Source organism: Nonomuraea pusilla (assembly GCF_900109355.1).
GTDB lineage: Bacteria > Actinomycetota > Actinomycetes > Streptosporangiales > Streptosporangiaceae > Nonomuraea > Nonomuraea pusilla.
Map to the genome: position 1 here is coordinate 113783 of NZ_FOBF01000009.1, position 56753 is coordinate 170535.

The 56753-nt window shown below is 71.5% G+C and carries 51 protein-coding genes (1 of these 51 cut by a window edge); 24 read left to right on the top strand and 27 right to left on the bottom strand.

Annotated elements, in window-relative coordinates:
- Together trpS and BMX74_RS20345 are read right to left on the bottom strand one after the other, a co-directional pair.
- Positions 1–496 carry the 5' end (the start) of a tryptophan--tRNA ligase gene (gene trpS / locus BMX74_RS20340; protein WP_091102160.1) on the bottom strand. Its footprint begins 509 nt before the window's first position, so the window shows 496 of its 1005 coding nt (coding positions 1–496); it begins with the start codon at positions 494–496; its stop codon lies beyond the left edge, outside the window.
- Between the two features lie 14 nt (positions 497–510).
- Positions 511–1824 (bottom strand): hemolysin family protein, encoded by a 1314-nt coding sequence (locus tag BMX74_RS20345; protein ID WP_055506528.1) that lies wholly within the window; start codon positions 1822–1824, stop codon positions 511–513.
- 86 nt (positions 1825–1910) lie between these two features.
- Between BMX74_RS20345 and galE the strand changes: the two genes are divergently transcribed.
- Positions 1911–2858, top strand: a complete 948-nt coding sequence (gene galE / locus BMX74_RS20350; protein WP_091102163.1) for a UDP-glucose 4-epimerase GalE — start codon at positions 1911–1913, stop codon at positions 2856–2858.
- A 161-nt stretch (positions 2859–3019) separates the two neighbouring features.
- Here the strand turns inward: galE and BMX74_RS20355 are convergent, their stop codons facing one another.
- From BMX74_RS20355 to BMX74_RS20370, 4 genes are all read right to left on the bottom strand, one after another.
- Positions 3020–3994 carry a malate dehydrogenase gene (locus BMX74_RS20355; protein WP_055506526.1) on the bottom strand — a complete coding sequence of 325 codons (975 nt, stop codon included), beginning with the start codon at positions 3992–3994 and terminating at the stop codon, positions 3020–3022.
- Positions 3995–4047: 53 nt separating this feature from the next.
- Entirely contained in the window at positions 4048–6072 is a 2025-nt protein-coding gene (locus BMX74_RS20360) for a protein kinase domain-containing protein (RefSeq protein ID WP_091102164.1), read from the bottom strand.
- 161 nt (positions 6073–6233) lie between these two features.
- Entirely contained in the window at positions 6234–7259 is a 1026-nt protein-coding gene (locus BMX74_RS20365) for a polysaccharide deacetylase family protein (protein WP_055506524.1), read from the bottom strand.
- A gap of 190 nt (positions 7260–7449) precedes the next feature.
- Positions 7450–8049: a TetR/AcrR family transcriptional regulator gene (locus BMX74_RS20370; protein WP_055506523.1), complete on the bottom strand. Its 600-nt coding sequence runs from the start codon at positions 8047–8049 to the stop codon at positions 7450–7452.
- A 127-nt stretch (positions 8050–8176) separates the two neighbouring features.
- Between BMX74_RS20370 and BMX74_RS20375 the strand changes: the two genes are divergently transcribed.
- Both BMX74_RS20375 and BMX74_RS20380 read left to right on the top strand, forming a co-directional pair.
- The gene (locus BMX74_RS20375) at positions 8177–8917 is read left to right on the top strand and encodes an SDR family NAD(P)-dependent oxidoreductase (RefSeq protein ID WP_055506522.1); all 741 of its coding nucleotides are present in this window, start codon (positions 8177–8179) and stop codon (positions 8915–8917) included.
- Between the two features lie 132 nt (positions 8918–9049).
- A complete protein-coding gene (locus tag BMX74_RS20380) occupies positions 9050–9799 on the top strand; it encodes an SDR family oxidoreductase (protein WP_055506521.1) in 750 nt (249 codons plus the stop codon).
- A 3-nt stretch (positions 9800–9802) separates the two neighbouring features.
- Here the strand turns inward: BMX74_RS20380 and BMX74_RS20385 are convergent, their stop codons facing one another.
- The 4 genes from BMX74_RS20385 to lysA all read right to left on the bottom strand — a co-directional run bounded on the left by BMX74_RS20385 (position 9803) and on the right by lysA (position 13428).
- Positions 9803–11038, bottom strand: coding sequence for an RNA polymerase sigma factor (locus tag BMX74_RS20385; RefSeq protein ID WP_091102167.1), 1236 nt, complete (start codon positions 11036–11038; stop codon positions 9803–9805).
- Positions 11035–11358, bottom strand: coding sequence for a YciI family protein (locus tag BMX74_RS20390; protein WP_055506519.1), 324 nt, complete (start codon positions 11356–11358; stop codon positions 11035–11037). Before BMX74_RS20390 ends, BMX74_RS20385 begins: the two co-directional genes overlap by 4 nt.
- Positions 11359–11384: 26 nt before the next feature.
- Positions 11385–11993, bottom strand: coding sequence for a dihydrofolate reductase family protein (locus BMX74_RS20395; RefSeq protein ID WP_055506518.1), 609 nt, complete (start codon positions 11991–11993; stop codon positions 11385–11387).
- A 199-nt stretch (positions 11994–12192) separates the two neighbouring features.
- On the bottom strand, positions 12193–13428 hold the full coding sequence (gene lysA / locus BMX74_RS20400) for a diaminopimelate decarboxylase (protein ID WP_236714999.1): 1236 nt from the start codon (positions 13426–13428) through the stop codon (positions 12193–12195).
- 122 nt (positions 13429–13550) lie between these two features.
- On the opposite strand from lysA, the gene BMX74_RS20405 reads away from it, so the two are divergent.
- From BMX74_RS20405 to BMX74_RS20425, 5 genes are read left to right on the top strand one after another with little or no spacing between them, the layout of a single operon-like run.
- Entirely contained in the window at positions 13551–14417 is an 867-nt protein-coding gene (locus BMX74_RS20405) for an ABC transporter substrate-binding protein (protein WP_055506516.1), read from the top strand.
- A complete protein-coding gene (locus BMX74_RS20410; RefSeq protein ID WP_091102168.1) occupies positions 14414–15244 on the top strand; it encodes an amino acid ABC transporter permease in 831 nt (276 codons plus the stop codon). The genes BMX74_RS20405 and BMX74_RS20410 overlap by 4 nt, the downstream gene beginning before the upstream one ends.
- 1 nt (position 15245) lies before the next feature.
- Positions 15246–15998, top strand: a complete 753-nt coding sequence (locus BMX74_RS20415) for an amino acid ABC transporter ATP-binding protein (protein WP_055506514.1) — start codon at positions 15246–15248, stop codon at positions 15996–15998.
- 31 nt (positions 15999–16029) lie between these two features.
- On the top strand, positions 16030–17613 hold the full coding sequence (locus BMX74_RS20420; protein ID WP_055506513.1) for an N-acyl-D-amino-acid deacylase family protein: 1584 nt from the start codon (positions 16030–16032) through the stop codon (positions 17611–17613).
- A complete protein-coding gene (locus BMX74_RS20425; RefSeq protein ID WP_055506512.1) occupies positions 17610–18362 on the top strand; it encodes a serine hydrolase in 753 nt (250 codons plus the stop codon). Before BMX74_RS20420 ends, BMX74_RS20425 begins: the two co-directional genes overlap by 4 nt.
- On the opposite strand, the gene BMX74_RS20430 is transcribed toward BMX74_RS20425, so the two are convergent.
- From BMX74_RS20430 to BMX74_RS20445, 4 genes are all read right to left on the bottom strand, one after another.
- Complete coding sequence (locus BMX74_RS20430; RefSeq protein ID WP_055506511.1) at positions 18331–19254, bottom strand: LysR family transcriptional regulator; 924 nt, start codon at positions 19252–19254, stop codon at positions 18331–18333. The genes BMX74_RS20425 and BMX74_RS20430 overlap by 32 nt on opposite strands.
- Positions 19255–19344: 90 nt before the next feature.
- The gene (locus BMX74_RS20435; RefSeq protein ID WP_055506510.1) at positions 19345–20562 is read right to left on the bottom strand and encodes an NADP-dependent isocitrate dehydrogenase; all 1218 of its coding nucleotides are present in this window, start codon (positions 20560–20562) and stop codon (positions 19345–19347) included.
- Between the two features lie 53 nt (positions 20563–20615).
- On the bottom strand, positions 20616–20915 hold the full coding sequence (locus tag BMX74_RS20440; RefSeq protein ID WP_055506509.1) for a DUF3017 domain-containing protein: 300 nt from the start codon (positions 20913–20915) through the stop codon (positions 20616–20618).
- Positions 20912–22033: a citrate/2-methylcitrate synthase gene (locus tag BMX74_RS20445; RefSeq protein ID WP_091102171.1), complete on the bottom strand. Its 1122-nt coding sequence runs from the start codon at positions 22031–22033 to the stop codon at positions 20912–20914. The genes BMX74_RS20440 and BMX74_RS20445 overlap by 4 nt, the downstream gene beginning before the upstream one ends.
- A gap of 181 nt (positions 22034–22214) precedes the next feature.
- Here BMX74_RS20445 and BMX74_RS20450 point away from each other — a divergent pair, with 181 nt between their 5' ends.
- Complete coding sequence (locus tag BMX74_RS20450) at positions 22215–22859, top strand: FHA domain-containing protein (protein WP_055506507.1); 645 nt, start codon at positions 22215–22217, stop codon at positions 22857–22859.
- 227 nt (positions 22860–23086) lie between these two features.
- Here the strand turns inward: BMX74_RS20450 and BMX74_RS20455 are convergent, their stop codons facing one another.
- Positions 23087–24643 carry a glycoside hydrolase family 10-like protein gene (locus tag BMX74_RS20455; RefSeq protein ID WP_091102174.1) on the bottom strand — a complete coding sequence of 519 codons (1557 nt, stop codon included), beginning with the start codon at positions 24641–24643 and terminating at the stop codon, positions 23087–23089.
- An 88-nt stretch (positions 24644–24731) separates the two neighbouring features.
- Between BMX74_RS20455 and BMX74_RS20460 the strand changes: the two genes are divergently transcribed.
- From BMX74_RS20460 to BMX74_RS20475, 4 genes are all read left to right on the top strand, one after another.
- On the top strand, positions 24732–26162 hold the full coding sequence (locus BMX74_RS20460; RefSeq protein ID WP_091102176.1) for a glycoside hydrolase family 3 protein: 1431 nt from the start codon (positions 24732–24734) through the stop codon (positions 26160–26162).
- The gene (locus BMX74_RS20465) at positions 26159–27025 is read left to right on the top strand and encodes a MurR/RpiR family transcriptional regulator (RefSeq protein WP_082535392.1); all 867 of its coding nucleotides are present in this window, start codon (positions 26159–26161) and stop codon (positions 27023–27025) included. The genes BMX74_RS20460 and BMX74_RS20465 overlap by 4 nt, the downstream gene beginning before the upstream one ends.
- Positions 27026–27161: 136 nt before the next feature.
- On the top strand, positions 27162–28958 hold the full coding sequence (locus tag BMX74_RS20470; RefSeq protein WP_256257045.1) for a thiamine pyrophosphate-dependent enzyme: 1797 nt from the start codon (positions 27162–27164) through the stop codon (positions 28956–28958).
- A 128-nt stretch (positions 28959–29086) separates the two neighbouring features.
- Positions 29087–29731 carry a hypothetical protein gene (locus BMX74_RS20475; RefSeq protein WP_091102178.1) on the top strand — a complete coding sequence of 215 codons (645 nt, stop codon included), beginning with the start codon at positions 29087–29089 and terminating at the stop codon, positions 29729–29731.
- A gap of 72 nt (positions 29732–29803) precedes the next feature.
- Here the strand turns inward: BMX74_RS20475 and BMX74_RS20480 are convergent, their stop codons facing one another.
- Both BMX74_RS20480 and BMX74_RS20485 read right to left on the bottom strand, forming a co-directional pair.
- Positions 29804–30658: a bifunctional methylenetetrahydrofolate dehydrogenase/methenyltetrahydrofolate cyclohydrolase gene (locus tag BMX74_RS20480; RefSeq protein WP_091102181.1), complete on the bottom strand. Its 855-nt coding sequence runs from the start codon at positions 30656–30658 to the stop codon at positions 29804–29806.
- Positions 30659–30849: 191 nt separating this feature from the next.
- On the bottom strand, positions 30850–31368 hold the full coding sequence (locus tag BMX74_RS20485; protein WP_091102182.1) for a GNAT family N-acetyltransferase: 519 nt from the start codon (positions 31366–31368) through the stop codon (positions 30850–30852).
- Positions 31369–31776: 408 nt separating this feature from the next.
- Between BMX74_RS20485 and BMX74_RS20495 the strand changes: the two genes are divergently transcribed.
- The 3 genes from BMX74_RS20495 to BMX74_RS45715 all read left to right on the top strand — a co-directional run bounded on the left by BMX74_RS20495 (position 31777) and on the right by BMX74_RS45715 (position 38101).
- The gene (locus BMX74_RS20495; protein WP_091102186.1) at positions 31777–35949 is read left to right on the top strand and encodes a glycoside hydrolase family 38 N-terminal domain-containing protein; all 4173 of its coding nucleotides are present in this window, start codon (positions 31777–31779) and stop codon (positions 35947–35949) included.
- 80 nt (positions 35950–36029) lie between these two features.
- Positions 36030–36968, top strand: coding sequence for a DUF7158 domain-containing protein (locus BMX74_RS46660; protein WP_420538135.1), 939 nt, complete (start codon positions 36030–36032; stop codon positions 36966–36968).
- Positions 36968–38101, top strand: coding sequence for an ROK family protein (locus BMX74_RS45715; protein ID WP_091102192.1), 1134 nt, complete (start codon positions 36968–36970; stop codon positions 38099–38101). Before BMX74_RS46660 ends, BMX74_RS45715 begins: the two co-directional genes overlap by 1 nt.
- 538 nt (positions 38102–38639) lie before the next feature.
- On the opposite strand, the gene BMX74_RS20515 is transcribed toward BMX74_RS45715, so the two are convergent.
- The 4 genes from BMX74_RS20515 to purN all read right to left on the bottom strand — a co-directional run bounded on the left by BMX74_RS20515 (position 38640) and on the right by purN (position 42758).
- Positions 38640–39290, bottom strand: coding sequence for a class I SAM-dependent DNA methyltransferase (locus tag BMX74_RS20515; protein ID WP_055506496.1), 651 nt, complete (start codon positions 39288–39290; stop codon positions 38640–38642).
- A gap of 637 nt (positions 39291–39927) precedes the next feature.
- The gene (locus BMX74_RS20520) at positions 39928–40110 is read right to left on the bottom strand and encodes a hypothetical protein (protein ID WP_091102194.1); all 183 of its coding nucleotides are present in this window, start codon (positions 40108–40110) and stop codon (positions 39928–39930) included.
- A 477-nt stretch (positions 40111–40587) separates the two neighbouring features.
- Positions 40588–42132 carry a bifunctional phosphoribosylaminoimidazolecarboxamide formyltransferase/IMP cyclohydrolase gene (gene purH / locus BMX74_RS20525; RefSeq protein ID WP_055506495.1) on the bottom strand — a complete coding sequence of 515 codons (1545 nt, stop codon included), beginning with the start codon at positions 42130–42132 and terminating at the stop codon, positions 40588–40590.
- Positions 42129–42758 carry a phosphoribosylglycinamide formyltransferase gene (gene purN / locus BMX74_RS20530; RefSeq protein WP_055506494.1) on the bottom strand — a complete coding sequence of 210 codons (630 nt, stop codon included), beginning with the start codon at positions 42756–42758 and terminating at the stop codon, positions 42129–42131. The genes purH and purN overlap by 4 nt, the downstream gene beginning before the upstream one ends.
- Before the next feature lie 144 nt (positions 42759–42902).
- Here purN and BMX74_RS20535 point away from each other — a divergent pair, with 144 nt between their 5' ends.
- The gene (locus BMX74_RS20535; RefSeq protein WP_236714998.1) at positions 42903–43253 is read left to right on the top strand and encodes a hypothetical protein; all 351 of its coding nucleotides are present in this window, start codon (positions 42903–42905) and stop codon (positions 43251–43253) included.
- 10 nt (positions 43254–43263) lie between these two features.
- On the opposite strand, the gene BMX74_RS20540 is transcribed toward BMX74_RS20535, so the two are convergent.
- A complete protein-coding gene (locus tag BMX74_RS20540) occupies positions 43264–43629 on the bottom strand; it encodes a MerR family transcriptional regulator (RefSeq protein ID WP_055506492.1) in 366 nt (121 codons plus the stop codon).
- Positions 43630–43692: 63 nt separating this feature from the next.
- Here BMX74_RS20540 and BMX74_RS20545 point away from each other — a divergent pair, with 63 nt between their 5' ends.
- Entirely contained in the window at positions 43693–44022 is a 330-nt protein-coding gene (locus BMX74_RS20545) for a putative quinol monooxygenase (protein WP_091102320.1), read from the top strand.
- A gap of 30 nt (positions 44023–44052) precedes the next feature.
- On the opposite strand, the gene BMX74_RS20550 is transcribed toward BMX74_RS20545, so the two are convergent.
- From BMX74_RS20550 to sucC, 3 genes are all read right to left on the bottom strand, one after another.
- Complete coding sequence (locus BMX74_RS20550) at positions 44053–45684, bottom strand: cell division protein PerM (protein WP_091102198.1); 1632 nt, start codon at positions 45682–45684, stop codon at positions 44053–44055.
- Positions 45685–45880: 196 nt separating this feature from the next.
- Positions 45881–46756 (bottom strand): succinate--CoA ligase subunit alpha, encoded by an 876-nt coding sequence (sucD, locus tag BMX74_RS20555; protein WP_055506490.1) that lies wholly within the window; start codon positions 46754–46756, stop codon positions 45881–45883.
- Between the two features lie 3 nt (positions 46757–46759).
- Positions 46760–47941 (bottom strand): ADP-forming succinate--CoA ligase subunit beta, encoded by a 1182-nt coding sequence (gene sucC / locus BMX74_RS20560; protein ID WP_055506489.1) that lies wholly within the window; start codon positions 47939–47941, stop codon positions 46760–46762.
- 281 nt (positions 47942–48222) lie between these two features.
- Between sucC and BMX74_RS20565 the strand changes: the two genes are divergently transcribed.
- The 5 genes from BMX74_RS20565 (at position 48223) to BMX74_RS20585 (ending at position 52356) form a co-directional block, all read left to right on the top strand.
- Entirely contained in the window at positions 48223–49032 is an 810-nt protein-coding gene (locus BMX74_RS20565; RefSeq protein WP_091102201.1) for a hypothetical protein, read from the top strand.
- Positions 49033–49135: 103 nt separating this feature from the next.
- Positions 49136–50602: a glutamate-cysteine ligase family protein gene (locus BMX74_RS20570; protein WP_055506487.1), complete on the top strand. Its 1467-nt coding sequence runs from the start codon at positions 49136–49138 to the stop codon at positions 50600–50602.
- Positions 50603–50606: 4 nt separating this feature from the next.
- On the top strand, positions 50607–51254 hold the full coding sequence (locus BMX74_RS20575; RefSeq protein WP_055506486.1) for a neutral zinc metallopeptidase: 648 nt from the start codon (positions 50607–50609) through the stop codon (positions 51252–51254).
- Positions 51255–51320: 66 nt separating this feature from the next.
- Positions 51321–51578: a WhiB family transcriptional regulator gene (locus BMX74_RS20580; protein ID WP_055507402.1), complete on the top strand. Its 258-nt coding sequence runs from the start codon at positions 51321–51323 to the stop codon at positions 51576–51578.
- 34 nt (positions 51579–51612) lie between these two features.
- Complete coding sequence (locus tag BMX74_RS20585) at positions 51613–52356, top strand: CPBP family glutamic-type intramembrane protease (RefSeq protein WP_091102203.1); 744 nt, start codon at positions 51613–51615, stop codon at positions 52354–52356.
- Here BMX74_RS20585 and BMX74_RS20590 read toward each other — a convergent pair.
- Complete coding sequence (locus BMX74_RS20590) at positions 52320–53039, bottom strand: PIG-L deacetylase family protein (RefSeq protein WP_055506484.1); 720 nt, start codon at positions 53037–53039, stop codon at positions 52320–52322. The genes BMX74_RS20585 and BMX74_RS20590 overlap by 37 nt on opposite strands.
- 129 nt (positions 53040–53168) lie before the next feature.
- Here BMX74_RS20590 and pcrA point away from each other — a divergent pair, with 129 nt between their 5' ends.
- Positions 53169–55406: a DNA helicase PcrA gene (gene pcrA, locus BMX74_RS20595; protein WP_091102205.1), complete on the top strand. Its 2238-nt coding sequence runs from the start codon at positions 53169–53171 to the stop codon at positions 55404–55406.
- 146 nt (positions 55407–55552) lie between these two features.
- Here the strand turns inward: pcrA and BMX74_RS20600 are convergent, their stop codons facing one another.
- Positions 55553–56506, bottom strand: a complete 954-nt coding sequence (locus BMX74_RS20600) for a L,D-transpeptidase (RefSeq protein ID WP_055506482.1) — start codon at positions 56504–56506, stop codon at positions 55553–55555.
- Between the last annotated feature and the right edge of the window lie 247 nt (positions 56507–56753).

Genomic DNA, 56753 nt, shown 5'->3' on the forward strand with positions numbered 1-56753 from the left:
AGCGCTGGCCGAGGTCGCGGGTGAGCTCCAGGTGCTGCTTCTGGTCGGCGCCGACCGGCACGCGGTCGGCCTGGTAGAGCAGGATGTCGGCGGCCTGGAGGATCGGGTACGTGAACAGCCCGACGCTCGCGGCGCTCTCGCCGAACCTCGCGGACTTGTCCTTGAACTGCGTCATCCTGGCGGCCTCGCCCATACCGGTGAGGCAGATCAGCACCCAGGCGAGCTCGGTGTGCTCGCGAACGTGCGACTGGACGAACACGGTGGAGCGCTCAGGGTCGAGCCCGGCGGCGAACATCTGCGCGGCGGCGACGCGGCTGCGGCGGCGCAGCGCGGCGGGCTCGGTGGGCACGGTGATGGCGTGGAGATCGACCACGCAGTAGAAGGCGTCGTGGGTCTCCTGCAGGGTGACCCACTGCCGGACCGCACCCAGGTAGTTGCCCAGGTGGAAGGAGTCCGCTGTGGGCTGGATGCCGGAGAGTACACGAGGTCTGGCCATAGCAGGCAATTGTGTCAGGAATCCTGGTCGGGCGGCGACTCGACGAGCGCCCGGCGTTTCACTCTCACTCTAGCGATGCGGCGCCCGTCCAGCTCGGTCACGGTCAGGTCGAAGCCGGGGATCTCCACGCTCTCGCCCGCGGCGGGCAGGTGGCCGAGCATGGCCATCACGAACCCGGCCAGCGTCTCGTACGGCCCGTCCGGCAGCTTGATGCCGGTCTCGGCCGCGAAGTCGTTGAGGTTGGTCAGCCCGTCGATCTCAATCTCGCCCGCGGGCAGGACGACGGTGTGGTCCTCGACGTCGTACTCGTCCCTGATGTCGCCGACGAGCTCCTCGACGAGGTCCTCCAGCGTGACGATGCCGGCGGTGCCGCCGTACTCGTCCACCACGATGGCGAGGTGCTGGCCCTCGTCGCGCATCTCGTTCAGGGTGCTGAGCAGGCGTTTCGAGGCGGGCACGAACTTGACGGGCCGGATCGGCACGAGCGCGCCGACCGGCTCGGCGCGTCCCGCCAGGCTCGGGTCCAGCAGGTCCCTGACGTGGACGAATCCCACGATCTCGTCGTACGACTCCCGGTAGACGGGGAAGCGCGAGTGCGGCAGCCCGGCGGCCAGCCGGGCGGCGTCGGCCAGCGGCGTGTCGGCCCGCATGAACTCCACCTCGGTGCGCGGCAGCATGACCTCGCGGAGCTGGCGCTTGCCCGCCGCGAACACCTCGCCGATCAGGTGGCGCTCGTCGGCGGTCAGCTCGGTGTGCCCCACCACCATGTCGCGCAGCTCCTCGGTGCTGACCTCCTCCCTGCGGGCGGCCGGGTTGCCGCCGAGCAGCCGGACGACGCCGTCGGTGGACTTCGACAGCGCCCAGATGACCGGGCGCGACAGGACGGCGATGCGGTCGAGGAAGGGCGCGACGAACAGCGACAACCCCTCGGCCCGCTGCAGCGCGAGCCGTTTGGGCGCGAGCTCGCCGAGCACCAGCGACACGTACGAGATGGCCAGCGTGACCAGCACGAGGGCGAGCACGGAGGCGAGGCCGACCGGTACGCCCCAGCGGACGAGGACGGGCTGGAGCTGCACGCCGAGCCTGTCGGCGCCGAACGCGGCGGACAGCATGGTGGCGACGGTCACGCCGATCTGGACGGCGGACAGGAAGCGGTTGGGGTCGCGCGCGAGCTTGGCCACCCGCTCTCCCCTGCGGCCCTTCTGAGCGAGTTTGCGCACCTGGCTCTCGCGCAGGGAGACCATCGCGATCTCAGCCGCGGCGAAGAACCCGCCGATCAGGATGAACAGCAGGACCAGGGCGATGCTGGCCGCGACGGTGTCAAACATGGTGGTTGGCAGCGTATACGGGAGCTTTCCCGCGTATGCTGAACGGCGAGGCGTACAAAATCAAACATATTCGCTCAGGAGTACACATGAGACTGCTCGTCACCGGAGGGGCCGGATACGTGGGAAGCGTCGTCGCGGCGCAACTCGTCGAGGCGGGCCACGAGGTGACCGTGCTCGACGACCTGTCCACCGGGCACGAGGACGCCGTGCCCGACGGTGCGCGGTTCGTCAAGGCCGACATCGCCGAGGCCGGCGACGCCCTCGACGGCGTGGAGGCCGTGCTGCACTTCGCGGCGAAGTCGCTGGTCGGTGAGTCCGTGGAGAAGCCCGGACTGTACTGGGCGCACAACCTGGGCGGCACGCTGGCGCTGCTGGAGGCGATGCACGCGAAGGGCGTGCGCAGGATCGTGTTCTCCTCGACGGCCGCCACGTACGGCGAGCCCGAGCGCTCCCCCATCGAGGAGAGCGACCCGACCCGCCCGACGAACCCGTACGGCGCCTCGAAGCTGGCCGTGGACACCGCGCTGTCGGCGTACGCCGCCATCCGGGGCCTCGGCGCGGTGAGCCTGCGCTACTTCAACGTGGCCGGCGCCCACGGCCGCTTCCGCGAGCGCCACGCCGTCGAGACCCACCTCATCCCGAACGTGCTCAAGGTCGCCACGGGCGAGCGCGAGTCGGTGAACGTGTTCGGCAGCGACTACCCGACGCCCGACGGCACCTGCGTGCGCGACTACGTCCACGTCTCGGACCTCGCGAGGGCGCACCTCCTCGCGCTCGACTCGATCGCCGAGGGCCGCCACGAGATCTACAACCTGGGCAGCGGCACCGGCTTCAGCGTGCAGGAGGTGATCTCGGTCTGCCGAGAGGTCACCGGTCACGAGATTCCCGCCGTCATGGGGCCGCGCCGTGCTGGCGATCCGGCCGTGCTTGTCGCCTCTTCCGCCAAGATACAGCGCGAGCTGGGGTGGAAGGCGGAGCGGCCGTCGCTGCGCGACATCGTCGCCGACGCCTGGGCGGCGCTCCCCGGCGCGTGAGCGCCCCGCCGTGCCCGGCACCACGCCGCACGGCGACGGAGACGACGGGCGGACACGCGAAAGGCGCGCGCCCCGTGCGTGGGACGCGCGCCTTCGCGAAGGTTCCCGACCGGGCCGCTTCCCGGCCCACGCGAAAAGGGCGCGGGAAGGGCCGGGAAGGGTCAGATCAGGCCGAGGCTCTTGACCGCGTCGCGCTCCTCCAGCAGCTCGCGCACGCTGGCGTCGATGCGCTCGCGGGAGAACGGGTCGATCTCCAGGCCCTGGATGATCTCGAACCTGCCGCCCTGCGCCCGGACGGGGAAGGACGAGATGATGCCCTCGGGCACGCCGTACGAGCCGTCGGAGACGATCGCGGCGGACGTCCAGTCGGTGCCGTTGACCCAGTCGTGGACGTGGTCGATGGCCGCGTTGGCGGCGGAGGCCGCCGAGGAGGCGCCGCGGGCGTCGATGATGGCGGCGCCGCGCTTGGCCACCGTCGGGATGAACGTGTCGCGCAGCCACTCGCTCTCGACCTGCTCGGCCGCGATCTTGCCGCCGACCTCGGTGTGGAACAGGTCGGGGTACTGCGTGGAGGAGTGGTTGCCCCAGATCGTCATGTGCTTGATCTCGGTGACCGGCACCTGGAGCTTGGCCGCGAGCTGCGACAGCGCGCGGTTGTGGTCGAGGCGGGTCATCGCGGTGAAGCGCTCGGCCGGGACGTCGGGCGCGTGCCGCTGCGCGATGAGCGCGTTGGTGTTGGCCGGGTTGCCCACGACGAGGACCTTGATGTCGTCGGCGGCGTGGTCGTTGATGGCCTTGCCCTGCGGGCCGAAGATGCCGCCGTTGGCGCTGAGCAGGTCACCGCGCTCCATGCCGGCCTTGCGCGGCATGGCGCCGACGAGCAGCGCGACGTTGGCGCCGTCGAACGCCACGTTCGGGTCGTCGGTGATCTCGATGCCCGACAGCAGCGGGAAGGCGCAGTCGTCGAGCTCCATGGCCGTGCCCTCGGCCGCCTTCACCGCCTGCGGGATCTCCAGCAGACTCAGCTGCACCGGGACGTCCGCGCCGAGCAGGTGGCCCGACGCGATGCGGAACAGCAGTGCGTAGCCGATCTGACCGGCGGCTCCCGTGACGGTCACCTTGACGGGCGTGGCCATGCCTTCCCCTAACTCGTGGGACGAATCATTGACTTTCGGATGTTACCCGCTCGTCATCGGCAGGGTTCCATCGCGGGCACCTTCTGCTCAGGTGCGAAGTCGACCTTACCGAAGTACCTGGTCAGGAGCCGCTTCATGGTCTTGTCGCGGTAGAGGTCGGCGATGACGCCGCTGACCGCCTTGCAGGTCTTCAGGTCGCCCTGCCTGATGCCGACGGCGTAGCGCTCGTTGCTCAGCTTCACGCCCAGCACCTTGTAGCGGATGCTCTCGCGGCCCGCGAAGCCCGCCAGGATGAGGTCCTCGCCGGGGACGGCGTCGACCCCGCCGCCGCGCAGCAGGTTCATGCACTCGCCGTAGTCGGGGGCGGGCACCGGCTCGACGGCCACGCGGTCCTGGACGTCGCCCACCGACGGGCTGTTGGGCGCGCAGATCCGCTTGCCCCTGAGGTCGGCCAGCGTGTCGATGCCACTGCCCTGGCGGACCAGGATGTCGCGGTGCGCCACGTAGTACGGCCCCGCGAACTGCACCTTCTCCCCCGGGTCGATCGAGTACGTCGCCACGACCAGGTCCACCTTGCCCGAGGCCAGCGCCTCCGCCCTGTCGCCCCTGCTGACCCTGACGACGGAGACGTCCTTGGCCTGCAGGGCGGCGGCGATGCGCCGGGCGAGCTCCACGTCGAAGCCGTCGAACGACTCGCCGTTCTGCAGGCCGATGCCGGGCAGGTCGCCCTTGACCCCGATCGTGATCCTGCCGGTCTGAGCCACCCTGTCGACGAGCGAGGCGGGCGGTAACTTGCCGGCGTCCGCGCCGGTGGACGGCCCTGGGCCGGGGTCGGCGCCGAACGCCAGCCGGTGCCAGCCGTTCAGCACGGTCAGCACCGCTGCGGCGGCGATCAGGAGGATCACGACGGCCAGCGCGATCCAGCGCCCCGTCCTGCGCCGCCCGGCGGGGACAGGCGCCTGGCCGGCCGGCGGCACGGTGAGCGAGCCCGGCCCGTCGGGGACGGAGAGCGCGCCGTGAGCGGCCACACCGCCGCCCGTGTGCCCGGAGGTCGCATTCTGGGGGCCGGGGCCGGGGACGTCGCCGCCCGTGTGCCGGGAGGCCGCGTCGGGAACCCCCGCGTGCGCCTCCCCGCTCTCCCTGGTGGGCCCGCCTGGCGCGCCGCCGGAGGTGGGCTTGTCGGTGACCGTCACGCGGCTGAACGGAGTGGTGTCGTCGCTGGCCACCTGCACGCCCTGGCTGAGCACCGCCGTGGACGCGCCCGCCGTCTCCGGCTGCCCGAGCAGGCGCAGCAGGATCTGGTCGGCGGACGGCCGGTCGGCCGCCGACTTCGCCAGCGCCGAGCGCACCACGCCGCGCAGCGGCTCCGGCATCATGCTGACGTCGACCTCGTGGTTCAGGATGCGGTTGAGCACCACCGCGATCGAGTTGCCGTCGAAGACGGCCCTGCCCGTGGCCGCGTACGCGATGGTGGCGCCCCAGGAGAAGACGTCGGTGTACGGGCCGACGTCGTCGCCCGCGATCTGCTCGGGCGCCATGTACGCGGGCGTGCCGATGGCCCTGCTGGTGATCGTGCCCGTCGAGTCGATGATGCGCGCGATGCCGAAGTCGACCACCCGGGGACCGTCGGCGGCGATCAGCACGTTGTCGGGCTTGAAGTCGCGGTGGACGATCGCGGCGTGGTGGATCGCGGTGAGCGCGGTGGCCGTGCCGATGGCGAGCCGGTCGAGCACGGTGCCGCTGAGCGGCCCGTCGGTCTCGACGATCTCCCTGAGCGGCCGGCCGTCGATGTACTCGCTCGCGATGTACGGGGTGTTGCCGTCGAGGTCGGCCTCGATGACCCTGGCCGTGCAGAACGACGCGACCCGCTGCGCCGCCTTCAACTCGCGCGCGAAGCGCGACCTCGCGATCGTGTCACCGGTGAACTTGACGTGCAGCAGCTTGATCGCCGCGCGCTCGCCCTGATCACTGACCCCCAGATAGACGATGCCCTGGCCGCCCTCCCCGATGCGCCCGGTCAGCCGGAACGACCCCAGCTGAGTGGGATCGCCGGCCACCAGCGGCGATATCTGCGGCATTCGTCATCCCCACGTGTGCTGAACCCCATCGAGGCAAACTTTACGATGCCCCGCAACTTCACAGGCGGCTGTTAACCGTTCGTGACGTCACGGTTCGCCACCCGCGGGCCCCGCCGCCCCGCGGAAGGAGCGGCGGCGGGGCGGGTGCGCCGCGGCGCGCGCTAGTACGGCAGGCTCCAGCTCGCGAACGCCTGCCGCAGGTACGGGCTCTTGAACTTCGGGTACGCGACGGTACGCGGGTCGCCGTCGGACGTGTAGATCATGTCGGGGTTGTTCTTCAGCCAGTCGAGCCACGCCTCGGAGCAGAACTGGACGCAGTCGCCCTTCTTCTCCATCACCCTGATCCGCGGGATGCCGGCCGGGTCGAACGCCTTGCTGAACGGCGCCGGGGCGGGCGTGTAACCGGCCAGGAAGACGCCCTTGTGGTCGTAGCCCTTGCCGTGCAGGGCCCACTGCTTCTTGGTGGGCTGGTTGCCGTACGGGAGGGCGATGGTGACCGGCTTGACCGACGCGAGCGAGTTGATCTGCTGCGCGATGCCGCCGATCTGCTCCTCGACCTCCTTCTCCGACCGTCCGCGCAGGTTGATGTGGTCGCGGGTGTGGTTGCCGATGTCGAAGCCGTTGTCCTTGAGCCACTGCAGCGTCTGGGCCTGCTCCTCGCGCACCGTCTTGCCGAACATGTCGCGGGTGACGTAGAAGGTGGCGACCGGGCGGAAGCCCGGGTGCTTGGCGGCGACCTCGCGCAGGATGGCGACGGCGGTGTCGGGCTTGGGGACGCCCACCTCGTTGAGGGTGAGCTGCGAGGGCGAGGAGTCGTCGAAGGTGAGCACGACCGGGTGCCTGCCCGCGGGGATGTCGATCTTCCCGGTGACCATCTCGGCGGCGGTGATGGGGACGTAGCCGTCCTTGACCAGGCGTTCGAGGTCGTTGCGGAACTGCTGGGGCGTCCTGTCGTCCGTGGTGCCGGGATTGGGGATGATGCGGTGGAACATGAGCACCGGGATCTGCCCGAGCTCGTTGGCCTTGACCTTCGCGGCGGCCGCGACCTTGGCGGCGCGTTCCTGCTTCATCTTCGCCGCCGTGTCGGCCTTGGTGACCACCTTGGTCGTGGCGGGCTCCGAGCCGCAGCCCGCCGACAGCGCTGTGACGGCGACCAGTCCCACTCCCCCGAGAACACGCAGTCGCATCCGAACCCCCCGATACGCGTACGACTGTCACAGCGCCCGCATTGCGCGGGCGGTGTGGGTTGCACTGTGTGCACCTAAAGGGGGCTTCTACCCAGATGATCAACTACGCCACGCCGTGATCACGTCAAGAGATGGTCTGTCCGAAAGCTCCCGCGACCTTCGCGAACCACCTCGCCGGGGTGAACGCCCTTCAAGCGCGAAGGGCGTCGATCAGGGCGTCGACGGCGGCGAGCGCGGCGGCCGTGTCGAGTCCGGCGCGGGAGACCAGGGAAAGGCCCTGGACGGTGAACAGCAGGAGTTGCGCCTGGGCCTCGGGGGTGGCGGCCGGGGTGACCTCGCCGGCGGCCTGCGCGCGCCGTAGGGCGTCGGCGACGATCCGGGTGAAGCGGGCGTGCGAGCGGGCCACGATCTCGCGGGCCTCGGCGTCCTGCGGGACCAGTTCGGCGGTGGTGTTGCCGATCATGCACCCTTGCGGAACGCCGGCGTCGGAGGCGTACTCGTGCGCCCGGGCCGGGTTGGCGAGCACCTCGCGCAGCGCCGGCAGCACCGGCCCGGCCTCCAGCGCCGCGATCAGCTCGCGCTCGTAGGTGTCCCAGTACAACTGGACCGCCGCCAGGTAGAACTGCCGCTTGTCGCCGAAGGCGCCGTACAGGCTGCCCCGCTCCAGCGCCAGCACCTCGACGAGGTCCTGAATGGAAGTCGCTCCGTAGCCCCGGGACCAGAACAGCAGGAGCGCGCGCTCCAGGGCCTGGTCCTTGTCGAATGCGCGGGGGCGTCCCGTCCGTGCCACATCCCCAGGTTACGACTTTTTGACCGCTCGCACAAAAGACCGTACGGTGAGGGCCGGCCGACTTATTGAACGATCACACAGAAGTCGGCGGCGCGCGGACGCGCCAGAGGAGGAGAGGCGGGATCACATGGACTTCCAGGGAAAGACGGCGTTGATCACGGGATCAGGCGCCATCGGCGGGCTCGGGCACGCGACAGCGAGGATCCTCGCCGGCGGCGGGGCCAACGTGATCATCACCGGCACGGACCCGGACCGCGGCGCGCAGGTTGTGGACGACGTGCGGGAGAGCGCGACCGGCACCGTGCGCTTCATTCCCGCCGACCTGGCCGACCCGCAGGCCGTGCGGCGGCTGGCCGAGGACGCCGGGGCGGTGGACATCCTCGTCAACAACGCGGGCGTCGTCCCGTTCAGCGCGACCGCCGACCAGGACATCGCCGCCTACGACGCCGCCTTCGCCGTCAACGTGCGCGCGCCGTTCATCCTGGTCGCCCGGCTCGCGCCGAAGATGGCCGCCGGCGGGGGCGGCAGCATCGTGAACGTCACCTCCACCGCCGCCGGCCTGGGCATGCCGCCGATGGCGGTCTACGGCGCCACCAAGGCGGCGCTCGAATCCCTGACCCGCACCTGGGCGGCCGAGTTCGCCGCCTCGAACGTGCGCGTCAACGCCGTGTCGCCCGGCCCGATGACCACCTCCAAGGTGGTGGCGGCCATGGGCCCGGACCTCGGCGGCATGGGACTGACGACCGCGCTCAAGCGCGCCGCCGACCCCGCCGAAGTCGCCCAGGTCATCGCCTTCATCGCCGGCGAGCAGGCGAGTTACGTGACCGGCGCCGTCGTGGCCGCCGACGGCGGCCGCACCGCCATCTGACCCCGGACATGCCGGTCAGCACCACGTCCGCAGTGAGGAAGCCGGCCTCCGGGGGTGTCCCGTGATGGCGGGGACGGCCCGTCATCGTCACCAGGAATCACGCGCCTCGGCGCGAGTGAGGAAATGAGTTCAATGGGTCGTCTTGCGGGAAAGCACGCACTGATCACGGGCGGGACGAGCGGCATCGGGCTTGAGACCGCCCGTGAGTTCCTCGCCGAGGGAGCCACTGTCGCGATCACCGGCCGCTCGCGGGAACGCCTGGCCGAGGCCGCCCGGCAGCTGGACGGCCCGCTGCTGCCCATCGTCAGCGACGCCGGCGACGTGCCCGGCCAGGCGGCGCTCGCGGCGCGGCTGCGGGAGGAGTGGCCGCGGCTCGACGTCGTGATGAGCAACGCCGCCGACGTCACCCACCTCCCGATCGAGGAATGGACCGAGGAGGCGTTCGACCGGCTCGTCGCCACCGATCTCAAGGGGCCGTTCTTCCTGATCAAGGCCCTGCTGCCGCTCCTGTCACGGCAGGCCTCGGTCATCCTGGTCGGCTCCGTCTCCGCTTTCATCGGGCACGAGAACGCGGCGGTCTACGGCGCCGCCAAGGCCGGCCTGCTGTCCTTCGCCCGCGGGCTGACCTACGAGCTGAAGGACCGGGGCATCCGGGTCAACGGGCTGAGCCCGGGGCCGACCCTCACGGGCACGTTCACGTCGCTCGGCCCCGAGCGACAGGCCGCCGTCTACGACGAGCTCCGGCGGACGGTGCCCCTGCATCGCATCGGCACCGCCACCGAGCTGGCGAAGGCGGCTGTCTACCTCGCCTCCGACGAGTCCGCCTACACCGCCGGCACCGTCCTGCGCGTCGACGGCGGCATCGGAGAACTCGCCTACTGACCGCTACCGCAGTTGGTCGCGACGGCGGGTGAGATAGGCGGTCTCGCCGGTGTTGCCGGCCAGCTCGATGGCGCGGTCGTAGGCCGCGCGCGACTGCCGGCCGCGGCCCAGCCGGCGCAGCAGGTCGGCGCGGGTGGCGTGGTAGGCGTGATAGCCGGCCAACGCCTCGGCGAGGCGGTCGACGATGGCCAGTGCCACCTCCGGCCCGTCGAGCTCGGCCACGGCGACGGCCCGGTTGAGTGCGATGATCGGCGAGGGGTCGAGGCGGACGAGCTGGTCGTACAGGGCGAGAACCTGCGACCAGTCGGTGTCGCGGATGTCGCGGGCGGAGGTGTGCACCGCGTTGATCGCGGCGAGGATCTGATAGCGACCCGGGGCCACCCCGCCGGCGGCGGCGGCCAGGCGCTCGCGCACCAGCCGGTGGCCTTCGGCGATCAGTTCCGCGTCCCAGGCGCCGCGGTCCTGCTCGGTCAGGGGGACCAGTTCGCCTCCTGCCGAGACCCGGGCGGGGCGTCGGGCCTCGATGAGCAGCATCAGCGCCAGCAGCCCGGCCACTTCTCCGTCCTGCGGCAGGAGCGCGCGGATCAGGCGGGTGAGCCGGATCGCCTCGGTGGTCAGGTCGTGTCGTACGGGATCGGTGCCGGGGCCGCTGGCCAGGTAGCCCTCGTTGAAGACGAGGAACAGGACGGCCAGGACGCCGGAGACACGAGCCGGCAGATCGTCGGCGGACGGCATCCGATAGGGGATGCCGGCCGCCTTGATCTTGGCCTTCGCGCGGGTGATGCGCCGCTCCATGGCGGCCCCCTGCACCAGGAAGGCGCGGGCGATCTCGGACACGGTCAGACCGCCGACCATGCGCAGCGTCAACGCCACGCGCGCTTCCATCGCCAGCGCCGGGTGACAGCAGGTGAAGATCAGCCGGAGCCGGTCGTCGTCGATGGCGCCCAGCGGCGCGGGTGGGGTGTTGTCGTACACCATCTGCGCCTCCCTGTGCTTGCCGTCGCGCTTGTTCTCCCGCCGGATCCGGTCGATGGCCTTGCGGTTGGCGGTGGTGGTCAGCCACGCGCCCGGGTTGGGAGGCAGGCCGTCGGCCCGCCACCGCTCGACGGCGGTCGCGAACGCCTCGGCCGCCGCCTCCTCGGCGATGTCGAGGTCGCCGAAGCGCCTGGTCAGGGCCGCCACCACCCGCGCCCATTCGTCGCGATGGGCCCGGATGACCGCCTGCTCGACGTCGTTCACAGGAACGGCCGCACCTCGAGCTTCCGGTCGCAGATCTTCGACGCCTCGGCGGCGAGCCTGAGCGCCACGTCCAGATCGGGGCACTCCCACACCCAGACGCCGGCGAGGTACTCCTTCGACTCCACGAAAGGCCCGTCGCTGAACACCGTCTGCTCGCCCCGGTTGTCGACGACCGTGGCCGCGTCGGTGTCCGCGAGCCCGCCCGCGAAGACCCAGTAGCCCTCGGCGATCAGTCGTTCGTTGAACGCGCTGATGGCAGGCTGCCTGTCCGTGCTGCCGGGATCGCTCTTGTCATCGATCACGGAAACCAGGTATCGCATCTGGAGATCACCTCCTGTGGTGGGCTTCAGGCCGTCGCGTACCGCGGGCGTCCGGCCGGCCGGTAGACCTGGGTCGTCACGCCCTTCGAGTCGACCCGCGACTCGACCAGGTCGAGCGCGAGATCCGGACCGGTCTCGGGGAACAGTCTCGCGCCCTGGCCGAGGATCACCGGGATCACGATCAGCGTCATCTCGTCGACCAGGTCGTTCTCCAGCAGCCACCGGATCAGGATGCCACTGCCGTGCACCTGCAGCTCACCCCCGGGCTTGGCCTTCAGCTCGCCGATGGCCGCCGCGAGGTCACCGCGGAGGACGGTCGTGTCCTCCCAGCGCGGCGTGGTGAGCGTGGTCGAGGCGACGTACTTGGGGGCCTGGTTCAAGGCCACGCCGATGGGATGGGCGCGCATCTGGTCGATCGATCCCCACGAGCCGGCGAACAGCTCATAGGTGTGCCGGCCGAACAGGAACGCCTCGGCGCGCTGGTAGGTCCGCGTGATGAACGTCCTGGTCTCGTCGTCGCCCTTCCCCAGGGCCCATCCGCCGCGCTCGAATCCGTTCCTGCGGTCATCCGACGCGGCGCCGTTTCCCTGCATCACTCCGTCGATGGTGACCTGAGTCATGGTCGTCAGCTTCATGATCGCGGTTCCTTCGCCTTGGCGCCGCCCTCTTGCGGGCGGCCTCACCTCAGCTACGAACACCACCGCCCCGCTCCGACACCTCCTCCCGAACTTCTCCGAAGAATTCTCCGCCGAGACGGCCCTCCGGTCAGGCGGTCGGGCGGCTGCACGAGCTCGGCACCGTTGCCGGTCTCGGCGTGAAGTGACGTCCGGGGCTCTACAGGTAGAGCCGCAGCAGGTCCTCCTCGCTCTCGCGGCGGACGATCGCCCGCGCCTCGCCGTCCCGCACCGCCACCACCGGCGGCCGGGGCACGTGGTTGTAGTTGCTGGCCATGGAGCGCTGGTAGGCGCCCGACACCGGCACGGCGAGCAGGTCACCAGGCCGGACGTCATCCGGCAGCGGCACGTCCCTCACGAGCACGTCGCCGCTCTCGCAGTGCTTGCCGACCACGGTGAACGGGCTGAGCGGGGCATCCGAGGCGCGGCCCGCGAGCGAGGCGGTGTAGGCGGCGCCGTACATGCCGGGGCGGGGGTTGTCGCTCATGCCGCCGTTCACGCTCACGAACGGGCCCTTGACCGTGCCGATCTCGTAGAGCGCCACCGTGGACGGCCCCGCGATGGACCTGCCGGGCTCGACGGCCAGGCGCAGGCCCGCCGTCTCCTTCCTGAGCACCGTGACCAGCTCGGCGGGCGTCGGCGGGGTGGGGTCGTCCGGCGTGTAGCCGATGCCGAGTCCGCCGCCCAGGTCGAGCCTGGTGACGCCGACCTCGGCGGCGAACCCGGCCATCCTGGCGGCGGCGGTGCCGAAGGCGTCCAGCTCGAAGATCTGCGAGCCGATGTGGGAGTGCAGGCCGTACAGCTCCAGCGAGGGTTCGGCGGCCACCCGTTCCACCGCGAGCGCGGCGGCTCCGGCGCTCAGCGAGAAGCCGAACTTGGAGTCCTCGCCGCCGGTGGCGATGAACGCGTGGGTGTGCGGGTCGACGCCCGGCGTCACCCTGATCATCACGCGCTGCCGCACGCCCAGGGAGGCGGCGATCTCGGCGAGCCTGGCGATCTCGGTGAAGGAGTCGACGACCACGCAGCCGATGCCCCACGCCACGGCGCGGCGCAGCTCCGCGGGAGACTTGTTGTTGCCGTGGAAGACGACCCGCTCGGGCGGCATCCCGCCGGCCATGGCCACCGCGAGCTCGCCGCCCGTGCAGACGTCGAGCGACAGGCCGAGCCGGTCGAGCCAGCGCACCACCTCGGGGCAGAGGAAGGCCTTGCCGCCGTAGTGGACGTCGCCGTCGGGAAGCGCGTCCAGCCACGCCCGCGCGCGGGCGGTGAAGTCGGCCTCGTCCAGCACGTACGCGGGCGTGCCGTGCGTCCGGGCCAGTTCGACGGCCCCGACGCCTCCCAGATGCAGCTCCCCGTCGTGCCAAGCGGCAGTTTGCGGCCAGATGTCCAAGCTCATGAGGCGCGAGCGTAGGCAACCGCGACGCATCGGAGGGCCGAGCGTCGACGGATTCGTTGCTGAGGGTCGCATGCCTTCACGAGTCTTGGTGACGCCTGACCGCCTGGCCACCATGAGGTGCCATGCAAAAACACCTGGTCATCGCCCTGGTGGCGGTCTGCGCGCTGGGCGCGGGATGCGGGAGGTCCACCTCGGGTACGGCGGCGCCCACGCCGCCCTCCTCGACCGGCAAGAGCGCCAAGGACCTCGTCCCCGAAGCCGTCAGGAAGTCGGGCGAGCTGCGGATGGCGACCTCGGAAGGCTATCCGCCGATGGAGATGTACAAGCCGGGCACCCAGGAGATGACCGGCGTCGACGCCGACCTGGCCGTCGCCATCGGGGCGCGGCTGGGGCTGCGGACCCGCATCATCAACGCCTCCTTCGACGGCCTCATCCCGGGGCTGCAGGGCGGCAGGTGGGACATCGCCATGGCCGCGCTCAGCGACCTGGAGCAGCGCCGCAAGGCCGTCGACTTCGTCGACTACTTCAACGCCGGCGGCTCGATCATGGTCAGGAAGGGCAACCCGGAGGGCATCAAGACCCTCGCCGACCTGTGCGGCAAGAAGGTCGTCCTGGCCAAGGGCAGTTCCAACCTGGAGATCGGCAAGCGCCAGAACGACAAGTGCGCGCAGAAGATGGAGATCATGCAGAGCGAGGACGCGCCGACCGGCCTGCTCAGCATCGACTCCGGACGCACGGTCGCCACGATCGTCGACTCGCCCGTGGCCGCCATGTACGCCAAGGAGACCGGCAAGTACGAGGTCCTGCCCGAGCAGTACGACGCCGGGCCGTGGGGCATCGCGATCGACAAGAAGCAGACCGGCCTGCGCGACGCCGTCGCGAAGGCGCTGCAGGAGCTGCTCGACAGCGGCGAGTACGGCAAGATCCTGGAGAAGTACGGCACGACGGCGAACGCCGTGGCCAAGGTCACGATCAACACCGGCGCATGACGGAGCTCCCGATCGAGGCGGTGAAACCGCCCAGACCCGGACGGCTCGTCGCGGCGGCGCTCGCGGCGCTCGCGATGGTGTGGCTGGTCTACACCGTCATCGTCAACCCCAACCTGCACTGGGACGTGATCGTCACGTTCCTGCTGGACGGCCGCATCCTCGGCGGCCTGTGGATCACGGTCGCGCTCACGGCGCTGTCCATGGTGGTCGGCGTCGGCCTCGGCGTGATGGCCGCCGTCATGCAGCTGTCCGACAGCCCCGTGCTGCGCGGCGCGGCCGGCCTGTACACCTGGTTCTTCCGCGGCACGCCGCTGCTGGTGCAGCTCATCTTCTGGTTGGACATCGGCCTGGTCTTCCCCGAGATCGGGATCGGTGTCCCGTTCGGCGGGCCGATGTTCCTCCAGTGGCCGGCCAACGAGCTGATCACGCCGTTCACGGCGGCGCTGCTCGGGCTGACCATCAACGAGGGCGCCTACATGGCGGAGATCGTCCGCGCCGGCATCCGCTCGGTCGATCCGGGCCAGCGGGAGGCGGCCGAGTCGCTCGGCATGTCGCACCGGCAGATCCTGCGCAGGGTCGTGCTGCCCCAGGCGATGCGGGTGATCATCCCGCCGACCGGCAACCAGTTCATCTCGATGCTGAAGACCACCTCGATGGTGTCGGTCATCTCCGGCGCCGAGCTGCTGACCGTCTCCCAGCGGATCTACCTGGACAACTTCGAGGTGATCGCGCTGCTGGTGGTCGCCTCCACGTGGTACCTGCTGCTCACCAGCGTGGCCACCGTCGGCCAGCGCTTCCTGGAGAGGAGGTTCAGCCGTGGCCACTAGCATGGTGAAGATCGAATCGGTGCGGAAGCGCTTCGGGCACCTTGAGGTGCTGAAGGGTGTCAGCCTCGACGTTCCGCCGGGCGGGGTGGTCTGCGTGGTGGGCCCGTCCGGCTCCGGCAAGTCGACGCTGCTGCGCTGCGTCAACAGGCTGGAGACCATCGACGCGGGCCGGGTGTGGGTCGACGGCGAGCTCATCGGCTTCGCCGAGAAGGGCGGCAGGCTGCACCTGCTGCGGCCCGAGGAGCTGTGCCGCCAGCGCCAGGAGATCGGCATGGTCTTCCAGCGCTTCCACCTGTTCCCGCACATGACCGCGCTGGAGAACGTCATGGAGGGCCCGTGCACGGTCAGGCGCGTCCCGAAGGCGACGGCCGCCTCGCAGGCGATGGCGCTGCTCGACAGGGTGGGGCTGGCCGACAGGGCTGGGCACTACCCGCGGCAGCTGTCGGGCGGCCAGCAGCAGCGGGTCGCGATCGCGCGCAGCCTGGCCATGAACCCGAAGCTGATGCTGTTCGACGAGCCGACCAGCGCGCTCGACCCCGAGCTGGTGCAGGAGGTGCTGCAGGTCATGCGTGACCTGGCGGCCAGCGGGATGACGATGATCGTGGTCACCCACGAGATGGGCTTCGCCCGGGAGGCGGGTGACCACCTGGTTTTCATCGACGACGGCGTGATCGTGGAGGAGGGCCCGCCCCGCGAGGTGCTGTCCCGGCCGCGCCACGAGCGCACCCGCGCCTTCCTCGGGCAGGTCCTGTGAACGGCTCGCTCCTCATGAAGGGTTCGGCAGCGTGAGCCTCGATGTGCTGATCAGCGGTGGTCTCGTCGCCGACGGTACGGGCGCGCCGCTGCGCCGTGCCGACGTCGGCGTCAGCGGCGACCGCCTCGTCCTGCTGCCCGAGGGCGGCCCGGCCGACGGCGGCGGAGCGCGGGTGATCGACGCCACCGGACTGGTGGTCGCCCCCGGCTTCATCGACGTCCACACCCACTCCGACGCGGTCACCCTGCTCGGCGAGGCGGGCAGGGACCTGGCCGCCGCCCCCGTCCGCATGGGCGTCACGGTGGAGATCTGCGGCAACTGCGGGTCGAGCCTTTTTCCCGCGCTGCCCGAGCGGGTGCCGGCGCTGCGCCGGTCGAGCAGGGCCGGCTTCGGCGGCGACATACCGATATTTCAGGACTACGGGGGGTTCATCGAGGCGCACGAGCGCACCCCCCGGTCGAACCATCTGACCTCCCTCGTCGGCCACGGCACCCTCAGGGCGGGCGTGCTCGGCTACGAGGACCGCCCGGCCACCCCCGCCGAGCTCGACACCATGTGCGCGCTGCTGGACGACGCGCTGGCCGCCGGAGCGGCCGGGCTGTCCACCGGGCTCATCTACACCCCGGGCACCTACGGCGACACCGCCGAGGTGGTGGCGCTGGCCCGGGTCGCGGCCAGGCACGGCAGGCCGTACGTCACGCACCTGAGGGACGAGATGTCCCGCGTCGAGGAGGCGCTGGAGGAGGCCGTCGAGATCGCCCGCAGGAGCGGGGCCGCGCTCCACGTCAGCCACCACAAGACGGCGGGCAGGCACGCCTGGGGCAGGACCCTGCGGACGCTCCCCCGCATCGCGGAGCTGCGGGCCCAGGGCATGGACGTCACCTGCGACGTCTACCCCTACACCGAGGGCAGCACGTCGCTGTCGGCGATGTTCCCCCCGTGGGCCAACGACGGCGGCACCGAGGCGCTGCTCGACCGGCTGCGCGACGCCGGCCAGCGCGACCGGATGCGCAGGGCGATCGAGGAGGGCGTGCCCGGCTGGGAGAACACGGTCGGCAACGGCGGCTGGGATCGCATCTCCGTCGCCTGCGCCGCCCATCACCCCGAGGTCGAGGGCCGCACGATCGCCGAACTCGGCGGCGACCCCGTGGACGCCGCCGCGGAGCTGCTCCTCGCCGAGGAGGGCGAGGTGACGATCATCAGCCACTCCATGCGCGAGGACGACGTCCAGCGGGTCCTGGCCAGCGAGTTCGCCATGATCGGCTCGGACGGCGTGCCCAAGCCGGGCCATCCGCACCCCCGCCTGGCCGGCACCTTCCCCAGGGTGCTCGGCCGCTACTCCCGCGACCGGGGCCTGTTCCCGCTGGAGGTCGCCGTCCACAAGATGACCGGCATGGCGGCCGACCGGTTCGGGCTGGCGGACCGGGGCGTCGTACGCGACGGCGCGCACGCCGACCTCGTGCTGCTCGACCCCGAGACGGTCGCCGACGGCGCCACCTACGCCGATCCGCTGCTGCCCCCCGCCGGCATCCACGCCGTCGTCGTGGCGGGACGGCTCGCCGTCGAAGGCGGCAGGCTCACCGAGCACAGACCAGGAAGGATCATCGGGCGGTGAACGACATCACGCTCGCCGTCGCGACGCGGGATCTGGTGACGGGCGAGTTCCACGGCGTCAACGAGGACGCCGAACTGCCGCTGGCCAGCGTAGGCAAGCTGCTCCTGCTGGCCGAGGTGGCGATGAGCGTCGAAGGCGGCATCCTCCACCCCGACACGCCCGTGACGCTGCACGACGACGACTACTGCGGCGGCTCGGGGCTGCTGCTGTCGCTGTCGGGACGCAGCTGGACGATCGGCGACCTCGCCCTGCTGACGGCCGCGGTCAGCGACAACACCGCGACCAACGCGCTGCTGCGCGAGATCGGCCTGGACCGGGTCAACGCGGCGGCCGCGGCCCTCGGGCTGTCGAGGACCAGGCTGCTCGACCGCATCAGGGAGCCGCGCGGCCCCGAGGACCCGCCGACGTTCGCGATCGGCACCGCGGCCGACCTCTCCTGCCTGGCCGCGCTCGTCGCGGGTGCGGACGGCTGGCAGGTGCTCATGCGCGGCTGGATGCAGCAGAACACCGACCACACCCTCGTCCCCGCCCTGGTCAGGCACGACCCCGAGGGCGCCTGGCTGGCCAACAAGACCGGCACCGACGAGGGCGTCAGGTCCGACGTCGGCATCATGGGCGGGCGGATCGCGTACGCCGTCCTCGCCCACGGCCCCTCAGGCAGCGAGCACGAGCTGGCCTCCGCCGTACGGCGGGCCGGGCTCGACGTCGCCGCCCGCCTCAGCGCAGCGACGGCTCCATCGAGTTCCTGAGCTGGGCCGAGGCCGTGCGCAGGTAGGCCAGGAAGGAGCGGGCGGCCGGGTTGGGGTTGGTCGGCCGCCTGGCCACGCCGATCCTGCGGAACAGGTTCGGCGTGGCCAGGCGGCAGGTGTGCAGCCCGGTCGCGCCCTGCAGGCCGAGGCTCGGCACCAATGCGACGCCGAGCCCGGCCCGTACCAGGCCGATCGTCACCTCGTAGTGGTCGCTGCGGCAGCGGATCTGCGGCGAGAAGCCCTCCAGCGCGCTGGCCCGCTCCAGGATCGACACCGGATGCTCGGCCCCGAACGTGGTGATCCACGGCTGGTCGGCCAGGTCCGCCAGGCGCACCCTGGGCCGCTGGGCGGCGGAGTGGCCGGTCGGCAGGACCAGGAGTTGCGGCTCGTCGAACAGGTGGACGACCTCCACCCCCTCGGGGCACTGCCACGGGTCGAGCGCGTGCTCGAAGACCACCAGCACGTCGAGCGCGCCGCGCTCCAGGTCGGGCAGCAGCTCGTAGGGCTGGCCCTCCACCAGGTCGAGCGCCACGTTGGGGTACCTGGAGGCGAACCGCGACAGCGCCAGCGGCAGCAGGCGGTACCCGGCGGAGGCGAAGAAGCCGATGCGCAGCTCACCGGCGTCGACCCTGGCCTGGGCGAGAAGGTCCTTCTCCGCCGCCTCGATGATGTCGACGACCTCCTGCGCCCGGATGGCGAGGCGGCGTCCCGCCTCGGTCAGCCGCAGGCTCTGCGCGTTGCGCTCGACCAGGCCGACCCCCGCCTCCTGCTCCAGGCGGGACAGCTGATGCGACACGGCGGACGGCGACAGCTTCAACACCCTGGCCGCACCGGCGATGCTGCCCGTCCTGAACACCTCAAGCAGGACACGCAGCCGGTTACTACTCAACACGTGACCAAGCGTATGAGCCTGATCACCACCCGAGGAAGGGGTGACGGCCTCTACCTGGTAGGAAACCCGCAGGTAGAGGCCGTTCTCGCACTAGGCGGACATCTTCTTCTTGAGGTTCTCGTCCAGCGCCGCCAGGAAGTCCTGGGTGGTCAGCCACTTGGCGTCGCCGCCGACCAGGAGCGCGAGGTCCTTGGTCATCTGGCCGCCCTCGACCGTCTCGATGCAGACCTGCTCCAGCGTGTCGGCGAACGCGGTGACGGCGGGCGTGTTGTCCAGCTTGCCGCGGTGGGCGAGGCCACGGGTCCACGCGAAGATCGACGCGATCGGGTTCGTGGAGGTCGGGTTGCCCTTCTGGTGCTCGCGGTAGTGGCGGGTCACCGTGCCGTGCGCGGCCTCGGCCTCGACCGTGCGGCCGTCGGGGGTCATCAGCACCGAGGTCATCAGGCCGAGCGAGCCGAAGCCCTGCGCGACCGTGTCGGACTGGACGTCGCCGTCGTAGTTCTTGCACGCCCAGACGTAGCCGCCCTCCCACTTGAGCGCGGAGGCGACCATGTCGTCGATCAGGCGGTGCTCGTAGAGCAGGCCGGCCTTCTCGAAGTCCGCCTTGAACTCGGTCTCGTACACCTCGGCGAAGATGTCCTTGAAGCGGCCGTCGTACGCCTTGAGGATGGTGTTCTTCGTCGAGAGGTAGACCGGGTAGTTGCGGGCCAGGCCGTAGCGCATCGACGCGCGCGCGAAGTCGCGGATCGACTCGTCCAGGTTGTACATGGCCAGCGCCACACCGGGGCCGGGGAAGTCGTACACGTCGAGCTCGATCGGCTCGGAGCCGTCCTTCGGCGTGAACGTCAGGGTCAGCGTGCCCTCGCCGGGGACCTTCAGGTCGGTGGCGCGGTACTGGTCGCCGAACGCGTGACGGCCGACCACGATCGGCTTGGTCCAGCCGGGGACCAGTCGCGGCACGTTCTGCATGATGATCGGCTCGCGGAAGATGACGCCGCCGAGGATGTTGCGGATGGTCCCGTTCGGGGACTTCCACATCTTCTTCAGGCCGAACTCCTCGACCCGCGCCTCGTCCGGGGTGATGGTGGCGCACTTCACGCCGACGCCGTACTTCTTGATGGCGTTCGCGGCGTCGATGGTGACCTGGTCGTCCGTGGCGTCGCGGTGCTCGATGCCGAGGTCGTAGTACTTCAGGTCGACGTCGAGGTAGGGAAGGATCAGCTGGTCCTTGATGAACGTCCAGATGATCCGGGTCATCTCGTCGCCGTCGAGTTCGACGACAGGACCCTCCACCTTGATCTTGGGCATGCGAATGGTTCCCCTTCAATCAATTGATGCGTCGAGGCTATCGGACCCCCGGGTCAACGGGCGAAAAGGGATAGGATCAACGCCTTCAGCTCGTTGTTGTCCAACAACAGCGAGATCAGCACGAGCACGAAGCCGAACCCCACGAGCGTGGTGACGTCGGTCTTCTTGCTCCGCACGGCGAGCTGGCCGCCGTAGCCCGAGAAGCGGAGCGCGGCGGCGACCATGACGAGGCCGCCCAGGGCGAAGCCGCCCCAGCGCGGGTCCAGGAAAATCATCACGAGCACGCCGACGACCGCACCCGCCAGGATCAGCGGGTACGGTCCCCAGCTCTCGCGCCTGCTCTCTTCGCTCAACGCTCTTCTATCGGCTTCCACTTCTGGTCGCGCTCGCCGATGTACTCGCTGTCCGGGCGGATCAGCCGGTTGTCGGCGTGCTGCTCGATCACGTGCGCGGTCCAGCCCGACATCCGGCTGACGGAGAAGACCGGCGTGAACAGGTCCGTCGGGATGCCAAGGTAGTGGTAAACCGTCGCCGCGTAGAAGTCGACGTTGGGATAGAGGCCCTTCGTCTCGAAGACGACCTCCTCCATCTCCTTCGACATCCGGTAGTACGTGTCGTCGCCGCTCGCCTCGGCAAGCTCCGCGGACATCTTGCGCAGGTGGGTCGCGCGGGGGTCCTCGGTCTTGTAGACGCGGTGGCCGAAGCCCATGATCTTCTCGTGGGCGGCCAGCTTGTCGCGCACGGCCTGCGCCACGCCGGTGGGCGGGATCGACTCCAGGGTCTTCATGACCTGCTCGTTGGCGCCGCCGTGCAGGGGACCCTTCAGCGTGCCGATCGCGGCCACGATGGCGGAGTGCATGTCCGACAGTGTGGCAGCGCACACCCTCGCCGCGAAGGTGGATGCGTTCATCGTGTGGTCGGCGTGCAGCACCAGGCAGGTGTCGAAGATCTCCACCTCGCGGGGCGCGGGCGTCCGGCCGGTGACCTCGAAGAGGAAGTTCGCCGCGATGCTCTGCTCCGGGTCGGGGTCGGGGACGGTGCCCCCGGTGCGAGCGGCGTGGTAGCGGGCGACCAGCAGAGGCTGCTGCGCGGTCAGGCGGGCGGCCTTGCGCAGGTTGGCGTCGGGGGCGATGGAGTCCTTGTCCGGGTCGTCCGCGCCCGCCAGCGAGACCAGCGAGCGCAGCGCCTCCATGGGTTTCTGCTTCTCCGCGATCTCCGCGATGTTGGCCGCGACCAGCGCGCCGAGCTCCCGTCCCTGCGCCAGGTCGGTCCGGTACGCGTCCAGCTCCGCCCGCGTCGGCAGCTTGCCGCGCTGGAGCAGGTACGCGGTCTCCTCGAAGGTCGCTCGGCCCGCCAGGTCGTGGATGTCGTATCCGCGGTAGAACAGGCGACCGGCCTTTCCGTCGATGTCGCTCAGCGCCGTGGACGCGGCTACGACATCGGCCAGGCCTTTCGTGGGCTTGTCCGCCATGAGTGTTTCCTCCGCTTATCTCCGCTCGAAGTCTACCCGTGAGCAGGCAAAACCGGCCGCAGAGGTCCAGACCAATTTCACGCGGGATTCTCCTTATGGCAAAGGCGATTCCGCATCCCCTCGGTTGGGTAAGCCGGAGCTGTAGTAATAGTTACGGCGGGCTACCTGGGGAGGAACTGCCGTGGAGGGGCCGTTCATACGCATCGAGGACACCGGCGAGGTGGTCCCGTTGCGCCCCGAGATCACGACGGTCGGGAGAGGCCGGGGTGTCGACATCCGGCTCACCGACCCCAGCGTGTCTCGACTCCATGCCGAGTTCGTCAGACGAGGACCGTACCTGTACGTCGTGGACCTGGGCCTGTCCAGGAACGGCACGCGGGTGAACGGCAGGCCGATCGCCCGGAGGGTCCTCGACGACGGCGACGTCGTCTCCTTCGGCGCGGCGCGGGCCCGCATCGGCGGGGTGCCCCGTGAGGACTTCACCCCCGAGGTCGAACTCCGCAGGGCGGCGGCGCCCGAGCTGACCAGGCGCGAGGTCGACGTGCTCACCTCGCTCTGCCGCCCGGCGCTGTCGGACGAGGCGTTCGTCGCCCCGGCGACCGCGCGCGAGATCGCCGACGACCTGGTCGTGACCGAGGCCGCGGTCAAGCAGCACTTACTGCGGCTGTACCAGAAGTTCAGGATCCCCGAGGGCACCAACCGGCGCACCCGCCTCGCCAACGAGGTCGTCGCGCTCGGTCTGGTGCGCCCCACCCCCGTGGTGCCGCCGCAGCGGCCAGGGGCTCCTGCCGAGCAGCCGTCACCGGCGGGGCGCAGGGCTTCCTAGACAGGGCCTCCTAGACAGGGCTTCCCGGGCGGCACTCCCGGGCGGCGGATCGCGACCGGGGCTTCGGCGAGGGGTTCCGGCAGCGTCAGCGGAACCCCGATGTCACCGCGCCGTGATGTCACCGCGCCGTGATGTCACCGCGCCGTGATGTCACCATGCCCCCTGGCTGGGGCGGCGGGTGCGCCGGCGCGCCCCTCACGGCGCGCCGGCGACGTGGGACGGTCAGGTCAGAGCACGCGGAAGCCGTTGCTCGGAGCGCTCGTCCGGTTCGCGCGGTCCACGGCCACCACGTAGTAGTGGTCGCCCGCCTTGCCGTCCTGGTCGGCCCAGATGGCCTGGCGGCCGCCCGGCACCACCGCGACCAGGTTGCGCGCGTCGCCGAACGCGTCGGCCGCCGCGTCCTCCGCGAAGCGGAAGATCGCGAACTGGAACGGCTCCTCCCTGCCCGTGGCGACGGCGCGCACCTCGACGCCGCCGGGACGGCGCCGCGCGTACGCGACGACCGGGCGGTGCGGCGCCGTGCCTCCCGCCAGCCTGGGCAGCACCGGCGCGAGCGCGGGCCGCTGGTAGTGGTCGTTCACCGCGGTGGTGATCGAGGCGATCCTGTCCACCTTGACGTCGTTGGCGTTGTACCAGATGTCGCCGCCGATCTCGGGGTGGTTCCTGTTGAGCGTCAGGTGCTTGGACAGCTCCGCCGGGTCCTGCCACTGCGGCGCGGTCTGCGCGGGGTCGCCCGCCTTGTACGCCGCCTGGCCGATCCACAGCAGCGTGCCGGTGCCCTTGGCGACGTCCGACCACCACGGCACGAGCTTCGAGTAGTCGGCGGGAGGCTGGCCGATGTACCAGTAGAGCTGCGGCGCGATGTAGTCGAGCCAGCCCTTCTTGACCCAGCCGCGGGTGTCGGCGTGCAGGCTGTCGTACGACTGGCCGCCGTTGGTGTCGGAGCCGAGCGGGTCGCTGGCCTTGTTGCGCCAGATGCCCGAAGGGCTGATGCCCCAGGCGATCTCCGGCTTGGCGGCGAGGACGCGCTGCTGCATCTCGGAGACCATGAGGTCCACGTTGTTGCGGCGCCAGGCGGCCAGGTCGGGGAAGCCCGCGCCGTACTTGGCGAAGGTGGCGCTGTCGTCGAAGGCCGTCGTGTTGGTCGGGTAGAAGTAGTCGTCGAAGTGCAGGCCGTCGATGTCGTAGCGGGTGACGGCGTCCATCATGGCGTCCTGGCAGAACGCCCGGACCTCCGGCAGGCCGGGGTTGTAGTAGAGCTTGCCGCCGAACGGCACGATCCAGTCGGGGTGCTTGCGCCCGGGGTGGTCGGGGTGCAGCTTGGACGGGTCCGACTGCATCGACACCCGGTACGGGTTGAACCAGGCGTGGAAGGCGAGGCCCCTCTTGTGCGTCTCCTCGACGGCGAAGGCGAGCGGGTCGTAGCCGGGGTCCTGGCCCTGGGTGCCGGTCAGCCACTGCGACCAGGGCTCGAACGGCGACGGCCAGAAGGCGTCCGCGGTGGGCCTGATCTGCACGAAGACCGAGTTGAGCTTGCGCTGCTCGGCCACGTCGAGCCAGGCGAGGTACTCCGCCTTCTGCTCGTCGGCGCTCAGGCCGGGCTTGGACGGCCAGTTGATGTTGACGACGGACGCGATCCACATGCCGCGCATCTGGCGCAGCGGCGGGATCCAGTCGGCGGACGTCCCTGCTGCCGCGCCGGTTTCCGCGAAGGCGGGGAGCGGGGTGGCGGACGCGGCGGCGGCGAGGGCGAGGCCCTTCAGGAGAGTCCTTCTGCTCGGCATGGGGGGTGGCCTCTCGACAGTGGTTGTTTCTGGGGCGACGATGACAGAAAATTACCTTCAGATCAACAACTGTGAAGGAAAATGCCGAATGATCGATGACCTCCGCCGGCTCGCGCTCACCGTGCTCCAGCCCGGCTACGACGGCACGTCGGCCCCCGGCTGGCTGCGCAGGGCGCTGGGCGAGGGGCTGGGCGGGGTCGTCCTGTTCGCCCGCAACGCCATCGACGCCCCCCTCGTCGCGAGCCTGCGCGCCGAGAACCCCGCCGCGGTCATCGCGATCGACGAGGAAGGCGGCGCCGTCACCCGGCTGGAGGTGGGCGCCGGCAGCTCGTTCCCCGGCAACCGGGCACTCGGCGTCATCGACGACGTACGGCTCACCGAACGCGTGGGCCGCCAGATCGGGCGGATGCTGGCCGAGACCGACATCACCCTCGACTACGCCCCCTCCGCCGACGTCAACGCCAACCCCGCCAACCCGGTCATCGGCGTACGCTCCTTCGGCCCCGACCCCGACCTCGTCGCCCGCCACACCGCCGCGTACGTCAAGGGCGTGCAGGGCGCGGGCGTCGCGGCGTGCGCCAAGCACTTCCCCGGGCACGGCGACACCGTCACCGACTCCCACCTGGCGCTGCCCACCGTGCACGCCACCCGCGAGGTGATCGCCGAGCGCGACCTGCCGCCGTTCCGCGCCGCGATCGAGGCCGGCGTCCAGGCGATCATGTCGGGGCACCTGCTGGTGCCCGCGCTCGACCCCGGCCTGCCCGCGACGCTGAGCCGCGCCGTCATGACCGGCCTGCTCCGCGACGAACTGGGCTTCGACGGGATGCTCGTCACCGACGCCATCGAGATGCGCGCCGTGGCGGCCATGTTCTCCCCCGGGGAGATCGCGGTGCGCGCGCTCGCCGCCGGCGTGGACGCCGTCTGCGTCGGCCACACCACCGAGGACGGCCTGTACGAGATCCGCGACGCGATCGTCGCCGCCGTGCGCGAAGGCACGCTGCCCGAGGAGCGGCTGGCCGAGGCCGCCGGGCGGGTCCTCGCGCTGTCCTCCTGGTACGCCGAGCGGCCCGCGCTGCGCGAGAAGGCGTGCGCCGACCTCGACCAGGGCGTGGGCCTGGAGGCCGCCAGGGCCGCGCTGACCACGCACGGCGACGCCGTGCTCGACAGGGCGCCGCTCGTCGTCGAGGTCAACACCCGGCTGAGCCAGGCGGTCGACCCGGCCACACCGACCGGCGTCATGGCGGCGCTCACCGCCGTGCTGCCCGGCACCGCCGTGGCGCGGATGGAGCCCGGCGGCGAGCTGCCGCCGTTCGACGAGCGCCCGGTCGTGCTGGTCGTCCACGACGCCGCCCGCCACGAGTGGGTGCGCGAGACGATCGCGCGGGCCCTGCGGGAGCGCCCCGACGTGATCGTCGTCGACACCGGCGTCCCCGCCGAGCCCGCCGGCGCCGCGCACGTCGCCACCCACGGAATCTCCCGCGTCTCCGCCCAGGCCGCCGCGGAATGGCTGACCCGATGACCTCCGAACCGGCCAACCCGGTCGCCGCCGTGCGGGCCGTGCTGCCGTCGCTGACCCCGGCGGCGCAGGCCATCGCGCGCATCGTCCTGGACGACCCCGGGGTCGTCGTGCGCAGCACGATCACCGAGTTCAGCGCGGTGTCCGGCACCAGCGAGGCGACGATCGTGCGCACCGCGCGGGCGCTCGGCTTCGCGGGCTACTCGCAGATGCGCTTCGCGCTCGCCGCGGCCGTCGCCAAGGAGCCGGAACGGCTCGTCCCCGGCGACCTCGGCCCCGACGACCCGCTGACCGACGTGATCGCGAAGGTGGCGCGGGCCGAGTCCGACGCGCTGGCCGACACCGCCGCCCAGCTCGACCCCGACCGGCTCGGCGAGGTCGTGGACGCCATCGCCATCGCCCGGCGCGTCGACGTGTACGGGGTGGCCGCGTCCGGCCTGGTCGCCGCCGACATGTCACACAAACTGCTGCGCATCGGGCTGTCCAGCCACCCGTTCAGCGACGCCCACCTCGCGCTCACCAGCGCCGCCCTGCTCAGGTCCGGCGACGTGGCCGTGGCGATCAGCTGCACCGGCGAGACACCCGACGTGCTCGTCCCCGCGCGCACCGCCGGCGAGGCCGGCGCCCTGGTCGTCGCCATCACCAACAACCCGCGCTCGTCGCTCGCCGCGCTCGCCGACCACACGCTCGTGTCGGCGGGCCGCGAGACCGCGTTCCGCCCCGGCGCGCTCGCCAGCAGGATCAGCCAGCTCCTCATCGTCGACTGCATCTTCGTCGGTCTGGCGCAGCGCACCTACGACAGGGCCGACGCGGCCATCCGCGCCACCCGCGACGCCACCGACCGCTACCGCAACCGGCCCATGTGACCCCGACTCCCGGGCCGGCCCGCACCCGGACCGCGCGTCGCCGTGCCGTCCGCCCCCGCCGCCGTCATCATGGAGGGCCTGAGAACCGGCACGCCGGGCCGGCGCGCCGGGGATTCCAGCAGGCCGAGGAGGGCCGGTGACGACGACGGTCAAGGACGCCACGTTCGACGTGCTCAGGCGTACCGGGATGACGACGATCTTCTGCAACCCCGGCTCGACCGAGGTGGCGCTGCTGACCGACCTGCCCGGCGACCTCGACTTCGTCCTCGCCCTGCACGAGGGCTCCGTCGTCGGCATGGCCACCGGCTGGGCCCTCGCCCGCCGCACCGCCGCCCTGACCGTCCTGCACACCACCGCCGGGCTGGGCAACGCCGTGGGCGCGCTCGCGACCGCGCGCGTCAACCGGGTGCCCCTCGTCGTCATCGTCGGGCAGCAGGACCGCAGGCACCTCGCGCTGGAGCCGTTCCTCACCGGGCGGCTGGAGGGCCTCGCCGGCGGCTACCCCGTCTGGACCGACCATCCCGTACGGCCCCAGGACCTGCCCGGCGCGATCGCGCGGGCCCGGCACGAGGCCGAGACGTTCCGCGGCCCGGCCGTCGTCGTCGCGCACATGGACGACTGGTCGGCGCCCTGGACGGGCGAGCCGGTCGCCGCGCCGGCCCGGCTGCTGCGTCCCGCGACCGCCGTGCCCGACGCCGACCTCGCCCCGCTCGTGGACCTCCTCGCCGCTGCCCGTACCCCCGCCATCGTCGCCGGGGCGGGCGTGACCGGCGGCATGACCACCGCAAGCGGCACCGGCCGGGACGCGGCCGAAAGGGCCGGTGCGGGATGGGACGCCGTGGCGGCACTCGCCGAGCGGCTGGACTGCCCCGTCTTCCAGGAGCCGTTCGGCGCGCTGGCCGGGTTCCCCCAGGACCACCCGAGGTACGCGGGCGTGCTGCCCTCCGACCGCACCCGGCTGCGGGGCGTCCTCGCCGGGCACGACGTCGTGCTCGCCGTCGGCGCGCCCGTCTTCCGCCAGTACCCGTACGCGCCGGGCCCGCTCGTGCCGGAGGGGACGGCGGTCGCCCTGGTCACCGACGACCCGGCCGAGGCGCACCGCAGCCCGGCCGACCTGGCGTACCTCGCGCCACCCGCCGCCGTCTGCACCCGCCTCACCGCCCTCCTCCCACCACGCCACGGCCCGGCACCCACCGGCGAGGCCTCGGCGCGGAGCGAAGAGGTTCGGGCACTCGGCGGAGAGGCCTCGGCACTGGGCGGGGACGTTCCGGCGCTCGGTGGAGAGGTTCCGGCGCGGGGCGGGGAGGCCGTGGGGGTGGGTGGGTCCGGGGCCGGGGCCGTGGAGGCGGGCGCGGGCGTCCGTGGTGACGTTCCCGCCGGGCCGTTGCGGGCCGCCGACGTCCTGCGGGAGCTGGCGCGGCGGCTGCCCGCCGACGCGGTGCTGGTCGAGGAGACGCCGTCCGCGCGGCCCGACCTGCACCGGCTCGTCCCGGCCAGGAACCCGCTCGGGTTCGTCTCCGCCGCCATGGGCGGGCTCGGGTTCGGCGTGCCCGCCGCCGTCGGCCTCAGGATGGCCCTTCCCGGACGCCCCGTGGTCGCGGTCGTCGGCGACGGCTCCGCGCTCTACGGCGTCCAAGCCCTGTGGAGCGCCGCGCACTACCAGGTGGGCGCGCTGTTCGTCGTCCTGTCCAACGGCCGGTACGCCATCATGGACCGGCTCGCGGAACGGCAGGGCGGCAAGGCTCCCTGGCCGGCGTTCCCCGAGGTGGACATGGGGGCGATGGCCAGGTCGCTCGGCTGCCCCGCCGTCCGCGTGGAGCGCCACGCCGACCTGGTGGACGTGCTCGACGAGGTGCTGCCCACGCTCGCGTCGCGCGACGAGCCCCTGCTGCTGGACATCGCCGTGGCCGTGGACCTCGACTTCCAGCCCTGACCGTCGGGGGCCGGACAACCGGCCTCGTCCCAGGGGTCCGGATATTAGGTTGAGACGGGAAAGCTGATCACGGATCGCTCGCCGCGCGGGCCCGCCGGCGAGATCTCGGCCCCTCGGGAGGAACGTCGATGAGAACAGCTCTGCGCCCGATCGTCGCCGCGTGCGTCGCGGCAACGGCACTGGCGGGCGGCGCCCACGCCGCCGAGGCAGCCACGAAGATCCCGACCGGTTTCCTGACGTACGAGAACGCGTCAGCCAGGTCGGCTGTCGAGTTCGGCGAGACCAGGTGGAAGGTGTCTGATGCCCGGACGGCCCAGTTACTGGTGAATCCCTGCGGGGCACGCAAGACCGCCGACGCCGGGCGGGTGGCCGCCCGCACCGTCACGAGCTCCGGCGACAACGACGCGGGCAACGACGAACAGCTCGTCCTGTACCGCAGCGAGGCACTCGCCCGCCAGGCCATGAAGGGCATCCGGGACGCCCTGGCCACCTGCAAGGGCGCGTCGGACGCGGCCAGGACCGTCCGCCGGGGTCAGGCCGCCTCCATCGGGGACGAGGCACTGCGGGTGATCGTGCAGTCCACGCTGGCGGAGGGGCCGGGCGGCGGCGAGCGCTCCGTCGTCGCCCGCCGAGGGTCCGCCCTGATCATCTACCGGGTCCACACCACCTACGACCCGGCGAAGACCGGGTTCCGGCGGGCCGACTTCAAGCGGCAGGAGAAGGACGCCAAGGCCCTCGCAGGGAAGGTGTGCGGCCTCCCCGGCGTCTGCTGACCTCGCCCGCACCACCGTTCGCCGCCCCGGGGCCGGCACCGGTGTCCGCCGCCCCGGGCCGGGCGGCCGGCCTCAGCGGCCCTGCCGGCCTTCGGCGGCTTCCACGACGTTCGACAGCAGCAGGGCGCGCGTCATGGGGCCGACGCCGCCCGGGTTGGGCGTGAGGAAGCCCGCGACCTCCTCGACGTCCGGCGCCACGTCACCGGCGATCTTGCCGTTCACGCGCGAGACGCCCACGTCGAGCACCGCCGCGCCTGGCTTGACCATGTCACGGGTGATCAGCTCGGGCACGCCGGCCGCGGCGATCACGATGTCGGCCCTGCGTACGTGCCCGGCCAGGTCGTGGGTGCCGGTGTGGCAGAGGGTGACGGTGGCGTTCTCGCTGCGCCGCGTGAGGAGGAGACCGAGCGAGCGGCCCACCGTGATGCCGCGGCCGACCACGCACACGTCGGCGCCCTTGATCGGCACGCCGTACTCCTGCAGCAGCAGCACGATGCCGTGCGGCGTGCAGGGCAGCGGGGCGTCGACCATGTGGACGAGGCGGCCCAGGTTGACCGGGTGGAGGCCGTCGGCGTCCTTGGCAGGGTCCATGCGCTCCAGCAGGGCCATGGTGTCGAGGTGCTTGGGCAGCGGGAGCTGCACGATGTACCCGGTGCACTCGGGCGAGGCGTTCAGCTCGTCGATGGCGGCCTCGACCTCGGCCTGGGTGGCGGTGGCCGGCAGGTCGACGCGGATGGAGGCGATGCCGACCTCCGCGCAGTCGCGGTGCTTGCCCGCCACGTAGATCTGGCTGCCGGGGTCGTCGCCGACGAGGATGGTGCCCAGGCCGGGCGTGATGCCGCGTTCCTTGAGCGCGGCCACCCGGGTCGTGAGGTCTGCCTTGATCTTTGCGGCGGTCGCCTTGCCGTCGAGTTTCACTGCGCTCATGTGGCAATCCTTCCACGAACCGCGACCCGCCCTTCTCACGGGCCGAGGGTTTCCACAGCCGGGAGGCGGAGGGCGGGGCCGTCCACAGCCGGAGATGACACCGTTGTCATCGGCCCTGCGGCTGCCCGCCGACGCCGTGCTGGTGGCTCGTCGGCGACGGCCGGGGTTCCCGCCGGAGCCGGAGCCGAGCCTCACATGAGGAGGCGCCGGTAGCGGACCTCGGTCAGCGGGAAGCCCCGCGTGGCGTCCCGCTTGATCGCTCCGTCGCCGTGCCATCCGGCCGCCTCGTAGAAACGCCGGGCGCGGACGTTGGTGTCCAGGACCCAGAGGGTGGCCTGGCGATAGCCGGCGCCGGTCAGCGCGCCGAGGGCCGCGTTCATCAGGTCCTTGCCGATCCCACGGCCCCATGTCTCCGGTGTCAGATAGATCGTGGTGATCTCGGCGACGGACGCGGGGTCTTCGTCGTCGTCTCGCGTGGGCGTCAACCCCGCGAACCCGACGACGTTCCCCTCGGTCTCGGCCACGAGAACTCCCTTCCTGGGCCAGGCCGTCTCGGCGAGCAGACGCTCCCAGCCGGGCAGCCGCCGCGCGGGATCCAGGTCGTCGAGGTAGTCCTGGGGGACGAGTCCCTGGTAGGCGGCCTGCCAGGACCGGACGTGGACGGCCGCTATCGCGGGGGCGTCAGCCCCTGTCGCCTGTCGGATACGCATCCGTCCGTGGTATCGGCTCTGGCAGGTGGCTGTCGAGTCGATCGGCCGGGACGGGACTCACCGCGGCCGGTGGAGGTCCTCCGAGCCGGAGGACGTGGTACAACCGGGCGAGCCGGGCAGCCCGGAGCGGCAGATGCCGAGGCGCTCGCAGGGCCGCGACCCGCGCTTCTCACGGGCCGGGGCTTTCCCCAGCGAAGCGCGCGGGTACACGGGCGGCCTCCCCGGCGTCCGCTGACCGCTCCCCCGCCGCCCCTCAGCGGCCCCTCAGCGGCCCCTCAGCGGCCCTGCCGACGTCCGGCGTCCTCCACGACGTCCGACAGTCGTCCACAGCTGGGGATGACATCGTTGTCATCGCTCGGCGGACGGCATATGGTTGCGGCGCCAGCAACGCGTCAGCGGAGGTTCCCTGTGCCTGTTCGCCTGTTGTCCGCCGAGTCCACCGACCTGTTCGTCGGCACCGCCGCGGACCCGTACCAGGTGCTTCGCGTCACCGTCGCGCCCGGCGCGCCCGGCGAGGTGATCGACGTGCGGGGCGCCGCCGTGCGCGCCGCGCGGCCGGTTCCCGCGCCCGCCGCCGGAGGCGTCGTCGAGGTGCCGCTCGTCGTCTCCGCCCCCGCGGGCGAGAGCGCGCCGTGCCTGGTGACGCTCGGCGGCGAGTCGCTCGACGCCGCCGTCACGGCCGAGGAGCCGGGCTGGACGATGTTCATGGTGTCCCACTTCCACTACGACCCCGTCTGGTGGAACACCCAGGCCGCCTACACGAGCCCTTGGGAGCTGCTCTCCAGCGACTCCACCACCAGGCCGCTGTGGGAGGCCAACGCGTTCGCCCTGGTCGAGGCCCATATCGAGCTGGCGCTGCGCGACCCCGACTACCGCTTCGTGCTGGCCGAGGTCGACTACCTCAAGCCGTTCTTCGACACCCGCCCCGAGCGGCGGGCCGACCTGCGCGCGCTGCTGGCCGAGGGCAGGGCCGAGCTGATCGGCGGCACGTACAACGAGCCCAACACCAACCTCACCGGCGCCGAGACCACGATCAGGAACATCGTCTACGGCGTCGGCTACCAGCGCGACATCCTGGGCGGCGACCCGCGCACCGCCTGGCAGCTCGACGTGTTCGGCCACGACCCCCAGTTCCCCGGCTACCTCGCGGCGGCGGGGCTCACCGCCAGCGCCTGGGCGCGCGGGCCGTTCCACCAGTGGGGCCCGCTGCTGAAGAACTTCAAGGAGGCCGGGGGCGACGCCACGGTCATGCAGTTCCCGAGCGAGTTCGAGTGGATCTCGCCCTCGGGGCTGGGCGTGCTGACGCACTACATGCCCGCCCACTACTCCGCCGGCTGGTGGATGGACTCCGCGCCCTCCCTCGACGACGCCATGCGCGCCGTGTTCGACCTGTACCGGTCGCTCAAGCCGGTGGCCGCGACCAAGAACATCCTGCTGCCCGTCGGCACCGACTACACCCCGCCCAACAAGTGGGTCACCGACATCCACCGAGCATGGGCGGCCAGGTACGTCTGGCCCAGGTTCGTCTGCGCCACGCCCCGCGACTTCCTCGACGCCGTGCGGGCCTCGGCCGGCGCGTTCAGCCCCCAGTCGCGCGACATGAACCCCATCTACACCGGCAAGGACGTCTCGTACATCGACACCAAGCAGGCGCAGCGGGCGGCCGAGGTGGCGGCGCTCGACGCCGAACGGCTGTCGGCGCTCGCCGCCGTCCTCGGGCTCGGCCACTACCCGCACACCGCGCTCGACAAGGCGTGGCGGCAGCTCGCGTACGGCGCCCACCACGACGCCATCACCGGCTCCGAGTCCGACCAGGTCTACATCGACCTGCTGACCGGCTGGCGCGAGGCGTACGACCTGGCCGCCGGCGCCCGCGACCGGGCGCTCGACGCGCTCACCGGGCAGGTCGCGCTCGACGGGCGCGCCGTGGTCGTGACCAACACCCTGCCGTTCGCGCGCGACGGCCTCGTCACGGTCCGGCTGGCACCCGGCGAGACCGTGGCCGGGGTCCCCGCCGTCGTGGAGGCGGCGGGCGCGGACGGCACCGTCGTGACGTTCCAGGCACGCGACGTGCCGTCGCTGGGGTGGCGCGCCTTCCCGGTGACGCCAGGCGAGGCAGAGCCGTGGCGCCCCGTCCCCGGCGCCACCGTCGAGAACGAGCGCTGGCGCGTCACCGCCGACCCCGAGCGGGGCGGGGGGCTGAACTCCGTCCTCGACCTCGCGTCGGGTCGGGAGCTGCTCACCGGCCTGGGCAACGAGCTGCGGCTCTACGACGAGTACCCCCAGCACCCCGACATGGGTGAGGGCCCCTGGCACCTCATGCCCACGGGGCGGGTGGCCGGTTCGGGCGAGGGCCGCGCCGAGTCCGTACGCGCCGAGGAGAGCGCGCTCGGGCGGCGGCTCGTCGTCACCGGGCGGCTCGGCGACCTCGCGTACGAGCAGGTCGTCACGCTGCTGCACGGCTCCGACCTGATCGGGTTCACCACGCGGGTCCTCGACCACACCGGCGCCGACCGGCTGCTGCGGGTCCGCTTCCCCGCCCGCGTCGAGGGCGCGCTGCCGGTCTCCGACGTCGCCGGAGCCGTCATCGGCCGCGGCTTCGCCCTGCCCGACGTCGACTCGGCCGAGCATCCCTGGACGCTCGACAACCCCGCCAACACCTGGTTCGGCCTGTCGGCGACCGCCCGGGTCGATCTCGGTCACGCGGGGGCGCGGGCGCTCGGCGTCGCCGAGATCGTCGTGCCCTCGCCCGCCGACGCCCCCGCCGTCCGCGACCTGGTCGCGGCGTTCGCCCGCGTGGGCGTCACCGCCACCACCTCCACCGCCTCCGGCTCCCGCTACGGCTTCCTGCGCGTCGACTCCAACCTGCCCGACGTCCGCATCGTCCTCGGCGGTCCCGACACCAACCCCCTGGCCGCCGAGCTCCTCGAACGCGCCGATCCCGCGTACCTGGAGGCGTTGAAGGCCGGCGCGCCCCGCGTGTGGGTGCCCGCCGAACGTCCGCTGACCGAGGTCTGGCAGCCCGGCGCCGACCTGCGTGACGTGCGGTCCCTGCCCGCCCTCGTGGTCGCGGGGCCGGTCGCCGACCTCGTCGACGACCTCGCCGACGCCGTGGTCGAGGCCGTCTGCCCGCTGGGCGCCGAGGCGCTCGACGACCGCACGGTCGCCCTGCTCACGTACGGGCTGCCGGGGTTCGCCGTCGACCCGTCGGGCGCGCTGCACCTGTCGCTCATGCGCTCCTGCACGGGCTGGCCGTCGGGCGTCTGGCTCGACCCGCCCCGCCGCACCGGCCCCGACGGCGCCGCCTTCCAGCTCCAGCACTGGACCCACGAGTTCTCCTACGCGCTGGCCGCCGGGGCGGGCGACTGGCGCGCGCTGCGCCTGCCCGCCGCGGGCCAGGAACACATCACGCCACTGCTCCCGCGCGTCCTCGACACGCAGCCGGGCCCCCTGCCCTCCGTCCACTCCATGCTGGCCGTCTCGCCGGCCCGCGACGTGCTGCTGAGCACCCTGAAGGCCACCGGCAACCCCCACGCGTCGGGCCGCGAACCCGGCGACAGCGGCCGCGTCACCATCCGCCTGTCCGAGGCCACCGGCCTCGGCACCCGCGCCCACCTCAGCTCCCCGGTCCTCGCCCTGGCCTCCCTGACGCCGGCCGACCTCCTCGAACGCCCCGCCGAGCCTCCCGCCACCCTCACGGCTGAGGGCGAGGGCGTCTCCCTCCCCCTGGCCGGGTCCGAACTCGCCACCTTCCTGGCTCCGGCGCCGCCGCAGCCCGCGTCGCCGGAGCTGGGGCAGACCGCAGAGACGGCACAGCCCGTCTACAGCCGCTACTGGCTCCACAACAAGGGGCCCGCGCCGCTGGGCTACCTGCCGGTCTCGGTCGCCGTGTCCCCCGCCCTGGTCGCCTCACCCGAGGGCGCGTTCGAGGTGGAGGTGGTGGTGTCGTCCCAGCTCACCGAGGCCGAGCACGAAGGCATGGCCGAGCTGCGCGTGCCCGACGGCTGGACGGCTCGGCCCGCCGCACGCCCCTTCCGGCTCGCCCCCGGCGGGCACGTCCGCTTCCCCGTCACCGTCACCCCGCCCGCGTCGCCCGCCCCGGGCCTGCACTTCGTCTCCGCCCGCACGTCCACCGGCGGGCAACTCGTCGAGGACGTCACCACCGTGGCCATCGGCGAGCCGCCCGAGCTGCCCGTCCCCGGGGCGCCCCCTGCCTGGGACGGCACCGTCGGAGGCACCACGTCCGACACCGCCCGCCCCACCGGCCTGGAGATCTCACCGCCTCCCGCCGTCCTCGCCGTACGCCCCGGCGAACGCGCCGCCCTGACATTCCGCCTGGCCAACACCACGCGCGACGAGATCCGCGGCGAGGCGCAGCTCGCGTCCCCCTGGGGCACCTGGCACCTGCTCCCGCGCGTCGTCCAGGGCTTCGCGGTGCCACCGGGCGAGACGGCGGAGGTGTCGTTCCCGGTGGAGGCGCCGCTCGACGCGCAGGAGGGCCACGCCTGGGCGCTGGCCAAGGTCATGTGGTTCGGCCGCTGCCAGTACACCCCCGCGGTACGCCTGGAGGTGACCCGATGACCCCCCACGCCCACCCGAGGGCCGACGCCCCCTCAGGGATGATCGGCCGGGTCGGCGGGCAGGAGGTCCCACGGGAACGCCTGGAGCGGCGCCTCACCGAACTGCACGACGGGCCGCTGCACGCCGCCCTCCCCGCGCCTGGCACCTCGGAGCACCGCCAGCTCACCCGCTGGGTCACCCAGGTCATCCTGACGGAGGCGCTCTGCGAGCAGACCGCCGCCGACCTGGGGCTCACCCCGCTGGAAGGCGGCCCCCTCGCCCCGGTCGCCGCCGTCGAACTCGGCTCCATCAACGCCGCCGCCTACAACGGCAACCCCTGGGTCCGAGCGGTGTACGTCCACGTCACAGTGGGGGTGACCGTACCGGAGGAATGGCGCACCCCGCCACCAGAGAGCCAGGACGGGCGGAGCGAACGCGGGGCGTCAGACGAACCCCCCGGGGAAACACGACCCGGATCGGACCAGCCACCGGAAGAGAGGCGACCTGCAACGCACGAGCGACGCGGGGAAGGACAACCCATACGGAACAAGTCACCCCAGAAAGGGCAGCCTGCGGCGGACGAGCCGCCCCGGGAAAGACCTGGGGAAAGGCGGTCTGCGGTGGACGGGCTACCAGGGGAAACGCGGTCTGCGTCCGGTCGGCTTCTTGTGCGTCACCGTCTGTACGCCGATCGGGCGTCCGCCGGTCTCGCCACGCCCGAGGACCTCGACTCCCTGGGCATGGTCACGCTCGACTCGCTGCCGAGGGCCGTGGCTGAAGCGATCCGACGGCACCCTCACGGGACGCTCGTCGGTCCCGTGGCCGACGCCCTCGGCTGGCACGTGGCCACGGCTACCCCATCGCCCGCCCCTCCCCCGCCCTCTCAGCCGCACCACCGCAGGCAGCCCCTCCTGGAGGCGGCCCGCCGGCGGGCCTTCACGCGGTGGCTCGACGACATGCGCGCCAGAAAGGTAGAGCTCGTGCCCGGTCTGGAACACCCTGGCGACCCTCGCCAGCCCGACAACCACCACAAACACTGATGAACTGCGTACTTGCCATCGACATCGGAGGAACCAAGCTCGCCGCCGCGCTGGTGGACGAGGCGGGCTCCGTGCTGCGTTCCGCAACCCGGCCCACGCCGCGTACAGAGGTCATGGCGGCCCTCACCGCTCTCATCGCCGAGGTGACCGTGGACGGCCCGCCACCGCTGGCCGTCGGCATCGGCTGCGCGGGGCCGCTGGACCTCGCCGAAGGCACGGTCAGCCCGGTGAACATGCCGAGCTGGCGCGGGTTCCCGCTGCGCGACGAGGTCCAGGCGCTGACGGGGCTGCCCACCGTACTGGCGGGCGACGCGCAGTGCTTCGCCCTGGGCGAGCACTGGCTCGGCGCGGGGCAGGGCAGCAGGGCGCTGCTCGGCATCGTCGTCTCGACCGGCATCGGCGGCGGACTCGTGATCGACGGTGCGCCGATCCTCGGTCCGACCGGCAACGCCGGACATGTCGGGCACATGAGCGTCGACCCGTACGGCGAGCGCTGCGAATGCGGCGGACGCGGCTGCGTGGAGCGCTACGCCAGCGGCCCCAACATGGCCCGCTGGGCCACCGAGAACGGCTGGACCCCAGGCCGCCCGACCGGCACCCCCACGGAGAAACCAGGAGAACCGGCGGACGAACCCACAGGAGAACCAGCAGTCGCACCGGTAGACACACCGGCAGGCGGACCCACGGGGCAACCCCCAGGCGGACCGACGGACACACGGACGGGCAGACCAGTGGACACAAGGGCGGGCGGACCCACGAGGGAACCGGCAGGCGGAGCGATGGACGCAGCGTCAGGCGGACCAACGGCGGAACCGGCGGACGCCCGGGCCCTCGCAAGGGACGCGGCTGCCGGAGACCCGGTCGCCCTGGCGGCGTTCGAACGGGGAACACGGGCCCTGGCAGGCATGATCGCCTCGGTGACGGCCGGCGTCGAGGTGACCACCGTGGTCATCGGCGGCGGGGTTTCGGCGGCGGGAAAGGTCCTGTTCGGGCCGCTGGAGCGGGCGCTCGACGACATCGCGGGCCTGCCCTTCGTCCGCGCGGTACGCATCCAACCCAGCACCCTCGGCGTACGCGCAGGCCTGGCAGGAGCCGCCAGCCTGGCCTGGCGCCACCACACCCATTCCCCCTGAGCACCCAGAAACCCCTTTCCACCAGAGAAGCCGCGCGCCCCTTCCCACCGGAGAAGCCGTGCGCCCCTTTCCGCCAGAGAAACCGGGAACCCCCTTCCCCTGAACAGCCGGGAGCCCCCTTCCCCCCGAAGCCCCCTTCCTCCAAGGAGCCGGGAGCACATTTCCCCCGAAGCCCCCTTTCCTCGGGGGAGCCGGGAGCGCCGTTTCCACTGCGAGAAGTCGGGAGCCTGGAGCCGGGAGCCTGACCCCACCCAGCCTCCCCCGAAGGACAGGGGACCGATGCCACCCCAACCTCCCGCCAGGACCAGGAGCCCATCCGCCCCAACCCTTCACCCTGAGACCAGGGACGCGGTGCCGTCCCAACCCTTCACCTCTAAGACCAGGGGCGCGGTGCCGTCCCAGCCCTTCGCTCCGAGGTACAGGCGGCCGCATCGCCTCGCCCCCGCTCCTGAGGACAAAGGGCTGCTGGAACTGCTGGACAGGTCGCATGCGTGACGAGGTGGCGGACGACTCCGAGCCGGCCAGGTCGGTGGGGGGCTCAGGGAGTGGCCTTGCGGGCCAGGAGGAAGCCTTGGGAGGTGCGTTCGGTGGAGTCGGGGTCGCGGACGAGACGAGCCGTCACCAGGAGCCCGACCTGCGCGAGCTGGTCGGCGGCGCGGTCCGGGCGCAGGCGGTGGAAGTCCAGGGCGATCTGGTGGCCGAAGACCTCGGAGAAGTGCCGTGGTTCGTCCCCTACCTGGAAGGCGATCAGCAGGTGCCCGCCCGGCCTGAGCACCCGCGCCAGTTCGGCGAAGACGAGCGGCTGTCGCTCCGGCGGCGTGTGAACGACGGAGTACCAGCAGACGGCGGCGGCGAGATGGTTGTCGGGCAGGTCCAGCGCTTCCAGGGACCCCTCCTCGAACCGCAGCTCGGGGTGGTTGCGGCGGGCGACGGCGAGCATGCCGGGCGACAGGTCCACGCCGAAGGCCCGTACGCCGAGGGAGTCCAGGTGCGCCGTGACGATGCCGGTGCCGCAGCCCAGGTCTGCGACCGGTCCCGGGTCGGAGGCCCGGACGATCTCGGCGAACGCCCCGAGCAGGCCCCGGTCCAGCGGCTTGCCGTCGAGTTCGCGGGCGAAGTGCCGGTCGTACTCCTCGGCGAGGGCGTTGTAGGAGGCGCGGGTGGAGAGGAGGTGGGAGGCGTCGGTCATGGCGGGCGATCATAGCCATCGGGATCATCATGCCCGGAGCACATTTCAACGGCCGTTCCTGGCAACCGTCATTCCTGGGATGGCGGCCCAGGATGTGTCGTTGCCATGAAGATCTTCCTCGCGCCGTCTTCCTCGCGCGGTCGCCCTCGCCGGTTCGTTCTCACCCAGATGTCCTCGCCTGACGTCCTCCCGCGGTCGTCCTCACCCAGTCGTCCTCGCCTGACGTCCTCCCGCGGTCGTTCTCACCCGGTCGTCCCCGCACTGTCGTCCTCGCACGGTCGTCTGCGGTGAAGGGGTTTCTGCGCACCGGTGGGGCCGTCCGAGCCCGAGGGCGGCGGGAGCTGCGCGGAGGCGGCGGCCAGCGCTCGACATCAGAGGTCGTGAGCGTCCGTTGGGCTTCGATCATGCCCGGTCGGCTGACAGCGGTGGTGTGAGAGGTGCCGCAGGGTCTTCGGCGGCGACGCGGTGGCGCCGCCAAGGTCGAGGTGGCGACGAGGTGGCGGACGCGTCCGTCTCCCGTATCGCCGGCAGTGCTGCCTCGAACGTCGGCGCCGAGCCGACGATGCGGCGGATGTGGCGGGGTGGCGAGGACAACCAGGCCGAGGGAAGTGACCAGGACTCGCTTTGTGATGGGCCGCTACTCGCGCTCGGCGAGCTGGGCCTCGCGGCGTTCGATGATGCGGCGGGTGAAGGGGATGATCTCGACCACGCGGCTCCCGAGGTACGCGCCGATGAAGGCCAGCACCAGGAGCACGACGGGGCTGGTGGCAAGGCCGTTCATCGTGACGAACGCCTGCAGGACGGAATCGAGCATGGGCATGGAGACTCCGGAGGAGAGTGGCACGGGGCGACGGCCTCAGGCTAACCGGACTTTACCTATGCTCGCCCCAAAAATGGATAAAGGACGATATGTGGACGATGTTGCCCTTTATTGGATCATCGACGTCTCGTACCCATGGGCTCAGTCCGGCGTCTGCTCAGCACTGCGCAGGTATGGAGCTCCCTCCCCGACAGTGGCCGGTACGGACCTCCCTCCCCGGGCGTGGCCAGTACAGAGCTGCCCCCCGGGATTGCCGCACCGTACGCCGCCGACTCCCCCGCGCCGGCCAGCACGTCGCCGCCTCCCCGGTACGGGACCGGGGGCGGTGGCGCCTCGGGCTGGATCGGATGGCAACCGCTGGCTTTGGGGCGGAGAGGTGGCGGCCAGTACCGCGTGGCCTGCCCGGGAGCCGGTGAGGACTCGGTGGGTCTCGCGGTACTGGTCGGGCTCTGGTCAGCGGTACTGGTCGGGCTCTGGTCAGTGGAAGAAGTGGCGGGTGCCGGTGAAGTACAGGGTGACTCCGGCCTTCTGGGCGGCTTCGATGACCAGTTCGTCCCGGATGGAGCCGCCCGGCTGCACGATGGCCTTGACGCCGGCCTCGATGAGCACCTCCGGGCCGTCAGGGAACGGGAAGAAGGCGTCGGACGCCGCCACCGAGCCCGGCGCGCGCTCGCCCGCCCGCGTCACCGCCAGGCGGCACGAGTCGACCCGGTTGACCTGGCCCATGCCGACGCCCACGGTGGCGCCGTCGGCGGCGAGCAGGATGGCGTTCGACTTGACGGAGCGGCAGGCCCGCCAGGCGAAGGCGAGGTCGGCGAGCACCTCGGGCGTGGCGGCCGGGCCGGCCTTGAGCTCCCAGTGCTCGGGCGCGTCGCCGGGCGCGTCGACGCGGTCGACCGACTGCAGGAGCAGGCCTCCGTCGATCCTGCGGAACTCGACCGGCTCGGACGGCCCCTGCGGGCAGACGAGGATGCGCAGGCTCTTCTTGGCCCGCAGGACCTCCAGCGCCTCGTCGTCGTAGGCGGGGGCGACGACGACCTCGGTGAAGACGTCGGCGATCTGCCTGGCCAGTTCGGGGGTGACCTCTCGGTTCACGGCGATGACGCCGCCGTACGCCGACACCGGGTCGCACGCGTGGGCCTTGCGGTGGGCCTCGGCCACGTCGGCGCCGACGGCGATGCCGCAGGGGTTCTGGTGCTTGATGATGGCGACGCAGGGCTCGGAGAAGTCCCAGGCGGCGCGCCAGGCGGCGTCGGAGTCGAGGTAGTTGTTGTACGACATCTCCTTGCCGTGGAGCTGCTCGGCCTCCGCGAGCCCGCCGCGGCCGTCGGTGTAGAGCGCGGCGGCCTGGTGGGGGTTCTCGCCGTAGCGGAGCACGGCCTTGCGCTCCCTGGCGGAGCCGAGGAAGGCGGGCCAGCCGGTCTCGTCCGGCGTGTACGTGCCGGAGAACCAGGAGGCGACGGCCACGTCGTACGCGGCGGTGTGGGCGTAGGCGAGGCCGGCGAGCCGCCTGCGGTCGGTGAGGGTGAAGCCGCCCTCGGACAGCGCGGTGGCGACGTCGCCGTACATGCCGGGGTCGACCACGACGGCGCAGGTGTTGTGGTTCTTGGCGGCGCCGCGGATCATGGCGGGCCCGCCGATGTCGATCTGCTCGACGCACTCGGCGTCGGACGCCCCGGAGGCCACGGTCTGCTGGAACGGGTAGAGGTTGACCACGACGAGCTGGAACGGGTCGATCTCCAGCTCTTCGAGCTGCGTCACGTGGCTGGGCTTGGTGACGTCGGCGAGCAGGCCGGCGTGGACGCGCGGGTGCAGCGTCTTGACGCGCCCGTCGAGGCATTCGGGGAACCCGGTCAGCTGTTCGACCTTGGTCACCGGGATGCCGTACGACGCGATCGCGGCGGCGGTGCCGCCGGTGGACACGATCTCCACGCCCGCGCCGTCGAGTGCCCTGGCCAGCTCCTCCAGCCCGGACTTGTCGTAGACAGCGATCAACGCGCGCCGGATGGCGATGCGAGTCACGTGGGTTCCCCTCCTGTGTTGTTACCGATGCGGACGGTTCGTCCGCTGACTGTCCAGCCCTCGCGGACCATCCGGCCGACGACGTCGACGAGCAGGCGGCGTTCGACGGTCTTGATGCGCTCGTGCAGCGTCGCCTCGTCGTCGTCGGGCAGCACGGGCACGGCCTCCTGCGCGACGATCGGCCCGGTGTCGACGCCGGCGTCGGCCAGCATCACCGTGCAGCCGGTCACCTTGACGCCGTGGGCCAGCGCGTCGCGCACGCCGTGCGCGCCCGGGAAGGACGGCAGCAGCGCGGGGTGCGTGTTGAGCACGGGGAACGCGTCGAGCGTGGGCGCGCCCAGGATCTTCATGAAACCCGCCGACACCACCAGGTCCGGTTCGTACGACGCGATCCTGGCCGCCACCGCGGCATCCCAATCCGCCCTTGTCGGGTAATCGCCCAATTTTTCAACAAAAGTCGGCACATGAGCCCGCGCCGCCCTGGCCAGCCCCTCGATCCCCTCCCTGTCGGCGCCGACCGCCACCACGCGCGCCCCGTACGACGGGTCGGCGGAAGCGTCCAGAAGGGCCTGTAGGTTGGTTCCAGAGCCGGAGACGAGGACGACGAGCCGCCCAGCCTTAGACACGCACACTCCAAAGAAGGAAACAGGGTGGGGCTGACAGGGTATCTGTTCCTCTCCCAGCGACGCAGAGGAGGTCAGGTGTCGACACCGGTGCAGGCACCGGCAGGCCAGCAGCCCGCCGAATCAGCGGGTCGCCGAGCGATCTGGTTGTCCATCGCAGCGCTGGCCATGACGTTCATGCTGCCGCTCGCGGGGCTGGTCATGGCGCTGTTCGCGCTCGTGGCGGGCATCCGCGCGCTTCCCCTGCTCAAGGGGGCGGGCAGGCCCACGGGCACGGCGGTGGGCGGCATCACGGTCTCCTCGCTGGCGCTCGCGCTGTCGCTGATGGCCACGGGCATGCAGCTCTACCTGATGGACGAGTACTCCGCCTACCAGGAGTGCATGAAGGGCGCGGGCACGGTCTCGTCGCAGGGCGAGTGCTTCACGCAGTTCAGGGACTCCGCGCAGCGCAAGCTGCCCCCGGACGTGCTGGAGGTGCTCGGCTCGATGCAGCCTTAGCCCCGAGGCTTCACGGTTCAGGCGTGGCGAGCACCCGGGTGGAGACGTCGAGGATGTCACCCAGAGCGGTGCGGGCCCGGGTGAGGTCGGCTATGCGGGAGTCCAGCTCGGCGTACTGGGCTCTGAGGTGGTCGAGAACGCACGCCTGGAGTCCGGCGCCGTCGCCGGCGAAGCAGGGCATGAGCTCGCGGATGACCTTGGTGGGGAGCCCGGCGGCGAGCAGGGTGCGGATGCGGGCGACGGTGGCGGGGGCGTCGGGGTCGTAGTGGCGGTGGCCGCCTTCGCTGCGGTGGGAGGTGAGCAGCCCCTGGGCCTCGTAGTAGCGGAGGAGACGTACGGCCACGCCGGTCTCGCGGGACAGCTCCCCGATCTTCATGTGACCCACCTCGCAGGGCGGCGGCTTGAATCTGACACCGATGTCACATCCTACGTTGACCACATGACGACGGTTTCGACTGCACCAGCACCGGTTTCGCTCTACGGGTTCCTGACCCCCAAGGCCGGACACGCCGACGAGCTCAGAAGGCTCCTGATGGACCTCGTCGAGCCGTCCCGAGGGCACGAGGGCAACCTTCAGTACCACCTCCACGAGCAGGAGGACGGCCGGTTCTTCCTCTACGAGGTGTGGCGTTCGCAGGAGGACCTCGACCGGCACAACGCGACCCCCCTGCTGCGCGCCTTCATGGACGGGCTGCCTGAGCACCTCGAAGGAGCGCCCGAGGCCTACTTCGGCGCGATGAGGAGCTCCTACCCGGCCGTCGTGGCGTGACGGGGGCTCACAGCGGACTCGTCATCACTGTCAGTCGCGGTCCCAGGCGTACGGGTCGACGTAGATGACGTGGCCGCCGCGGTCGTCGGACTCGTCCACGATGTCCTTGCGCGGCGGGCGCGGCCCCTCGGGGGCGACGGGGCGCGGGCGGGCCTGGGCCAGCGTCTCGGCCTCCGCCGAGGCGTGCTCGTCCTGCCAGTCGTCCCTGATGACGGGGATGGGCTGGGTGTCGGCCTCGGTGGCGTCCATCCAGTGGCCGGGCAGGGGGCGCGGGTCGGCCTCGGCCAGCCCCACCTTGCTCGCGGCCTTGGCGAGCGCGGCGCCCGCCTTGCGCACGGGCGCGGCGGCCTTGTCGAGCGGGACGCGGGCGCGGCGGTTGAGCAGCAGCAGGTTCGTCACCCCGGCGGAGATCCCGGCGGCCACGCCGACCTCCAGCGCCACGGACAGGGCCACCTCCCACGGCGACGGCCCGACGGTCGCGAGCCTGCCGCCGCCGATCGGGCCGCCCGACAGGGCCGCGAGCCCGCCCCAGACCAGGCCGGTGACGACGCCGGTGAGGAACCCCCAGAGCGGGGCGGCCTCGTACGACGGCGAGGGCGAGATGCGCGCCACCATCACTCCGGCCACGGCCCCCGCGGCGAACGGCAGCGCGACCACGGCCATCATCCAGGCGGGCACGGTGCCGCTCTCGGGGAGCGCCCCCAGCAGCGGCAGGCTCGGCACGGTGCCGAGCTCGACGCCCGTGGGCGCGACCAGCGTGTCGGCCCCGATCGCGAAACCGGGACCGGCGATGTACGACGACGCCCAGATGACGGCGTTCAGCAGGTAGAGGAGCTGGAGCAGCACCAGCAGGACGCCGCCGACGAACCCCGGCGACAGCACCGAGGACAGGTCCCTGACCTGCTGGAAGTTGATCACGACGGCGGCGAGCACCAGCCCGAACCCCATGACGAGCAGCAGCGCCGTCGCGACCGCCGTGCCGACGGTGAGGGCCCGCACCCGTTCCGGCAGCAGCCGCGGCATCGCCCGCCACGGCCCGATGGTGCGCGCGGTGGCCAGCGAGCCCGCGAGGAACGCGAGGGCGAAGTGGCTGATCAGCGCCTCACCGATGAAGGGCTGGGTGACGTCGTTGCGCGCGACGACCGCGATGAGGCCGGCGAGCAGCGCGTACGGCGCCGCCAGCGACACGCCGGCCTGCGCCACGAGCACGAGTTGCGCCCGGCGCCGGGCGTTGGCCTGCTCGCGGGGGCTGTTCTTGGGCAGCCGGGCGGGCAGCCTGAGCCGCAGGTCGGCGTCGCGCGCCATCCACCTGGCGGCCCGGTAGAGCAGCGCGGCGGGCAGGACCATCAGGCCGAGCGGCAGCAGCCCGACCCGTCCGCCGGGGATGGCGAAGCCGGCGTGGTGGGCGGCCAGCCAGAGCTGCGCGGCCGTGCGGAACACGCCGGGCAGGCCGGAGCCGAGCGCGCCGCGCGGCGCGGCCATCCAGCCGACGAGGGTGAGCGTGGTCAGCACCGCCAGGCCGACGCCGAGCGTGCAGGCGGCGGCCAGCATCCCCGACACCGGCAGTGGCCGGCGCGACTCGTCGTCGTCGCCGGAGACCCCGGGCAGCTTGCCGAGCACGGATCGGGGGGCTGTCCGCAGCTGGTCGAGAATCGCCGTCACAGTAGGCGATTTTCTCAAGCTTTCCCGACTGCTGCTTGGTTGACGCGCCGCCCCTGCCTACTTTGTCGGGACCCGTACGGGAGCGGCCCCATACCGCGGCACGGCGGAACGCGAGGAGCCCCGCGCCGGACGATCCCGGCGCGGGGCTCCTTCGATCGCGTGAGGGGCCGCCGCCGCGGCCCCCGCTCACGGTGTCTCAGCGCGACTGCATGATCTCGCGCATGAGGCGGGCCGTCTCGGAGGGGGTCTTGCCGACGCGGACGCCGACCTTCTCCAGGGCCTCCTTCTTGGCCTGCGCCGTGCCGGCGGAGCCGGACACGATGGCGCCGGCGTGGCCCATCGTCTTGCCCTCGGGGGCGGTGAAGCCGGCCACGTAGGCCACCACCGGCTTGGTGACGTGCTGCTCGATGTAGGCGGCGGCCCGCTCCTCGGCGTCGCCGCCGATCTCACCGATCATCACGATGGCGTCGGTGTCGGGGTCGTCCTGGAACGCCTGGAGCGCGTCGATGTGGGTGGTGCCGATGACCGGGTCGCCGCCGATGCCGACAGCGGTGGTGAAGCCGATGTCGCGCAGCTCGTACATGAGCTGGTAGGTGAGGGTGCCGGACTTCGAGACCAGGCCGATGCGGCCCTTGGTGGTGATGTCGGCGGGGATGATGCCGGCGTTGGAGGCGCCGGGCGAGGCGATGCCGGGGCAGTTGGGGCCGATGATCCTGGTCTTGTTGCCCTTGGCGGTGGCGTACGCCCAGAACTCGGTGGAGTCGTGGACGGGCACGCCCTCGGTGATGACGACGCAGAGGGGGATCTCGGCGTCGATGGCCTCCTTGACGGCGGCCTTGGTGGCGGCCGGGGGCACGAAGACGACCGACACGTCGGCGCCGGTCTGCTCCATGGCCTCCTTGACGGTGCCGAACACCGGCAGGCCCTCGTGCGTGATGCCGGCCTTGCGGGCGTTGACGCCGCCCACGACCTTCGCGCCGGAGGCGAGCATGCGGCGGGTGTGCTTGGTGCCCTCCGCGCCGGTCATGCCCTGAACGATGATCTTGCTGTTCTCGGTCAGCCAGATAGCCATGTCTCACGCACCTACCGCAGCGAGCTCGGCGGCCCGCTTGGCCGCGTCGTCCATCGTGTCTACCAGCTCGACGCGCGGGAGCGCGGCGTCGGCGAGGATCTGCCGCCCGAGCTGGGCGTTGTTGCCGTCGAGACGGACCACCAGCGGGTGGGTGACGGCCTCGCCGCGGCTCTCCAGCAGCTTGAACGCCGCCACGATGCCGTTGGCCACGGCGTCGCAGGCGGTGATGCCGCCGAAGACGTTCACGAAGATCGACTTCACGCTGGGGTCGGACATGATGATCTCCAGGCCCGCCGCCATGACCTCGGCGGACGCGCCGCCGCCGATGTCGAGGAAGTTGGCCGGGGACGGCTTGCCCGGGAACGACTCGCCCGCGTAGGCCACCACGTCGAGCGTGGACATGACCAGGCCGGCGCCGTTGCCGATGATGCCGACGTCGCCGTCGAGCTTGACGTAGTTGAGGTCCTTCTCCTTGGCCTTGGCCTCAAGAGGGTCCTCGGCGGCCTTGTCGGCGTACGCCTCGTGCTCCGGCTGCCGGAAGGAGGCGTTGTCGTCGAGGGTGACCTTGCCGTCGAGGGCCTTCACCTGGCCGTCGGCCGACAGGATCATCGGGTTGACCTCGACGAGCGTGGCGTCCTCGTCGACGAAGCAGCACCAGAGCTTCTCGATGAGCTCGGCCGCGCCGTCGAGCGCCTTCTCGGGCAGGCCGCCGGCGACCGCGATCTCGCGGGCCTTGTCGCGGTCGATGCCGGTGAGGGCCGAGACGGGGACCTTGGCCACCTTCTCGGGAGTGCTGTGGGCGACCTCTTCGATGTCCATGCCGCCCGCGGCGGAGCAGATCGCGAGGAACGTACGGTTGGCGCGGTCGAGCAGGAACGAGAAGTAGTACTCCTCGGCGATCGCGCTGGCCTCCTCCACGAGCACCTTGTGCACCGTGTGGCCCTTGATGTCCATGCCCAGGATGGCGTTGGCCTTCTCGACGGCGTCGGCGGCGTCGTCGGCCACCTTCACGCCGCCGGCCTTGCCGCGGCCTCCGGTCTTGACCTGGGCCTTGACGACGACGCGGCCGGTCAGTTCCTCGGCGGCCGCGCGCACCTCCTCCACGGTGTGGGCGACGATGCCGCGTGGCACCGGGATGCCGTAGTCCGCGAAGAGCTCCTTCGCCTGATGTTCGAACAGGTCCACGAGGGTCCGTCCTTGCGTTGTCCGACTGATGTTCGACGACCCGGGCCACCCCGTGCGTGCCGGGCGTTTCCGCCAGTGAAGCCTAGCCCCAAGCTTGACCTGCCCTGGTCATCGGGTGGAGGTTCGGCCCCACTGTGACGGTGATCTCACGTCCTGGAGATGACTTCTGCACGAAAAATGCACCGATTTACCGACATAACACCTGACGCGCGATATATGGTCGTGATCTTGAATTGGCAGGCTTCCTGCTCCCCTCCAAAATCCCTCCAAAAAGGAAGCGTATGAAGCGAATCATCGCGGGACTGGCGCTGACGACCGCCGCCGCGCTCGCGACCGCGGCACCGGCGCAGGCCGCGCCCGCGGACCCGGTGAAGGCGCTCAAGAAGCAGTTCTCCGCCGGGCACGGGGTCAGGGTCTCGGAGACCTCGCGCACCTCGATGAAGGGCGAGAGCATGGCGACCACGAAGACCAGCGCCACGCTGGCCTTCGGCGCGAAGGGCGTGGTGGCCTCCGACATCAGGAACCACTCGTCCAAGAAGGACTCCTTCGCGTCGATCTTCGCCCCCGAGCGCATGGTCACGGTGGGCGGCTTCCAGTACGCCAAGGGCGGCCTGTTCAGCGAGGATCTGCCCGAGGGCAAGAAGTGGGTCCGCTACCCCGGCGGCGAGCCCAGCGGCACCTACAACCAGGTCCTCGACATCTTCCGCCCGAAGGTGCTCGACGCCCTGGTGACGCGCGCCAAGACCGCCAAGGGCGGCACGTACAGCGGCGTGATCTCCTACAAGGACATCGCCAAGCTCTACGGGCAGAAGCCGGACAAGCTCCTCGGGAAGATCGAGGTCAAGTACGCCCTGGGCGTGAACGCCAAGGGCCTGGTCACCAGGCTCACGACCGACTGGGCGCTGGACTTCGGCGTGCTCGGCAAGGTGCGCTCGCAGACCGAGACCCGTTACACCGGCTGGGGCTCGAAGGTGACGGTCAAGGCTCCGCCGAAGAGCGAGTGGATCGACATCGCGGAACTCGGCCCCGACGCCGAGGTGCCGAAGGAGATCCCGGACAACTCCATCAACTCGCTCGGCACGGTCAAGTAGCCGCCCGGCCCCTCCCCGCGTGGGAGGGGCCGTACGGCCGCCTGTCCTGGCACGTTCCAAAGGCCCGGGGTTTATTGGCCCCGTTCGTGGGACATTTCCAGATATGGGCAGAGACGTACCCGCGACCGTCTTCAGCAGGGAAGACCGCCGTCGCTACCGCGAGAAAGTGCGGCAGTGCCTCGACGTCTTCGCCCAGATGCTGCGCGAGTCCCGCTTCGAGGTGGAACGGCCGCTCGCCGGGCTGGAGATCGAGCTCAACATCGTGGACGACCGCGGCGAGGCCGCCATGTGCAACGCGGCCGTCCTGTCCGCCATCCGCCGCCCCGACTGGGCAACCGAGCTCGGCCAGTTCAACATCGAGATCAACATCACACCCCAGGATCTCGGCGACGACGGCGCGCTCCGGCTGGAGAACGACGTCCGCGCCAGGCTGAACCACGCCGAGGAGCACGCCCGCTCCCAGGGCGGCCACCTCGTCATGGTCGGCATCCTGCCGACGCTGCGCGAGCGGGACGTCGTCGAGGGCACGCTGTCGGCCAACCCGCGCTACCGCATGCTCAACGAGCAGATCTTCGCGGCCCGCGGCGAGGACCTGCACCTGTGCGTCGAGGGCGTCGAACGCCTCGACACGCGGGCCGCCAGCATCGCGCCGGAGGCCGCCTGCACCAGCCTCCAGCTGCACCTGCAGGTCAGCCCGGAGACGTTCGCCGCGCACTGGAACGCCGCGCAGGCCATCGCGGGCCCGCAGGTCGCCGTCGCCGCCAACTCGCCGTACCTGTTCGGCAAGGAACTGCACCGCGAGACCAGGATCACCCTGTTCGAGCAGGCCACCGACACCCGGCCCACCGAGCTGAAGCGGCAGGGCGTGCGACCGCGCGTCTGGTTCGGCGAGCGGTGGATCACCAGCGTCTTCGACCTGTTCGAGGAGAACGTCGCCTACTACCCCCCGCTGCTGCCCCTCTGCGACGAGGAGGACCCCCGCAAGGAGCTGGAGCAGGGCCGCGTCCCGCAGCTGCACGAGCTCACCCTGCACAACGGCACGATCTACCGCTGGAACCGGCCGGTGTACGCGGTGGTGGACGGCAGGCCGCACCTGCGGGTGGAGAACCGGGTGCTGCCCGCCGGGCCGTCGGTGCTGGACGCCGCCGCCAACGCCGCCTTCTACTACGGGCTGATGCGCATCCTGCCGTACGTCGAGCGGCCCATCTGGTCGCGCATGTCGTTCCCCGCGGCCGAGGACAACCTGAGGGAGGCGGCCAGGCACGGGATCGACGCCCGGCTGTACTGGCCGGGGCTCGGCGAGGTGCCGGCGTCCGAACTGGTCCTGCGCCGCCTGCTGCCCCTCGCCTACGAGGGGCTGGCGGGCTGGGGCGTGGACCCGCGGGTCGCCGACCGCCTGCTCGGCGTCATCGAGGGACGCTGCCTGGCCCAGCGCACCGGCGCCACCTGGCAGGTCGAGTCGGTACGCGCCCGCGGCGACCTCGACAGGCACGAAGCGCTACGGGCCATGACCCTGGGGTACATCGAACGCATGCACACCAACGAACCCGTCCACACCTGGGACGTGTGACCCCGTGCGCCGCCCCCTGCTCCCCCTGCTCGCCCTGCTCCTCGCCGCCCTGCTGGCGGCGGCCTGCGGCGGCGCCCCCGGGCCCTTCTCGCGCGACGCCGACGACTCCTTCGACGACGACGTGCGGGACGCCCGCGCCCTCAGCGAGGAGTTCTGGAAGCAGGAGTTCAGCCGGTACGGCAGGACGTACCGGCCGATCACGGCCTTCATCCCCTACACCGGGAAGGCCGGGCCGAGCTGCGGCGGCCAGAAGGCCGTGCCGGGCAACGCCTTCTACTGCCCGCTCGGCCACTTCGTCGCCTACGACCGCGCGTGGATGGAGTCGCTGTGGAGCGAGATGGGCGACGGCTCCGTCTACGTGATCATCCCGCACGAGCTGGGGCACGCCGTGCAGGCGCAGCTCCGGACCGGCTTCGAGCTGAACGTCCAGATGGAGCTGCAGGCCGACTGCTACGCGGGCGGCACGCTGGCCGCCCTGGTGGGCTCGGGCGCGCTGCAGGCTCAGCCGGGCGACGAGGACGAGCTGCTGCTCAGCCTGGAGTCCGCGGGCGACCCCACCGACGACTGGCTGAACCCGGCCGCGCACGGCACCGCCGCGCAGCGCCAGCAGGCGTTCGCCAGGGGGTACGGCGGCGGCGTCGGCGCCTGCTGAGGGTGTAGCCGCGGTTCACCCCGGAGGATGATGTGCGCGATCATGACCTGGCCGTACGGTGGGTGCATGCCACTGGAGCAGATCGGCTGGCTGCGCCGGGGTGCGTGCAGATCCAGCGACCCCGACCTCTTCTTCCCCCTCGCCTCCTCCCCCGTGCAGGAGGCCAGGGCCAAGGCCGTGTGCGCGGGCTGCCAGGTGCTGGAGGAGTGCCGGGCGTACGCGCTGGGCGCGGGCGAGTCCGAAGGCATCTGGGGCGGCCTCACTCCCGAGGAGCGCCGCCGCAGCCGCTTCCCGGCGGGCTGGCGCAGCGCCGCCGCGACGTGACACCCGGTCCGGCCCGCGGACGTAGCCTGCAAGGGTGCTGATCCGCTCGGCGGCCGTCCTCCTCGCGGCCAACGTCCTGAACAACAGGGTGGCCCCCCGGCTGGCCCCCCTCACCTCCGCCGCCGCCACGGCGGCCCTCGTCGCGATGGCGCGCCGGTCGGGGGTGTCGTGGCGGGAGCTGGGGTTCGAGCGCGGCAGGCGCGGCGCGCTGATCGGGGGCACGCTGGCAGGCGCCGTGGCCGTCGCGTACACGGCGGGGGTGGCGCTGCCGCGTACCAGGCCGCTCTTCCACGACGAGCGGGCGCTGTCGCTGTCGGGCGCCCGGGTGCTGGAGGAGGCGCTCCTGCAGGTGCCGCTCGGCACGGTGCTGCTGGAGGAGGTCGGCTTCCGCGGCGCGCTGCACGCCATGGTGCGGCGGCGGAGCGGCGCGGCGGCGGCCACGGCCGTGTCGTCGGCGCTGTTCGGCCTGTGGCACGTCCTCCCGGCCGTCGACATGGCGCGCGCCAACCCGGCGCTCGGCGCGCTGACCGCGGGCGAGACGCCGAACCACCTCGACACGGCCAGGGTGGTGGCGGGCAGCGTCGTCTCCACGGCGGCGGCGGGCGTGCTGTTCTGCGAGCTGCGCCGCCGCGGCGGCCTGCTGGCCCCGGCCCTGCTGCACCTGGCCACGAACTCGCTCGGCTACCTGTTCGCCCGCGTGGCCGCCCGCCTGCCCCCGGCCGAGACCGCCGGGCGCGGGCCTCAGGCCGTCGGCACCACCTGGAACGCCTCCGCGTAGCGGCCCTCGCCGAACCCGGCCTGCTGGGCCCACGCGGCGAAGCGGCTCCTGACGAAGTCGGCGAACCCCTCCACGTGCGCCACCTGGCTGACGTGCGACTGGAGCGCGGCCAGCTTGCGGTCCATGGCGTCGGTGACGTCCACCCAGTGGTTCGGGGTCGAGCCGCCGTTCAGCCAGACCTCGCGCACCGTCCACGCCTCCAGGCCCTCCTGCTGGAGCAGCTCGGGGAAGGCGTACGGGTTGCGGGCGTCGGGGTAGACCGCGTCGAGCGCGGCGCCGCCCACGGCGCGGTGGTCGGGGTGGCTCGGCGCGACGAACTCGTAGTTGCGGTCGGGGTGGTGCGTGATGACGAGGTCGGGCCTGACCTGGCGGATCACCCTGGCGATGTCGCGCCGCAGATCCAGCGTCGGCACCACGGTCCCGTCGGCGTAGCCGAGGAAGCGCACGTCCGTCACCCCGACCGCCTTCGCGGCGGCGAGCTGCTCGGACCTGCGCAGCTCCGCCATGCCGGCGTGGTCGAGCTCGCGCTCGTTGCCGCCCGCGTCGCCGTCGGTGACCAGCAGGTACGTCACCTGCACTCCCCTGTCGGAGAACAGGGCGACGGACCCCGCCGCCGCGAAGTCCACGTCGTCGGGATGGGCCGTGACGACGAGCACCCGGTTGATCTCGCTCTCCACCAGCATGCTCTCCCCTTTCATGACCTTTGTCCGAGGACAACCGGCCGCCCGCCGATCTCATTCCGGGCGCCGTTTGTCGGTGGGGCGTCTTAACCTAAGGGGGTGCCGACCCACGTCTCCGTAGACCACCACCCCTTGCTCGACGGCCTCAACCCGCAGCAGCGCGAGGCCGTGATCCACCATGGCAGCCCGCTGCTCATCGTCGCGGGCGCGGGGTCGGGCAAGACGCGGGTGCTCACCCACCGCATCGCGTACCTGCTGGCCGAGCGCGACGTGCACCCCGGTGAGATCCTGGCGATCACCTTCACCAACAAGGCCGCCAGGGAGATGAAGGAGCGCATCGACAAGCTGGTCGGCCCCCGCTCCAAGGCGATGTGGGTGATGACGTTCCACAGCGCCTGCATGCGCATCCTGCGGCGCGAGGCCAAGCGGCTCGGGTTCCCGTCCAGCTTCTCCATCTACGACCAGGCCGACTCCCAGCGGCTCATGGCCATGGTCTGCAGGGAGATGGACCTCGACCCCAAGCGCTACCCGCCGCGCTCGTTCTCGGCGCAGGTGAGCAACTTCAAGAACGAGCTCATCGACTACGAGACCGCGCTCGACAAGGCGGGCTTGCACCTGGAGAAGACGCTCGCGCAGGCGTACAAGTCCTACCAGCTCAAGCTCACAGAAGCGGGGGCGATGGACTTCGACGACATCATCATGAACACCGTGACGCTCTTCCAGCTCTTCCCCGAGGTGGCCGAGCACTACCGGATGCGGTTCAGGCACGTCCTGGTCGACGAGTACCAGGACACCAACCACGCCCAGTACATCCTGATCAGGGAGCTGGTGGGGCATCCCGAGCTGCGCACGGCCGACGGCGACCTGGTCCGCTCGGGCACCGGCCAGTCCGAGCTGTGCGTCGTCGGCGACGCCGACCAGTCGATCTACGCCTTCCGCGGCGCGACGATCCGCAACATCCTCGAGTTCGAGCGCGACTACCCCGACGCCCGCACGATCCTGCTGGAGCAGAACTACCGCTCCACCCAGAACATCCTGGCCGCCGCCAACGCGGTCATCGCCCGCAACGAGTCGCGCAAGCCGAAGAACCTCTGGTCCGACCAGGGCGACGGCCCCAAGATCGTCGGGTATGTCGCCGACAACGAGCACGACGAGGCCATGTTCGTCGCGCAGGAGGTCGACAGGCTCTGCGACGAGGAGGACGTCAAGCCGGGCGACGTCGCGGTCTTCTACCGCACCAACGCGGCGTCCCGCGTGTTCGAGGAGATCTTCATCCGCACCGGGCTGCCGTACAAGGTGGTCGGGGGCGTGCGCTTCTACGAGCGCAAGGAGGTCAAGGACCTCCTCGCCTACCTGCGGGTGCTCGCCAACCCGGCCGACGTCGTGTCACTGCGCCGCATACTCAACGTGCCCAAGCGCGGCATCGGAGACCGGGCCGAGGCGATGGTCGAGGCGCTGTCGTCGCGCGAGCGCATCTCGTTCTGGGACGCCCTGCGCAGGGCCGACGAGGCGTACGGCATGGCCACGCGCTCGCTCAACGCGATCCGCGAGTTCGTCGCGATGATCGAGGAGCTGATCGCCAAGGCCGAGGGCGTGCCGCCGTCGGCGCTGGCCGAGGAGGTGCTGGCGGCCACCGGCTACCGCGCCGAGCTGGAGGCGTCCGAGGACCCTCAGGACGAGTCGCGCCTCGAGAACCTCAACGAGCTCGTCTCGGTGGCCTCCGAGTTCGAGGAGGCCAACCCCGAGGGCACCCTGGTCGAGTTCCTGGAGCAGGTGTCGCTGGTCGCCGACGCCGACCAGATCCCCGAGGCCGACGGCGGGCAGGGCGTCGTCACGCTCATGACGCTCCACACCGCCAAGGGCCTGGAGTTCCCCGTCGTGTTCCTCACGGCCATGGAGGACGGCGTCTTCCCGCACGTCCGCTCCCTGGGCGAGCCGAAGGAGCTGGAGGAGGAGCGGCGCCTCGCCTACGTGGGCATCACCAGGGCGCAGAAGCGGCTGTACCTCACCCGGGCGGCGGTGCGCAGCTCGTGGGGGTCGCCGTCGTTCAACCCGGCCTCGCGGTTCGTCAACGAGGTGCCGCAGCAGCTCATCGACTGGCGTACCGACCCGGAGAAGTCCGCGTGGAGCGCCGCCACCAGGCGCGAGCCCGCGACCTCGGCCCGTCCGCCGGCGCGCGGCGGTGGCGGTGGCGGCGGGCGTACGGTGCCGTCGCTCGCCCCGGGCGACCGGGTGACGCACGACGCGTTCGGCCTCGGCACGGTCGTGTCGGTCGACGGCGTCGCCGAGAAGACCAAGGTCAAGATCGATTTCGGCACCGGGGGCGAGAAGACGCTGCTGCTGGCGTACGCGCCGCTGGAGAAGCTCTAAGACCTGAAAGGCCCGCCCGCGGGGTGCGGGCGGGCCTGATCGGTGGTGCGGCGGCCGGTGGGGCAGGCGCCACACCGGCCCGGCCGTCGGCGGGGCGGGCGTCAGCGCTTCGCCGCCGCCCTTCGGCCGCCGGTGGGGAGCGGGCGTCAGCTCTTCAGCGCGCTGCCCTGCTGCCACTGGGTCCAGCTCAGCTGCCAGTAGCTCCAGCCGTTCTGCCAGTCGAGCTTGCGCTTGGTGCCGGTGATCTTCACGACGTCTCCGCGCTGGGCGATCGTGTAGAACCACTTGGCGCCGGCGGGGGTGGCCCTGACGCAGCCGTGGCTCTGGTTCGAGCGGCCCAGGTACTGGTAGTAGCCGGCGCTCTGGTGGACGTACTCGCCGCTGTCGGAGATCCGGACGGCCCAGGGGATCTCTTCCTTGTAGTAACGCGGGTCCTTGGGGTCGGTGACGCCCATCCACGAGGACGTCATCGTCTCCACGGCCTTCTTCCCCATGGTGAGGTGGACGCCGCTGGTGGTGAGGTAGACGTCCACGCCGTTCTTGATCAGGCCGCCGCGGCCGGCGCTGATCGGGATCTTCTTGGCCAGCTTGCCGTCGCGGTAGGTCTTCATGACGTGCCTGCGCGTGTCCACCACGGAGATGTTCGCGGTGCCCACGGCGAAGCGGCGGGTGATGTCCTTGGCGGCGTTGCCGGGGAGCTGGCTGAGACGCGCGGTGAAGAGGATCTTCTGGTGGGGCTTCCAGTAGGTCTTGGTCCGGTAGATGACCTTCTTGGGCGACACCCAGCGCCAGGCGCCCTCGACCGGCTTCTCCGCCTGCACCTCAAGCAGCGCCTCGACGGCCGCCTTGTCTTTGACGTCGCGGTCGAACGTGACGATGATCGGGAAACCGACGCCGACCTTCTCCGTCGTCTCCGCCATCGGAGTGATGTCGGCGATGTCGAGCTTCATGGTCTTCGCCGGGCTGGCCGGGCCGGCAGCGGCGGCGGCGTGCACGGCCGCCGCCTTGGGCTGCGCGGCCGGTGCCTGGACGGCTTCCGCCGAGCAGGCGGTCGCGGCCACCAGGGCGATCAGGGCCAGCGTCGAGGGGACGGGTTTCAAGGGGTTTACTCCTGGACTATGTGCAACTTCTCCTCATGTGTGACTATTGGGACGCCTGTTTCGTAGACGGATAGGCCATAACGGTTTTGTAACGTTCCAGGGCTTATGAGCGACTTGCGCCCTATTTACGCCCAACAGCGACCATCAGGCGACATTTCGCAATAAAACTCCATCGCAGCTAGGTGAATCACCCGACACCGACGGCAAGCACCGCGCAGCGACTGGCCGCCAGGCGGGGACCCTCGCA

Excerpts from the sequence above, each read along its gene's own strand:
- BMX74_RS20345 (WP_055506528.1), bottom strand. The coding sequence starts at position 1,824 with ATGTTTGACACCGTCGCGGCCAGCATCGCCCTGGTCCTGCTGTTCATC.
- galE (WP_091102163.1), top strand. The coding sequence starts at position 1,911 with ATGAGACTGCTCGTCACCGGAGGGGCCGGATACGTGGGAAGCGTCGTC.
- BMX74_RS20355 (WP_055506526.1), bottom strand. The coding sequence starts at position 3,994 with ATGGCCACGCCCGTCAAGGTGACCGTCACGGGAGCCGCCGGTCAGATC.
- BMX74_RS20360 (WP_091102164.1), bottom strand. The coding sequence starts at position 6,072 with ATGCCGCAGATATCGCCGCTGGTGGCCGGCGATCCCACTCAGCTGGGG.
- BMX74_RS20365 (WP_055506524.1), bottom strand. The coding sequence starts at position 7,259 with ATGCGACTGCGTGTTCTCGGGGGAGTGGGACTGGTCGCCGTCACAGCG.
- BMX74_RS20375 (WP_055506522.1), top strand. The coding sequence starts at position 8,177 with ATGGACTTCCAGGGAAAGACGGCGTTGATCACGGGATCAGGCGCCATC.
- BMX74_RS20380 (WP_055506521.1), top strand. The coding sequence starts at position 9,050 with ATGGGTCGTCTTGCGGGAAAGCACGCACTGATCACGGGCGGGACGAGC.
- BMX74_RS20390 (WP_055506519.1), bottom strand. The coding sequence starts at position 11,358 with ATGCGATACCTGGTTTCCGTGATCGATGACAAGAGCGATCCCGGCAGC.
- BMX74_RS20395 (WP_055506518.1), bottom strand. The coding sequence starts at position 11,993 with ATGAAGCTGACGACCATGACTCAGGTCACCATCGACGGAGTGATGCAG.
- lysA (WP_236714999.1), bottom strand. The coding sequence starts at position 13,428 with ATGAGCTTGGACATCTGGCCGCAAACTGCCGCTTGGCACGACGGGGAG.
- BMX74_RS20405 (WP_055506516.1), top strand. The coding sequence starts at position 13,551 with ATGCAAAAACACCTGGTCATCGCCCTGGTGGCGGTCTGCGCGCTGGGC.
- BMX74_RS20410 (WP_091102168.1), top strand. The coding sequence starts at position 14,414 with ATGACGGAGCTCCCGATCGAGGCGGTGAAACCGCCCAGACCCGGACGG.
- BMX74_RS20415 (WP_055506514.1), top strand. The coding sequence starts at position 15,246 with ATGGTGAAGATCGAATCGGTGCGGAAGCGCTTCGGGCACCTTGAGGTG.
- BMX74_RS20435 (WP_055506510.1), bottom strand. The coding sequence starts at position 20,562 with ATGCCCAAGATCAAGGTGGAGGGTCCTGTCGTCGAACTCGACGGCGAC.
- BMX74_RS20445 (WP_091102171.1), bottom strand. The coding sequence starts at position 22,033 with ATGGCGGACAAGCCCACGAAAGGCCTGGCCGATGTCGTAGCCGCGTCC.
- BMX74_RS20455 (WP_091102174.1), bottom strand. The coding sequence starts at position 24,643 with ATGCCGAGCAGAAGGACTCTCCTGAAGGGCCTCGCCCTCGCCGCCGCC.
- BMX74_RS20460 (WP_091102176.1), top strand. The coding sequence starts at position 24,732 with ATGATCGATGACCTCCGCCGGCTCGCGCTCACCGTGCTCCAGCCCGGC.
- BMX74_RS20465 (WP_082535392.1), top strand. The coding sequence starts at position 26,159 with ATGACCTCCGAACCGGCCAACCCGGTCGCCGCCGTGCGGGCCGTGCTG.
- BMX74_RS20475 (WP_091102178.1), top strand. The coding sequence starts at position 29,087 with ATGAGAACAGCTCTGCGCCCGATCGTCGCCGCGTGCGTCGCGGCAACG.
- BMX74_RS20480 (WP_091102181.1), bottom strand. The coding sequence starts at position 30,658 with ATGAGCGCAGTGAAACTCGACGGCAAGGCGACCGCCGCAAAGATCAAG.
- BMX74_RS20485 (WP_091102182.1), bottom strand. The coding sequence starts at position 31,368 with ATGCGTATCCGACAGGCGACAGGGGCTGACGCCCCCGCGATAGCGGCC.
- BMX74_RS45715 (WP_091102192.1), top strand. The coding sequence starts at position 36,968 with ATGAACTGCGTACTTGCCATCGACATCGGAGGAACCAAGCTCGCCGCC.
- BMX74_RS20515 (WP_055506496.1), bottom strand. The coding sequence starts at position 39,290 with ATGACCGACGCCTCCCACCTCCTCTCCACCCGCGCCTCCTACAACGCC.
- BMX74_RS20520 (WP_091102194.1), bottom strand. The coding sequence starts at position 40,110 with ATGCCCATGCTCGATTCCGTCCTGCAGGCGTTCGTCACGATGAACGGC.
- BMX74_RS20540 (WP_055506492.1), bottom strand. The coding sequence starts at position 43,629 with ATGAAGATCGGGGAGCTGTCCCGCGAGACCGGCGTGGCCGTACGTCTC.
- BMX74_RS20545 (WP_091102320.1), top strand. The coding sequence starts at position 43,693 with ATGACGACGGTTTCGACTGCACCAGCACCGGTTTCGCTCTACGGGTTC.
- sucD (WP_055506490.1), bottom strand. The coding sequence starts at position 46,756 with ATGGCTATCTGGCTGACCGAGAACAGCAAGATCATCGTTCAGGGCATG.
- BMX74_RS20565 (WP_091102201.1), top strand. The coding sequence starts at position 48,223 with ATGAAGCGAATCATCGCGGGACTGGCGCTGACGACCGCCGCCGCGCTC.
- BMX74_RS20570 (WP_055506487.1), top strand. The coding sequence starts at position 49,136 with ATGGGCAGAGACGTACCCGCGACCGTCTTCAGCAGGGAAGACCGCCGT.
- BMX74_RS20580 (WP_055507402.1), top strand. The coding sequence starts at position 51,321 with ATGCCACTGGAGCAGATCGGCTGGCTGCGCCGGGGTGCGTGCAGATCC.
- BMX74_RS20590 (WP_055506484.1), bottom strand. The coding sequence starts at position 53,039 with ATGCTGGTGGAGAGCGAGATCAACCGGGTGCTCGTCGTCACGGCCCAT.